Source organism: Streptomyces sp. NBC_01669, assembly GCF_026339735.1.
GTDB classification, from domain to species: domain Bacteria; phylum Actinomycetota; class Actinomycetes; order Streptomycetales; family Streptomycetaceae; genus Streptomyces; species Streptomyces yanii.
The window spans coordinates 1,612,268-1,669,938 of the sequence record NZ_JAPEQG010000001.1; the positions used below are offsets into that span (position 1 = coordinate 1,612,268).

The 57,671-nt window shown below is 68.8% G+C and carries 42 protein-coding genes, 1 tRNA gene and 6 pseudogenes (2 of these 49 running past the window's edge); 21 read left to right on the forward strand and 28 right to left on the reverse strand.

The genetic code is table 11. The annotated features are described in order from the left end of the window. Both OG972_RS07190 and OG972_RS07195 read right to left on the reverse strand, forming a co-directional pair. Window positions 1-444, reverse strand: partial view of a TIGR02678 family protein gene (locus OG972_RS07190; protein ID WP_266979333.1) — the 5' end (the start) only. The gene continues 810 nt to the left of window position 1, outside the view; 444 of the gene's 1,254 nt are visible here — the first part of the coding sequence; it begins with the start codon at window positions 442-444; the stop codon falls past the left edge of the window. Next, window positions 441-2,036 (reverse strand): TIGR02677 family protein, encoded by a 1,596-nt coding sequence (locus tag OG972_RS07195; protein ID WP_266979335.1) that lies wholly within the window; start codon window positions 2,034-2,036, stop codon window positions 441-443. Before OG972_RS07195 ends, OG972_RS07190 begins: the two co-directional genes overlap by 4 nt. Window positions 2,037-2,203: 167 nt before the next feature. Here OG972_RS07195 and OG972_RS07200 point away from each other — a divergent pair. Then, window positions 2,204-2,350: pseudogene (locus OG972_RS07200) on the forward strand (aldo/keto reductase); the annotation flags it as partial. A gap of 71 nt (window positions 2,351-2,421) precedes the next feature. Here OG972_RS07200 and OG972_RS07205 read toward each other — a convergent pair. Beyond that, window positions 2,422-4,596, reverse strand: coding sequence for a hypothetical protein (locus OG972_RS07205; RefSeq protein WP_266979337.1), 2,175 nt, complete (start codon window positions 4,594-4,596; stop codon window positions 2,422-2,424). Between the two features lie 173 nt (window positions 4,597-4,769). Here OG972_RS07205 and OG972_RS07210 point away from each other — a divergent pair, with 173 nt between their 5' ends. The 7 genes from OG972_RS07210 to OG972_RS07240 all read left to right on the forward strand — a co-directional run bounded on the left by OG972_RS07210 (window position 4,770) and on the right by OG972_RS07240 (window position 11,155). Beyond that, window positions 4,770-5,498, forward strand: coding sequence for a response regulator transcription factor (locus OG972_RS07210; protein ID WP_266979339.1), 729 nt, complete (start codon window positions 4,770-4,772; stop codon window positions 5,496-5,498). Beyond that, window positions 5,491-7,473, forward strand: a complete 1,983-nt coding sequence (locus OG972_RS07215; RefSeq protein ID WP_266979341.1) for an ATP-binding protein — start codon at window positions 5,491-5,493, stop codon at window positions 7,471-7,473. The genes OG972_RS07210 and OG972_RS07215 overlap by 8 nt, the downstream gene beginning before the upstream one ends. A gap of 123 nt (window positions 7,474-7,596) precedes the next feature. Beyond that, a complete protein-coding gene (locus OG972_RS07220; protein WP_266979343.1) occupies window positions 7,597-8,037 on the forward strand; it encodes a hypothetical protein in 441 nt (146 codons plus the stop codon). Between the two features lie 78 nt (window positions 8,038-8,115). Beyond that, window positions 8,116-8,736: a class F sortase gene (locus tag OG972_RS07225; RefSeq protein ID WP_266979345.1), complete on the forward strand. Its 621-nt coding sequence runs from the start codon at window positions 8,116-8,118 to the stop codon at window positions 8,734-8,736. 139 nt (window positions 8,737-8,875) lie between these two features. Continuing rightward, window positions 8,876-9,856, forward strand: coding sequence for a sphingomyelin phosphodiesterase (sph, locus tag OG972_RS07230; protein WP_266979347.1), 981 nt, complete (start codon window positions 8,876-8,878; stop codon window positions 9,854-9,856). A gap of 148 nt (window positions 9,857-10,004) precedes the next feature. Continuing rightward, the gene (locus tag OG972_RS07235; protein WP_266979349.1) at window positions 10,005-10,826 is read left to right on the forward strand and encodes an N-formylglutamate amidohydrolase; all 822 of its coding nucleotides are present in this window, start codon (window positions 10,005-10,007) and stop codon (window positions 10,824-10,826) included. A 74-nt stretch (window positions 10,827-10,900) separates the two neighbouring features. Continuing rightward, window positions 10,901-11,155 carry a hypothetical protein gene (locus tag OG972_RS07240; RefSeq protein WP_266979351.1) on the forward strand — a complete coding sequence of 85 codons (255 nt, stop codon included), beginning with the start codon at window positions 10,901-10,903 and terminating at the stop codon, window positions 11,153-11,155. Here OG972_RS07240 and OG972_RS07245 read toward each other — a convergent pair. After that, entirely contained in the window at window positions 11,130-11,741 is a 612-nt protein-coding gene (locus OG972_RS07245) for a bifunctional 2-polyprenyl-6-hydroxyphenol methylase/3-demethylubiquinol 3-O-methyltransferase UbiG (RefSeq protein WP_266979353.1), read from the reverse strand. The two genes, OG972_RS07240 and OG972_RS07245, sit on opposite strands and share 26 nt — an antisense overlap. 628 nt (window positions 11,742-12,369) lie before the next feature. Between OG972_RS07245 and OG972_RS07250 the strand changes: the two genes are divergently transcribed. Both OG972_RS07250 and OG972_RS07255 read left to right on the forward strand, forming a co-directional pair. Continuing rightward, window positions 12,370-12,729 carry a helix-turn-helix domain-containing protein gene (locus OG972_RS07250; RefSeq protein ID WP_266990322.1) on the forward strand — a complete coding sequence of 120 codons (360 nt, stop codon included), beginning with the start codon at window positions 12,370-12,372 and terminating at the stop codon, window positions 12,727-12,729. An 85-nt stretch (window positions 12,730-12,814) separates the two neighbouring features. Continuing rightward, on the forward strand, window positions 12,815-13,225 hold the full coding sequence (locus OG972_RS07255) for a VOC family protein (RefSeq protein WP_266979355.1): 411 nt from the start codon (window positions 12,815-12,817) through the stop codon (window positions 13,223-13,225). A 193-nt stretch (window positions 13,226-13,418) separates the two neighbouring features. Here OG972_RS07255 and OG972_RS07260 read toward each other — a convergent pair whose 3' ends face one another. The 4 genes from OG972_RS07260 to OG972_RS07275 form a co-directional block, all read right to left on the reverse strand. Then, window positions 13,419-14,258, reverse strand: coding sequence for a RimK family alpha-L-glutamate ligase (locus tag OG972_RS07260; RefSeq protein ID WP_266979357.1), 840 nt, complete (start codon window positions 14,256-14,258; stop codon window positions 13,419-13,421). Further along, a complete protein-coding gene (locus OG972_RS07265) occupies window positions 14,255-15,190 on the reverse strand; it encodes a RimK family alpha-L-glutamate ligase (protein WP_266979358.1) in 936 nt (311 codons plus the stop codon). Before OG972_RS07265 ends, OG972_RS07260 begins: the two co-directional genes overlap by 4 nt. Before the next feature lie 550 nt (window positions 15,191-15,740). Beyond that, on the reverse strand, window positions 15,741-16,286 hold the full coding sequence (locus OG972_RS07270; protein ID WP_266979359.1) for a hypothetical protein: 546 nt from the start codon (window positions 16,284-16,286) through the stop codon (window positions 15,741-15,743). After that, a complete protein-coding gene (locus tag OG972_RS07275) occupies window positions 16,283-17,449 on the reverse strand; it encodes an ImmA/IrrE family metallo-endopeptidase (protein WP_266979360.1) in 1,167 nt (388 codons plus the stop codon). The genes OG972_RS07270 and OG972_RS07275 overlap by 4 nt, the downstream gene beginning before the upstream one ends. Before the next feature lie 350 nt (window positions 17,450-17,799). Between OG972_RS07275 and OG972_RS07280 the strand changes: the two genes are divergently transcribed. Next, window positions 17,800-19,260 carry an amino acid permease gene (locus OG972_RS07280; RefSeq protein ID WP_266979362.1) on the forward strand — a complete coding sequence of 487 codons (1,461 nt, stop codon included), beginning with the start codon at window positions 17,800-17,802 and terminating at the stop codon, window positions 19,258-19,260. Window positions 19,261-19,293: 33 nt separating this feature from the next. On the opposite strand, the gene OG972_RS07285 is transcribed toward OG972_RS07280, so the two are convergent. After that, on the reverse strand, window positions 19,294-20,496 hold the full coding sequence (locus tag OG972_RS07285) for a hypothetical protein (RefSeq protein ID WP_266979364.1): 1,203 nt from the start codon (window positions 20,494-20,496) through the stop codon (window positions 19,294-19,296). A 37-nt stretch (window positions 20,497-20,533) separates the two neighbouring features. Here OG972_RS07285 and OG972_RS07290 point away from each other — a divergent pair, with 37 nt between their 5' ends. Then, window positions 20,534-20,668, forward strand: coding sequence for a hypothetical protein (locus OG972_RS07290; protein ID WP_266979366.1), 135 nt, complete (start codon window positions 20,534-20,536; stop codon window positions 20,666-20,668). 170 nt (window positions 20,669-20,838) lie between these two features. Here OG972_RS07290 and OG972_RS07295 read toward each other — a convergent pair whose 3' ends face one another. The 4 genes and pseudogenes from OG972_RS07295 to OG972_RS07310 form a co-directional block, all read right to left on the reverse strand. Beyond that, a complete protein-coding gene (locus OG972_RS07295) occupies window positions 20,839-21,117 on the reverse strand; it encodes a hypothetical protein (protein ID WP_266979368.1) in 279 nt (92 codons plus the stop codon). A 184-nt stretch (window positions 21,118-21,301) separates the two neighbouring features. Beyond that, on the reverse strand, window positions 21,302-22,975 hold the full coding sequence (locus OG972_RS07300) for an SWIM zinc finger domain-containing protein (protein ID WP_266979369.1): 1,674 nt from the start codon (window positions 22,973-22,975) through the stop codon (window positions 21,302-21,304). Between the two features lie 299 nt (window positions 22,976-23,274). Further along, window positions 23,275-23,763, reverse strand: a complete 489-nt coding sequence (locus OG972_RS07305; RefSeq protein ID WP_266979370.1) for an enoyl-CoA hydratase-related protein — start codon at window positions 23,761-23,763, stop codon at window positions 23,275-23,277. A gap of 79 nt (window positions 23,764-23,842) precedes the next feature. Then, window positions 23,843-24,265, reverse strand: a pseudogene (locus OG972_RS07310) (transposase); the annotation flags it as partial. Window positions 24,266-24,417: 152 nt separating this feature from the next. Between OG972_RS07310 and OG972_RS07315 the strand changes: the two are divergent. After that, window positions 24,418-24,912 (forward strand): annotated as a pseudogene (locus OG972_RS07315) (IS701 family transposase); the annotation flags it as partial. Window positions 24,913-24,999: 87 nt separating this feature from the next. Here the strand turns inward: OG972_RS07315 and OG972_RS07320 are convergent. Next, the gene (locus OG972_RS07320) at window positions 25,000-27,795 is read right to left on the reverse strand and encodes a GH92 family glycosyl hydrolase (protein WP_266979372.1); all 2,796 of its coding nucleotides are present in this window, start codon (window positions 27,793-27,795) and stop codon (window positions 25,000-25,002) included. Between the two features lie 686 nt (window positions 27,796-28,481). On the opposite strand from OG972_RS07320, the gene OG972_RS07325 reads away from it, so the two are divergent. The 3 genes from OG972_RS07325 (at window position 28,482) to OG972_RS07335 (ending at window position 30,198) form a co-directional block, all read left to right on the forward strand. Further along, window positions 28,482-28,772, forward strand: coding sequence for an alkaline phosphatase family protein (locus OG972_RS07325; protein ID WP_266979374.1), 291 nt, complete (start codon window positions 28,482-28,484; stop codon window positions 28,770-28,772). Window positions 28,773-29,453: 681 nt separating this feature from the next. Next, window positions 29,454-29,711, forward strand: coding sequence for a pentapeptide repeat-containing protein (locus OG972_RS07330; protein WP_266979376.1), 258 nt, complete (start codon window positions 29,454-29,456; stop codon window positions 29,709-29,711). A 208-nt stretch (window positions 29,712-29,919) separates the two neighbouring features. Continuing rightward, entirely contained in the window at window positions 29,920-30,198 is a 279-nt protein-coding gene (locus tag OG972_RS07335) for a hypothetical protein (RefSeq protein ID WP_266979378.1), read from the forward strand. A gap of 37 nt (window positions 30,199-30,235) precedes the next feature. Here the strand turns inward: OG972_RS07335 and OG972_RS07340 are convergent, their stop codons facing one another. From OG972_RS07340 to OG972_RS07375, 8 genes and pseudogenes are all read right to left on the reverse strand, one after another. Beyond that, window positions 30,236-31,561: a hypothetical protein gene (locus OG972_RS07340; RefSeq protein ID WP_266979380.1), complete on the reverse strand. Its 1,326-nt coding sequence runs from the start codon at window positions 31,559-31,561 to the stop codon at window positions 30,236-30,238. A gap of 279 nt (window positions 31,562-31,840) precedes the next feature. Beyond that, window positions 31,841-35,935, reverse strand: a complete 4,095-nt coding sequence (locus tag OG972_RS07345; protein WP_266979382.1) for an NPCBM/NEW2 domain-containing protein — start codon at window positions 35,933-35,935, stop codon at window positions 31,841-31,843. A gap of 750 nt (window positions 35,936-36,685) precedes the next feature. Beyond that, window positions 36,686-37,417 (reverse strand): hypothetical protein, encoded by a 732-nt coding sequence (locus OG972_RS07350; RefSeq protein WP_266979384.1) that lies wholly within the window; start codon window positions 37,415-37,417, stop codon window positions 36,686-36,688. A gap of 92 nt (window positions 37,418-37,509) precedes the next feature. Further along, window positions 37,510-43,557: a ThuA domain-containing protein gene (locus OG972_RS07355; RefSeq protein WP_266979386.1), complete on the reverse strand. Its 6,048-nt coding sequence runs from the start codon at window positions 43,555-43,557 to the stop codon at window positions 37,510-37,512. A gap of 249 nt (window positions 43,558-43,806) precedes the next feature. Continuing rightward, window positions 43,807-44,673: pseudogene (locus OG972_RS07360) on the reverse strand (Gfo/Idh/MocA family protein); the annotation flags it as partial. After that, window positions 44,648-45,100 (reverse strand): annotated as a pseudogene (locus OG972_RS07365) (ATP-binding cassette domain-containing protein); the annotation flags it as partial. The pseudogenes OG972_RS07360 and OG972_RS07365, both read right to left, overlap by 26 nt. A 360-nt stretch (window positions 45,101-45,460) precedes the next feature. Next, window positions 45,461-45,784, reverse strand: coding sequence for a hypothetical protein (locus OG972_RS07370; protein ID WP_266979388.1), 324 nt, complete (start codon window positions 45,782-45,784; stop codon window positions 45,461-45,463). A 32-nt stretch (window positions 45,785-45,816) separates the two neighbouring features. Continuing rightward, window positions 45,817-46,587 (reverse strand): FadR/GntR family transcriptional regulator, encoded by a 771-nt coding sequence (locus OG972_RS07375; RefSeq protein WP_266979390.1) that lies wholly within the window; start codon window positions 46,585-46,587, stop codon window positions 45,817-45,819. 594 nt (window positions 46,588-47,181) lie between these two features. Here OG972_RS07375 and OG972_RS07380 point away from each other — a divergent pair. Next, the gene (locus tag OG972_RS07380) at window positions 47,182-48,966 is read left to right on the forward strand and encodes a beta-galactosidase family protein (protein ID WP_266979392.1); all 1,785 of its coding nucleotides are present in this window, start codon (window positions 47,182-47,184) and stop codon (window positions 48,964-48,966) included. A 238-nt stretch (window positions 48,967-49,204) separates the two neighbouring features. Here the strand turns inward: OG972_RS07380 and OG972_RS07385 are convergent, their stop codons facing one another. Next, the gene (locus OG972_RS07385; RefSeq protein ID WP_266979394.1) at window positions 49,205-49,801 is read right to left on the reverse strand and encodes an NPCBM/NEW2 domain-containing protein; all 597 of its coding nucleotides are present in this window, start codon (window positions 49,799-49,801) and stop codon (window positions 49,205-49,207) included. Window positions 49,802-50,034: 233 nt separating this feature from the next. Further along, window positions 50,035-50,220 carry a beta galactosidase jelly roll domain-containing protein gene (locus OG972_RS07390; protein ID WP_266979396.1) on the reverse strand — a complete coding sequence of 62 codons (186 nt, stop codon included), beginning with the start codon at window positions 50,218-50,220 and terminating at the stop codon, window positions 50,035-50,037. Window positions 50,221-50,303: 83 nt separating this feature from the next. Between OG972_RS07390 and OG972_RS07395 the strand changes: the two genes are divergently transcribed. Beyond that, window positions 50,304-50,624 (forward strand): hypothetical protein, encoded by a 321-nt coding sequence (locus tag OG972_RS07395; RefSeq protein WP_266979398.1) that lies wholly within the window; start codon window positions 50,304-50,306, stop codon window positions 50,622-50,624. Here the strand turns inward: OG972_RS07395 and OG972_RS07400 are convergent. Beyond that, window positions 50,589-50,673: transfer RNA gene (locus OG972_RS07400), tRNA-Leu, on the reverse strand. The two genes, OG972_RS07395 and OG972_RS07400, sit on opposite strands and share 36 nt — an antisense overlap. Window positions 50,674-50,875: 202 nt before the next feature. Here OG972_RS07400 and OG972_RS07405 point away from each other — a divergent pair. Next, window positions 50,876-51,501: pseudogene (locus OG972_RS07405) on the forward strand (hypothetical protein). Between the two features lie 21 nt (window positions 51,502-51,522). Here the strand turns inward: OG972_RS07405 and OG972_RS07410 are convergent. The 3 genes from OG972_RS07410 to sucC all read right to left on the reverse strand — a co-directional run bounded on the left by OG972_RS07410 (window position 51,523) and on the right by sucC (window position 55,533). Then, complete coding sequence (locus tag OG972_RS07410; RefSeq protein WP_266979400.1) at window positions 51,523-53,094, reverse strand: aldehyde dehydrogenase family protein; 1,572 nt, start codon at window positions 53,092-53,094, stop codon at window positions 51,523-51,525. A gap of 301 nt (window positions 53,095-53,395) precedes the next feature. Then, window positions 53,396-54,388: a succinate--CoA ligase subunit alpha gene (gene sucD / locus OG972_RS07415; RefSeq protein ID WP_266979401.1), complete on the reverse strand. Its 993-nt coding sequence runs from the start codon at window positions 54,386-54,388 to the stop codon at window positions 53,396-53,398. Between the two features lie 11 nt (window positions 54,389-54,399). Further along, window positions 54,400-55,533 (reverse strand): ADP-forming succinate--CoA ligase subunit beta, encoded by a 1,134-nt coding sequence (gene sucC / locus OG972_RS07420; protein WP_266979402.1) that lies wholly within the window; start codon window positions 55,531-55,533, stop codon window positions 54,400-54,402. Window positions 55,534-55,694: 161 nt separating this feature from the next. On the opposite strand from sucC, the gene OG972_RS07425 reads away from it, so the two are divergent. Together OG972_RS07425 and frc are read left to right on the forward strand one after the other, a co-directional pair. Continuing rightward, window positions 55,695-57,377, forward strand: a complete 1,683-nt coding sequence (locus OG972_RS07425; protein WP_266979403.1) for a thiamine pyrophosphate-binding protein — start codon at window positions 55,695-55,697, stop codon at window positions 57,375-57,377. A 16-nt stretch (window positions 57,378-57,393) separates the two neighbouring features. Next, window positions 57,394-57,671: the 5' end (the start) of a formyl-CoA transferase gene (gene frc / locus OG972_RS07430; RefSeq protein ID WP_266979404.1), read on the forward strand. 952 nt of this gene lie beyond the right edge of the window; only the first 278 of its 1,230 coding nucleotides appear in the window; the start codon lies at window positions 57,394-57,396; the stop codon falls past the right edge of the window.

Here is a 57,671-nt window from a genome sequence, read left to right on the forward strand (position 1 = left end):
GTCGCGGCGCTCCAGGGTGAAGACGATGCCCGAGGCGGCGAGGTGCGGGTCGGCGGCGTCCAGGACGACCTGTTCGGCGAGGCGGCCGAGCGCTATCTGCGCCTCGCCGCGTTCGAGCGCGGCCAGGGCCAGGCAGAGCAGGACGTAGCGGCGGCGGGTGAACGGGGCCGCGGCGCGGGTCGTCTCGCGCGCGGGGTGGGTGGGGTCGGTGAGGGCGCCGGGAGCTTTGCGCAGCCGGGCGGTCCCGGCGTCCACCTGGAGGGACCAACCGGCGTTGCGGTCGAACCAGTCGCGCAGCTCGGTGGCGTGCCGCCGTACGAGACGGAACTCGTCGGTGTGCGGGCCGTGGGCGAGCAGCAGGGGTTCCTTGAGCAGGGCGCGCGCGGCCCGCTGGAGGTCTGCGGTGTGTCGGCCTTCAAGGACCTCGGTCAGAGGGGTGCTCATCCCGCTTCCTCCTCTTCTTCTGCTTGTTCTGCTTCTTCCTCCGGCAGGGTGCTCGTCCCGTGCGTCAGATCGACGATCTCCACTCTGTGGTCCGGACCCCGGAAGACCCCGTTCGGGGTGCGTATCTCGGCGAGCGTGCCGTCGTCCAGGGCGGTGAGCCGGATCTCCATGGAGCCGTCGTTGCTGGTCGCGACGGTCCTGGTCATCCCGGGCCGCCAGGTGGCGAGGGCATCGCCGAGCAGTTGCAGGAACAGACCGAAGGCCAGCGGATCGAATTCACCCAGCCGGGACAGCCGGGTTTCGCCCACGGTCGCGAGCCGGGCGCGGGCCGCCGTGGTCTCCGCCGCCTGCTTGGCCGCGACCTCGGCGAGCCGCCGACGCGCCTCGGAACGGTCCTCGACCCTGCGGGCCTTGCCGCGCCGCTCGTAACTGCCGGTGCGGCGCAGCTGCGGGCTGATCCGCAGCGGATCCGCCTCGGCCCACGGCGTGGACGCCGACACCGGATGCACTGCGCGCTCGGCAAGGGTGTCGGCGTCGACGGTCAGATGCCGGGCGGGGTAGAGCCCGAACGCGGCGCGCCACAGCCGGTGCCGGGCGCCGTCGTCCGGGGCGTCGGCGAACCACCGTGCGAGCGTACGGAAGTCCGCTGAACGGTCCGATCGACCGACCCGCCGCTCGTTCAACGACCGTACGACAGCCAGTAGTTGCGGGATCGCACCGAGTGCCCGCCCACGCAGCAGCCGGGCCTGCGACTCGCGTCCGTCGCGGGACAGGAACCAGGCGGCGAGTCCCGACCAGCGCCCGGCCCACTGCTCGTACGCCCGTTCCTCTGCGCGCTCGGCCTCGCCGGGGGACGCGTCGAGCGCCTCGCGGGCGGCGGCGGCCCGCAGCGCCGGCTCGACACGGTCCTCCAGTTCCACGATCAGCCGAGCGATCCGGCCGCCGAGGGTGATCAGGTCCTGGATGAACCGTTCCAGATACTGGATGAGCCGGTCCTTGTACGCCAGGAACACCTCGACTTCGACATCGTGCAGGTCGATGGTGCGCTGCAAGGACCCCATGAACACCCGCGCGTTCTCGGCGAGCGCCGTGAACCGGGCGGTCAGTACGGACAGCGCGAGATGCGCCTTGGCCGGATCGGGGTCGTCCTCGGCCGCGATCAGCAGGAGTGCCCGAAGCTGCGTGATGATGTCGTGCAGTGCGACGGCCTGCAGCGCCCCGCGCCGCCCGAGCGCCTCGTCATAGGTGGCCAGGGCCCCCTCGGCGGCCTCTCCGGCCTGGGTGAGTTGGTAGATGAACCGCTTGCGGTAGAAGTCCTCGACCGCGGTGACACGCGCGGTGTCCGGATCGGCCCGCAGATTGCCCCAGCCGGCCAGGCTGTCCAGTGCCTTGACGACGGTCTCGATCTCGGCGGGACGGCTCTCCATCGGGAGCGCCGCGTGCACGTCCTCGGGCCGCAGATGCACGGCGAACCGCTCCTTGGCGGTGAGGAACACCCCCATCACCAGGCGGTACAGCGCGGAGTTCGGTGCGGTGAGGTGCGCGAAGGGGGCGTAGTCGGCCCGCTGCGGACCGCCGTGCTTCGATGTCATCGCCCCGTATCCTCCCCGATGGGCAGGCTATTCCCCAGCCTGAGCCAAAACCATACAGAGTGTGACGGGTGCCAACCCGGCGCACGCCGGCAGCCCCCGAAGCGACCCGCACGCACGGATCCGGTTCTCCTCCGCCGTGACTGTCCGCGGGTGGATACGGGTTCCGGTCGCAGGTGGCCCTGGCCTGGCTGCCGGCCCAGGACGAGGACGTCGCCCCGATCCCGGGCACCGAGCGCGTCGAGGAGACCACCGCAGCCGCTGGCGTCGAACGGAGCGCCGAGCAGATCGAGGAGCTCGACAACCTCACCCCGGCCCCATGGCCACCACGAAGAGGCGGCAATTGGGCCGCTCGGCCGCTGACCCGGTCCGGTGTCCCGCAGCGGCGTCACCGCCGCCGCTTGCCGCCCTTGCCGCCTCGGCCTGGCCGGCGCCGCTGATGGCCGCGGCCCAGACGCACAGCCGGCTGCCGACGGGCCTGCTCGGCGACCGCCTTCAGGTCCGCCAGGCCCGACCGGTCGGGATGACCGGATACGAGGGCGGCTTCAAGAGCCTCACGGGCGGAGAGTTCCTGGCCTCCCAGGACTTCGAGGAAGCTCTCGGGGCCCGCCGTCTCCAGGAGCTGGAGCAGACTCTCGGCGACCATGAGGAGGCTCTCGGCCTCGGTGAGGTCCTCGGCATCCAGGACCTCCCGGCGTACCAGGACACTCAGGGCGGTGGGTGCGAGGAGCGGGTCGCCGCGCAGGCCGCGCAGCACGGCCTCGCCGTCCGGGTACGCGTCGACGAGTGCGTCCAGCATGGCTTCGGCGCGGGTACGGAACGGGGCCGCGCGCACCGCGTCCGTCAGCTTCTCCAACGCTTCGGCAGGGCTCTCCCGGGCGGCGACCCAGGCAGCGAGTTCGGTGCGGGCGGCGTCCGGGTCGTAGTGCTCGGCGATGACGCCGAGGAGCCCGGCGGCGGGGGCATGGGCGAGTTCACCGACGAGCGGGGCATCACGCCCCTCGGTGAGCAGCCGACGGCGTACGGAGTCGTGTCCGAGGGCGGTGAGGCGGATCAACTCGACGGGTCCGCCGGTCAGTTCCGCCCGCTGCTCCTTGCTCCGCTCTTCGGCATCCTCGCTCTCCCTCTGTCCACCGGCGACGGCGCCGAAGAGCTCGGCGAGCTCCGGCGGCATCCCGGCGGGCGGCAGCACGGACTCCTCGAGCGGTAGGTCGAGGAAGACCGGGTCGGCCATGCCCTCGTGCCGCTTGATCGCGCCCAGGTCCTCCAGTACGTCCAGTGCGGTGCGCAGATCACGGTCCGCATGTCCGAGTTCCATCTTCCAGGCGTAGTACCCGGTCAGGTCGTACTCGGCGCGGTAGGCCAGGTGCAGCGAGTCGCGCAGCCGGGGCCAGGGCATGGCGTGCGGAAGGCTGTAGAGGGTGTTGAGAACATCCGGCACGATGTCCTGGAAGCTGTCGAAGAGCATCGACTCGACATGTCGGCTGCTGCGGGTACCCAGGAGTGGTCCGCGCAGCTCGGAGAAGGTCTCGAAGGCACGCCGCCACAGCGCGAGCGGGTCCTTCAGCAGGGGCTGCGCCTTGGCGACCGCGTAGAGCCGCCCCTTGACCACCCGTACCAGCCGGGCCTTCTTCGCCCACTCGACCGCAAGCCCCAGCCGCGACAGCTGCGTGGAGGAGCGCACCGAATCCACCGCGTCGCCTGTCCCCAGCTCGGCGACGAGGGCTCGCGCGTCTGCCATTCGCAGGTGGCCCGTCGCGGTGAGCACGCGCCCCTCGGGGCCCGCCCAGTCGGCGATCCCTCGCAGCCACCGCAGCGCGCGGGACGTCTCGGCGCGCGCACGCAGCTCCTTCTCCGCGGGCAGCAGGACCGGCAGCTGCGGTTCGGCGCGTGTCACGGCCGCCGGGCCGCGCGTCAGATGGTTGCGCACCACCTCGTCCAGTACGTCCTGGTCGTACGTCACCTCGCCTCGCTGAGCCCGCTCCACGAAGCGCTGAAGCGCCGCCGGATCGTGGATGTCGACACCCTGCTCGGCTGCGGTAGTCGTCCAGAACTTCGCCATTCCCCATCGGCTGCGGTCAGCCATGGCGGGGGCGTGCCGCGGTGCGAGGGTCTCGATCGCAGCCAGGTTGTCGGCCAGCGAGGCCCCGCGCGGGTCGCTGAGGCCCATCGCATCGAGGTAGCGAAGCAGGGCTGCGAGCGTGCCGGGCACATCCGCCGGCTCCTCGCCGGGCAGCACGGTGATCGTGCGCGGCAGCCAGTCCAGCAGATACGCCTCGATGTGCCGGGGTTCCCACAGCCCCAGTCGCCCGTCGGGGGTACCTCGATGGCGATAATCGAGCGCCGTCTCGACGACGAAGGGGTCCACGCTCTCGCCGCGCTCCCCGGCCCACTGACCCATCCGGTGGATCAGCAGCGAACACGCTGCCTCGTATTCTTCGGTCTCCTCGGGCGCGAAGAACATCCGCATCACACCGGCCCTGCCTGTCCTGTCGTACGGTCCACGTCCGACCGCACGGTAGCGGTCCCCGAACCGCCCGCGCGAACCGATCCTGTTCTCCACCGCCGTGACCGTCCGGGCACCCACCTCACCCCGGAGGGCGTGGCGGCCGGTGCGGCAAGAGCCTGCCCACGGGCGGGGGCGGAGAGTGCGCAGTGGGGGAGCGGCTCGGAGAGGGCAAGGTCCGCTTCCCGCCGGGCCGGAGTGGCGATCCGAACTCCTCTACGATCGTCCGGGTGTGCGCCAACGTCATCGTCGCGGAAGACGACCCGAAGCAGGCCGAACTCGTACGCCGCTATCTGGAACGCGAAGGGCACGCGGTCACCGTCGTCGGGGACGGTCTTGCCGCGCTCGACGAGGTGCGGCAGGGGAAGCCCGACCTGCTCGTGCTCGATGTGATGATGCCGCGGGCGGACGGGCTCGACGTGGTACGTGTGCTGCGGGCCGAGCACCGGGAGCTGGCGGTGCTGATGCTGACGGCCCGCACAACCGAGGACGATCTGCTGCTCGGTCTCGACCTGGGCGCGGACGACTACATGACCAAGCCGTACAGCCCGCGCGAACTGATGGCCCGGGTCCGTACGCTCCTGCGCCGCACGAAGCGGTCGGAGAAGGTGGCGCCCTCCACGGACACCGTTGACGAGGTGCTCTCCGTGGGCGCACTCAGGGTCGACCCCGCCCGGCACGAGATATCGGTCGACGGTACGCCGGTGGAATGCACGCCGGGCGAGTTCCGCATCCTCGCCGCGATGGCCGCCGAGCCCGACCGGGTCTTCAGCAGGCAGCGGCTCCTGGAGGAGCTGCACGGCTTCGACCGGTACATCAGCGACCGCACGGTCGACGTGCACATCATGAACCTGCGCAAGAAGATCGAGCCCGCCCCGCGGAAGCCGGCCCGGCTGCTCACCGTCTTCGGAGTCGGATACAAACTGACCGACCCCTCAAGGAGCGCGTCGCGTGCGTAGCCGTGGACGGGTCGACCGCCGGCGACTGCCGCTACGCAAGAGTCTGCTCGGGCGGCTGTTGGCCGTATCGGCGCTGGTGGCGGCCTGTTCGGTGGCGGCCACCGCCTGGCTCGCCGTACAGACCACCTCTGGTGCCATCAAGCGGGAGCAGGGCCAGAACCTCACCGCGGATGCCCGGATCTACACCGAGCTCCTCGGCTACGCGGCGGGTCATTCCCAGTGGGACGGTGTCGACAAGACGGTGCGCGATCTGGCGACGCGGTCGGGCCGCCGGATCGCCCTGACCACCCAGGGCCGGGAGATCATCGCCGACTCCGCGACCGGGGCGTCCCCGCCCGCGCTTCCCACACAGGCGTCGGCCATAGTCGACCCGCTCTCCGTGGACACAGCGCTGGCGGCACAATCCTCCGGAACGACCGGCGCCTCGGCCGACCGCGTCGACCCGCGGGCCGTGGGACCGTTCCGCCTGCCTCCGGCCGAACGTACGCAGTTGCGTCGCACCGCCGACCGGGGCGTGGCGTGCCTGAACGACGCCGGGATCGCCTCGGACGTCGTCGAGGAACCGAGCGGGCGCCCCCGCATCCAGATCGTCGGCAACGACCCCGACCGGATCCTTGGCACCAGATGCTCGACCGACACGCTGGACAGACCCACCGAAACCGAGAAGAAGGCACTCGACGCGCTCAATAAGCTGGCGAACGCCTGCCTGGATCGCCAGGGCCGCGCAGCCGTTCACCTGCGCCTGGACCTCTCCTGGGGCCAGGACCCCGAGCCGGAACCGAGCGCAGGCCCGGCCCGTCGGCCGTCCACCCCTACCCCCGTCCCGGTACCGACCGTCCAGAGCAGCGACAACGACCGGGCGATCGCGTCATGCGTGGGCACCGCCCGCCGCGAGCAGCTCAGTTCGTACGTCGCCTCGCCCGCACTGTTGTTCATCGGGGACGCGGGCGGCGCCACCGTCCCCGGTTTCGATCTCTCACCGGCGAACACCGCCCGTATCGCGGGTGTCGCGGCCCTGGTCCTCGCCCTCACCGTCGGCGCCTCGGTACTGGCTGGAGCCCGGCTCGTACGGCCGTTGCAGGCACTCACCGGTGCCGCCCAGCGGATGCGGGACGGCGAGGAGTCGGCGCCCGTGCCGGTCACCGCGGACAACGAGATCGGGCGACTGGCCGCCACGTTCAACGACATGACGGCACATCGCGCACGCCTTGAGGAACAACGGAAAGTGATGGTCAGCGACGTCGCCCACGAGTTGCGCACCCCGCTGAGCAACATCCGCGGCTGGCTGGAGGCGGCGCAGGACGGCGTGGCCGACCTCGACCCGGCTTTCGTCTCCTCGCTCCTGGAAGAGGCCGTTCAACTGCAGCACATCGTCGACGACCTTCAGGACCTGGCCGCGGCCGACGCGGGCGCGCTGCGTCTGCACCCGGCGCCGATACGGATCGACGACCTCCTCGGCCAGGTCGCCGCGGCGCACCAGGCCCGCGCCGAGACGGCCGGAGTGACGCTGACGGTACGCACGGCGGACCCCGGGCCCCCGCCTCTCCCCCTGACCGCCGACCCGGTTCGGCTGCGGCAGGCCCTCGGCAACCTGGTGTCCAACGCGGTACGCCACACACCTCCGGACGGGCGCGTGACCCTGAGCGCGTACGGCTCCGAGTCAGGTGACGAGGTGGTCGTCGACGTCGAGGACACCGGCAGCGGCATATCGCCCGAGGACCTCCCGTACGTCTTCGACCGTTTCTGGCGCGCGGAGAAGTCGCGGAGCCGCCGCACCGGCGGCAGCGGACTCGGCCTGGCCATCGTCCGCAAACTCGCCGAGGCGCATGGTGGCGCAGTGAGCGCCGCGAGTACGGAAGGAAAGGGCTCGGTCTTCACGCTGCGCCTGCCGACGGGTCCGCATCGCACACCGGTGGGCAGGCCACCGGCGCCGTCGGACCGTCCGGACGAGGCCGCGCCGGACCATCAGGGCTGATGCGATGACCACAGCGATCTGACAGCTTCTTCATAAGTTCACGCGAGGCTGACGGCATGCCCGGCGCCTGGTGCGAATCGGCATCCAGGCACCACCAAGGCCGGGCTGGAACTGGAGCCACGTATGTCCCACCGTCCCCGTCCGACCCTGCGCACCGCCGTCCTCACCGCCGTCGCGGCGGGCGCAGTACTCCTCCCCTCCGCCACGGCCCTCGCATCGGTCCCTTCCGACGCAACGCCCAGCCCTTCGGTGACGTCCACCGAGCGGACCCCGGCGCCCGCTCCGGAAGCCGGGTCGAGCAGGCCCGCACGTGGCGAGGGACCGTCGGTGGCGCCCCGCGGCGGCGTGGCCGCGGGCGACAGGCCCAGCCCGGTCCCGGCCGCGCCCTTGAAGCGTGGTTCCGCCGAGCCGCGTGGCGGCGTGGCCGCGGGTGAGCGCCCGATCGGCACGACGAGCAACACCACCACCGCCGTCGCGGGTTCGGTCGCCGCCGCGGCCCTGCTCGGGGGCGCGGGCACTCTGGTCCTGCGCCGCCGCCGCGCGACCGCACACCGCAACGGCTGACCCTTGCGGTGGCGCCGCCCCTCATGGGCGGCGCCACCGCCCGTCTCCGCCCCTCCTGTCCCCTGCTCCGGAGCCCGCATGTCCCCTGCGCACCAAAGACCCCAGCGATCCGCCGCGCTGACGGCTCTCGCCTGCCTCACGCTCGCCCTCCTCACCGGCTGCACATCCCACGCCGCGGAGCCGGCACCCCCTGTCCGCTCCCCCACGCACTCCCCCAATTCCCCCGCCTCCCCCGCCTCCCCCGGGGTGGAACAGCCCGCGGTTCCCGCCCAGGTGGCGATCCCCTCGATCGGAGTGACCAGCTCCCTGCTGCCGCTCGGCCTCAACGCGGACGGCACCGTCGAGGTCCCACCGGCGGAGAAGGGCATGACGGCGGGCTGGTACACGGGAGGTGCGATCCCGGGCGAGCGCGGAGCAGCCGTCCTCATCGGACACAACGACACCCGGTTCGGCAGGGCGGTCTTCCACGACCTGAAGAAGATCGGCAAGGGCGCGGACATCGTCGTGCGCGACGAGCAAGGCCAGGCAACCCACTTCACCGTCACCGGCACGGAGTCCGTGAGCAAGAAGGCGTTCCCCACGAAGAAGGTGTACGGCAGCACCGACGACCGCGCCCTCCGTCTCATCACCTGCGACGGCGCATTCGACGCCCAGGGCCACCCGGTGGACAACCTCATCGTCTACGCGACCGCCCGCTGACGGCACGCCCGACGAGGCCTCCACCACCATGGGTACGCGATGGAAAGCCTCCCGACACCCAACGTCTACCCATGAGTAACTCCCGCTGGTTGGATGTGTGTTGCCTGTCCCACCCCCATCAGCAGATGCAGGAGACCCCGTGCCGCTCACCGTCCTCCGCCGCGCCTCCGGCGTGACACTGTCCGCCGCGCTCGCCGCCGTCACGCTGGTCGCCAACGCCCCTCAGGCCTCGGCGGCCGACGTCCCGTCCCTGCGCGTGCTCACGTACAACACGTTCCTGATGAGCAAGAACCTCTACCCGAACTGGGGACAGGACCACCGAGCCGCGGAGATACCGAAGGCTTCCTTCTTCCAGGGCAATGACGTGGTCGTCCTCCAGGAGGCGTTCGACAACTCCGCCTCCGACGCGCTGGCACGGAACGCGTCCGCTCAATACCCCTACCAGACACCGGTGATGGGCCGGAGCAGGAGTGGCTGGGACGCCACCGGCGGCGCCTACTCGGCCACCACTCCGGAGGACGGCGGGGTCACCGTACTGAGCAAGTGGCCGATCGTCCACAAGGAGCAGTTCATCTACAAGGACGCCTGTGGCAGCGACTGGTGGTCCAACAAGGGCTTCGTCTACGCCGAACTGAACGTCAACGGCACCAAGGTCCATGTGGTGGGGACCCACGCGCAGTCGACCGACTCCGGATGCAAGGCGGGCGAGGCGGCGCAGATGCGCAGCCGGCAGTTCAAGCAGATCGACGCCTTCCTCGACGCCAAGAACATCCCCGCGTCCGAAGAGGTCATCGTGGCAGGCGACCTGAACGTCGACTCCCACTCCCCCGAGTACGCGTCGTTGCTCGCCGGCGCCGGACTGACGGGAGCCGATGCCCGTACCGGACACCGGTACTCCTTCGACACCCAGGACAACTCGATCGCCGTCGACCGCTACCCCGACGACCCGCGCGAGGACCTCGACTACGTCCTGCACCGCACCGGGCACGCGAAGCCGGCGAGCTGGACGAACGAGGTGGTCAAGGAGCAGAGCACGCCCTGGACCGTCTCCAGCTGGGGCACGGACTACACATACACGAACCTCTCCGACCACTACCCGCTGATCGCTTCCTCCCGATAGCGGATCCGAACCCCGCACCCCCGTCACCCCCGTCGCCCCACTCGAACACCGTCGGTGGACAATCGGATATGACGAGGCGGAGTGCCGCAGGCCCGGCACTCCGCCTCGTCGATGTACCCAGCGACGATCCGCCCCGAAGGAACCCTCGATGCTCCACGCACACCAGCCGTTTCGCCTTCTGCCCGGCGGGATCGCCTCATCGGTCCTGCTGCATGTGCCGCACTCGGCTCGCCACATCCCCGAGCAGGTGCGTACCGGAATCGAGCTGGACGACAAGGACCTGGAGCTGGAGCTCGACCACATCACGGACTCCCATACGGCCGAGCTGGCCGCCGAAGCCGCTCTGGCTGCTCCCGTCACGCCCTGGCGATTCGTCAACAACCTGTCGCGGCTCGTCATCGATCCCGAAAGGTTCCCCGACGAGCGTGAGGAGATGCTGGCGGTCGGCATGGGCGCGGTCTATACGCAGACCACGCATCGCGAGCAGCTCCGCTCACCGGCAGTGGATCCGGAGCCCCTGATCGACCGCTACTTCCACCCCTACGCGGAAGCCATGACCACCGCCGTCGACGAACGACTGGCCGCCACCGGCCGCGCCGTCATCATCGACGTCCACTCCTACCCGACGGCCCCGCTCCCCTACGAACTCCACGGCTCCGGAACGCGCCCACCGATCTGCCTGGGCACCGACGCCTTCCACACTCCGCCGGATCTCCTCGCCCAGGCCGAGAAGGCGTTCGCCGGTTTCGGGGGCACCGGCATCAACAGCCCCTTCGCCGGTACGTACGTACCGCTGAAGCACTACGGCACGGACCCGCGCGTCAGCGCCCTGATGATCGAGATCCGTCGCGATGTGTACATGTCCGAGCCAGGTGGACCTGCCGGCCCCGGCCTGACCGCGCTGGCTTCGGCACTGGCCGATCTGGTCGGGGCAGTGTCCGGGGCGAGCGAGCCGGGGGCGCGAGCATGACCCCTCGCTTCGCCACGGCACGATTCCATGTCCGGTCCGGTCCGGACGCACTGTTCACGCGGGTGCGACACATCATGGGGGTGCCTGTATCGCTACGAACCGGCCGGCACGCGCTTGAGCGACTGGCGGGACGGCACGCCCCGACTGGCCGGCTCGTCGAGTTCGATCCGGATACCTGGGAACTGGTCTCCGCCGACGTACGGACCGACACCGGCAAGTGGGTCAAGTCCACCTGGAGCGTGGACGTCGACGGTCGGCGGTGGTGGGTGGTCATCGGCCTCGGGAGCACCGTCGTGACAGCTGTCACGGCCTTGAGCGCACGCCACTGACGAGCTGGCATCGCACCGGGTTGCCCGCGTCCGGAGCCGCCAGGATCTCGACGCCTTCAACGTCGAACCCGTGCCGGAACAAGAGATCTGCCCACAGGTTCGGCGCAAGCACCCACATGTGCACGGGGAGAGGAGCGTGGCCGCGTAGGCGTACGTCCTCCATACGTGGCCGCACACTCTCCGAGGGACCCACGCGGTCCGCGTTGGTGTGCAGAACCGAGAACACCAGTCGGCCGCCGGTCCGGAGTGCGTCCCGGATGACAGGCAGCGCCCGGTCCGGGTCGATGTAGCTCAGACCGTGTACGGAGTAGACGACGTGGTACGGCGCACCGGCTCGCGCGTACTCAATCGCGTCGCCGTGCACAAAACTCACCCCATGGATGTCCCCGTACTGGTCAAGAGCACGCCGGAGTTGCGTGGCCGATGAATCGATCGCGTCGACCTGGGCGCCGCACGCGCGGGCGACGTGAGCGGCGTAGCGACCGGTGCCGCAGCCGATGTCGAGGACTCGTTTGCCACTGACCTCGCCGAGAACCTCCGTTCCGGGGCTCTCTCCCCAGAACCCCCAGTCGATGGAGTCAGCCACGGGCGGAAGGTAACCCCTATGAAGCTGGCGCCGCCCGTACTCCGTCCAACTCCGCGCGTTCTCGGATTCCCAGGTCTCCACGGTCACGCACCTCGCACGCTGTCCGCCGGTTCGTCGACAGCCTGCACAGGCGCTACCCCGGTGAGGGCATCCCTACACGAACACCCAGTTCCGCTCCACCCGTGCGAGCTTCACGAACCTTCGCGACTCTGTCACCCACGGATGCGGAGTGCGGAAGCGGGTCAGGTCGTCCACGGATACGACGGGTATCGGTGCCGGATGGCCTGGAGCGCCGAACCGAGCAGGCTCAGACTCGGCGGGTGAGGCGAGGCCGCCGTGCGCCCTGTCGTCATGATGCCGCGCCCGTCGACCACGAGACTCGGGCAGCGTTCCTGCATGGGTGCCCACGACTTTCTGGTGAAGGAACTGTTCCAGAAGGCCTCGGAGGCGAAGACGGTCTACCGGCCGGGTGACCCGCAGTGGCTGGGCGAGGCGGTCGACGGATGGCTGTACTGAGCGCCTCGTGGCCCCCGTCGGCAAGCCGGCAGGTCAGGGAGGCCATCGAGGACCTCGCAGCCTGTGGTGGGATGGTTCCGTGAGCCGCACCGTGGAAGAGACCAACCGCCGCATGCTCCGGGCACGGGATGCGATGGACCGCGCGTACGCGCAGCCGCTGGACGTCCCGGCCCTGGCCCGGATCGCCCATGTGTCCCCGGCACACTTCGCACGTACCTTCCGGGCCACCTTCGGCGAGACGCCGCACCGCTATCTGCAGCGCCGCCGTGTTGAGCGGGCGATGTCCCTGCTGCGGGAGACCAACCGCAGTATCACGGACATCTGTTACGAGGTCGGGTTCGGCAGCACCGGCACTTTCAGCCGCACGTTCCGCGACATCGTCGGCCGGTCACCGAGGACGTACCGCAAGGAGACGGCGGCCGTGAACGTGCCCACGTGCTTCACGAAGGCGTGGACGCGGCCGAGCGCCTGAGCGCCGGTGCAGCCCCTCCACATGGGCCGTCGGCTGAGCAGTTTTGGATAAGTTTTCGCCGGGCCGGCCCACTAACGTGATGCACATGTTCAACGCCATCACGCACTCTCAGATCTACGTCCTCGACCAGGACGAGGCCCTCGACTTCTACGTCGGCAAGCTCGGGCTGGAGGTCAACGCCGACGTCGACATGGGCTTCATGCGCTGGCTCACGGTCAGCATCCCCGGCAATCCGGAACGCCAGATCCTGCTGGAGAAGCCGGGACCTCCAGCGATGTCCGAGGAGACGGCTCAGCAGGTCCGCGAACTGGTGACGAAGGGCGCCATGGGCGGCTCGCTCATCTTCACCACGGACGACTGCCGAAAAACGTACGAGACCCTGCTGGGCCGGGGCGTGGAGTTCACCGATGAGCCCACGGACCGCCCATACGGAATCGACTGCGGCCTCCGCGACCCCTTCGGCAACAGCATCCGCTTCACTCAGCTCCTGGGTTGAGAACCGGAGGGCGGGCGCCGGCCGGGATCACGGCGGTGCATCAACCGATTGAAGCAGTGGCGCGGCCCGGCGATGCGATGCGACCAACTCGCCGTCGCCTGCCGGGCCGCGTTACACCCGCCGCGATCTTCAACGGGGTGCACGTGTCGTGGTCGGGCGCGCCGAGCGAGTTCCTGGTGGAGGCCTGGGTGTGTCAGGCCTCATAGGCGGGAGGAGCGAAACCGGGGCGCTGCAACGCCAGGGCTGCCAGCGCGGCCGGGGCGCCCTTCGGCCCGCGGATGCCCGGGAAGGCGTTGATGTCGACGACGACGGGCGTCCCTTCGCGGTCCAGCAGGTCGACACCGTAGACGTCCAGGCCGAAGACCTCGCCCATGTGAAGGGCTGTTTCCGTCCAGTCCTGCGGCAGGTCACGGACCAGTGCCGCCGGCAGCGCACTGTCCGGCGGGGCGCCCACCGGTGCGGGGCGCACCCCCGTGAACACCTCTCCCGCGATCACCCACAGCTTGTGGTCCCAGCCGCTGTTCGCGACGAACTCCTGCAGGACGACAGGCTCGTCGGGCCACGTTGCGGCAAGGTTCCGGAGCTCGTCCGGGCCGTCCACGCGGGCGACCAGGTCCGCGCGCCGGCTGTGGCGACTCTTCACCATGAGCGGATAGCCGTACTCCGGGCGCTCCGCTCCGGGGAGGGCTTCGGACAGCGTGTCCAGGGTCTTGGTCCGGGGCATCGGCAGGCCGGCGCCTTCGGCCACGGCTGCGATCCGGCTCCTGTCCTGGCACAGCTCCGTCGCAGCGGCGGAGTTCACCACCCGGGCACCATGTGCTTCGAGGAAACGGGCAAGCTCCAGCGCCCGGGCGTTGTGGGCCTTGAGCAGGTAGACGTCCGCGAGATCGTCCGGGATCACCAGTTCCGACGGGCATCCGGTCCCGGTGTCCGGGTTCAGGAACGTCACCTGGTGCTCCGCCTCGATCAGTGCGAAAGAGGCGGCAGCAAGCAGCGGATGATCCGGCTTGTCGGTCAGCAGACACACCCTCATATCTGGGCGACTCCCGGTACGGCCGCCAGCATGTCCGCTCCGGGGTGCGGGTGAGGCTGTCCGTAGGGGATCAGAGACTGGGAGGGAATGCGCGGAGCCGGGGCGAGTACGCCCGTCCGCGCGCTGCCACCCGCCCTGGCCAGATCGAGGACGGTGCCGGCCAACCGGGACACGGCGTCCGGGACCTGACGGAAGCTCGGGAAGTCATTGATGTCGACGATCACGGGCCCGTCGGGGCCGAGCACCACGTCGATGCCGTACAGGTCGAGGCCGAAGACCGCCCCCACCTTCGCCGCCGCTGCGGCCACCTCGGCGGGCAGGGGGACAGCTCCCTCCTGGACCGGCCCGTCCGGGTGGAGCGGGGAGCGTCGCAAGGTCGCGTGGAACTCGCCCGCGAGACAGTAGACCTTCAGGTCGGAACCAGCGTTGGGCACGTACGGCTGTGCGATCAGTTGGCCTTCCCCCGCCTGCTCCGCCTCCGCCAGGCACCCGGGTTCCGGCACGAACCGCACCCCCCGCCCCGAGCTGCCATCGGCGGGCTTGACCACCAGGGGGAAGAGCTCGTCGGGGACATCCGCGAACAGTGTGGCCCTGGGTGCCGAATAGGTCACCGGAACCGGTAGCCCGTGCTGCCGCGCGATGACCGATGTGAGGACCTTGTCGCGCACCGCACGGATCGACCGCGCGTCATTCACCGTAGTCAGGCCCACGGCCGCCGCGGCCTCCAGAAGGGTGAGCCCGGGGCCGCCGGACACGGTCTTGAGCACCCAGGCGTCATGGGTCCCCGCCCGCACCTCTTCCGAAATCCGCAGCAGCGAGCCGCCGGGGCGCACCACGTCCACCTGGTGTCCCCACGACGACAGTCGTCGGGCCACGTCAAGCGGCATGCCGTCATGCCGGTACAGCTCTTCGACGAGGAAGCAGAGCTTCATCCCAATACCCCTCGGTGCCCCATGACTGATGAGGGCACAACGATGCCTTGCGGTGCTTTTCCGAACACCACCAAAAGGGCAACGCTACGTCACGCTCACCCCAAAGCAACGCCGGCCGGGTGTTACTGATGATGCGTTCCCTCATCCAAACAGATCTTCGTAGGGTGCGGCCATGGAGTGGATGGCCTCGCACCGGCCGAGTCCGCTATCGGGTCACGGAGTACGGAAGTGCGGAAGTACGGGTCCGTTCCGGGGGCAGACATCGTGACGCGCACGGGTCGAACAGCGGGGACGCCCGGGGTCACGAGCGCTCGCGACGAGCTGTACGTATCGTGGTCGGGTCGACCGGGCGAATTCCTGGTGGAGGCCGGTGTGTGAGGTCGCGCGTCGCTGCCCGCGGCAGCCGGAGTCAGAGCTGCGCCTCCCAACGATCCATCAGCTCTCTCGCCAGGGCTTCCCGGCCCGCCGCCAGTACCGGTGAGTCGAAGGTGAACTTCCGGCCGCCCGGTCCGAGGACTCCCCATACTCACCGGAGTTGTTTCCGGAGGCTTCAACGCAGCAAGTCCTCCGGCCTCTGCGGGACGCCCCGCAGATGGCGGTCGGCCGCTTCCATCGCGATCAGGAGTCGATAGCCGTCGTCTGCCACGATCAGTTCGCCGGCAACGGCCTCGCGCATGAGGTCGACCGTGTTCTTGACGCAGATGCCTTTGCGGCGGGCGTAGCGGCCCGCTTCTCCGTCGTCCGTTATCCATACGGAGTTCGCCAACTCCCTGCGGTGTTCGATGATGACCAGCGTCTCCGCCTCACCCAGGTGTTGCAGCGGCCGGGACGGTGAGCCGCCGAACACCACGCGGCGTATGCGGTCCACGAGTACGGTTTCGGCCGGGTCGTCGATCTCGATGGGATCGCCGAGCCACCCGTCCTCGCTCACCTGGCGCAGCCGCGGCCAGTACCGGGTCGACTGCTGAGCCTCCGCCGCGACCGCCTGCGTCCAGCGCCCCCGACCGTCCAGGACCTTTTCCAGCAGGCTCAGGCGGTCGACCGCCGCGAAGTTGCACAGCACAGTGTTGTCGGGGAACCAACAGTGGCGTGTCATGGCTGGAAGACCAGGTCCCCTTCGTCCGCGTCGGCTGTGGACGGTGTGCCGTCCTCCGGCTCGGGTTCGAGCGTCGCGCGGATCTCATCGACGTCCAGGCCGGTGTAGGCGGCCAGCGGGCGCAGGGTCGTCTCTCCGGCGAGGTAGGCCTCGTTCAGCGACCGGATGGGGCGGTAGGGCAGCCGTGCGGCTTCCGCCCAGGCAGTGCGGGCTGCGAACGCGTCGCTCTGTCCGGTCAGCAAGTGGCAAGCCTCCGTGGTGAGTTCACGCAGTCTGCCTCGTGTCTCCGCATCGATGAGGCCCAGCTGGGAAAGCCGGGCGGCGAGTGCGCTCGGCGACACCTTGAAGCGCACGACGAGCGATCTGAGCTCTTCGTCCGTGAGGTCACGCCCTTTCGCAGCAGCGTTCAGCTCGTCCCTGGGCATCAGCAGGCCGGCGGCGAACACATTGGCGCGGATCTCTGTCAGGTCCTTCTGTCGCCCCGGCGCGAGATGAGTCTCCGTGAGGAGGTCCTGGGCATCCCGGGCCAGGATGTGCCCGAGTTCATGGGCGAGCGTGAAGCGCTGGCGCGTCGGCACCTTCGTCCGGCCGATCATGATCAGCCGGAATCCGTCCGCCTGCCAGGCCGCACCGTCGACCCCCTTGGGCAAGCCGATCTTCGCCACGTCCACGCCGAAGGCACGCTCCACGACGTGGATCAGCTCGGATGTCTCCAGATCACTGACGGCCGGTGTCCCGGCGGCTGCCAGGGCGTCCTCGGCCAGAGCCACACCCTGGTCGACATGGCGCTTCACCTCGCTCCGGACCGACGGCAGTTCCGGCAGCTCCGGTGACCGGCCGAGAAATTCCAGTACCTCGTGGGCCGTCGTGAACCTTTCGACGAGATCCCTGAGTCTGTCGCGCCCCTGGTCATCGGCTTCCGGGGCGCTTGCGCGGGCCGCGAAGGCAGGACGGAGCGGCTCGCGGCCGGTCAGCAGCCAGTCGACGGTGGTGGTGCCGAACTCGGCGATCCGGGCGAGGTCAAGAGACGTGAATCGTCGGACGCCGCTGAGAGACTTCGACAGTTTGTCGGGGGTCAGTCCTATGGCCTCGGCGAACGCTGCCTGGTGGACCGAGGCCGCGTCCATGACTTTCCGTACACGTTCGCTCACAGTCTCACTCATACGGTCAGCGTACGAGGGCGTTGCGAAAATCGCAACGCGCATCGCTTGCGCCACGGTCCCGGCACCGCCGATATCGCAGCGCCCCGACCGCATTCGCGAACACCATCACCTCCGTCGAGGTCTTCACCATCGCCCGCGGCATATCGGGACGCATGGAGGTGTCCACGCCCTCCCTTGCTTACCGCCCCGTAACCTCTGATGTACCTCAGATTTATTCCTGAGTGATGTAGGGCACTGTCAGAATCACAGGATTCCCGGATGATGGCCGTCGAGCCGTGCCACGGTGACGACATCCTGGCCGGCGATGGCCGGGACCGCCCACCTTCCCCTCACAAAGGCGAATCTCCTCCATGAGTGACCGCTCCACTGCGGCCGAAACGCTCGCCGCCGCCCCACCGGCGACGAGCTCCCCCCACCGGGACGCCGGCGATGCCGGTTACAGCAAGGACCTCAAGTCCCGTCACATCAACATGATCGCCATCGGCGGCGCGATCGGCACCGGCCTGTTCCTGGGCGCGGGCGGGCGACTGGCCGGTGCGGGTCCCTCGCTCGCCGTCGCCTACGCCGTCTGTGGTGTCTTCGCCTTCTTCGTCGTCCGCGCGCTCGGCGAGCTGGTCCTCTACCGGCCCTCCTCCGGTGCCTTCGTCTCGTACGCCCGTGAGTTCATGGGCGAGAAGGGCGCCTTCGCGGCCGGCTGGCTGTACTTCCTGAACTGGTCGACCACCGCCGTCGCCGATATCACCGCGGCCGCCACCTACGCCCACTTCTGGGCGATGTTCAGCGACATCCCGCAGTGGATCCTCGCGCTGATCGCCCTTGCCGTCGTGCTCACCGCCAACCTGATCTCGGTGAAGTACTTCGGTGAGATGGAGTTCTGGTTCGCGATCATCAAGGTCTCCGCCCTGGTCGCGTTCATGCTCATCGGGATCTTCCTGGTGGTCACCCAGCACCCGGTGGACGGTCACACGCCCGGCTTCTCCACCATCTCCGACAGCGGCGGCATCTTCCCCACCGGCATGCTCCCGATGCTGATGGTGATCCAGGGTGTCGTGTTCGCGTACGCCTCGGTCGAGCTGTGCGGTGTAGCCGCAGGTGAGACGGAGAACCCCGAGAAGATCATGCCCAAGGCGATCAACTCGATCATGTGGCGCGTCGGCCTCTTCTACGTCGGCTCGGTGGTGCTCCTGGCCCTCCTGCTGCCGTACACCTCGTACTCGGGGGACCAGAGCCCGTTCGTCACCGTCATGGACAAGCTCGGCATCCCGGGCGCAGCCGGTGTGATGAACCTGGTCGTGCTGACCGCGGCGCTCTCCAGCCTGAACTCCGGGCTGTACTCCACCGGCCGCATCCTGCGGTCCATGGCGCTGGCGGGCTCCGCGCCCAGGTTCACCGGCCGGATGAACAAGGGGCAGGTGCCCTACGGCGGCATCCTGCTGACCGCCGGTTTCGGTGTGCTGGGCGTCGTGCTCAATTACGTCATGCCCGGCCAGGCGTTCGAGATCGTTCTCAACTTCGCGTCGATCGGCATCCTCGGCACCTGGGGCATGATCATGCTCTGCTCGCTGCTGTTCTGGCACCGCTCGCAGGACGGCAGGGTCACCCGCCCCTCGTACCGGCTGCCCTGGGCCCCCTACACGCAGATCGTCACGCTGTTCTTCCTCGCCGGTGTCGTCTTCCTGATGTGGTGGGGCGGCGGAGTGGGCCGTACGACCGTGCTGTGTCTGCCGCTGATCGCGGCGGCGCTGGTCGGCGGCTGGTTCGTCGTCCGTGGACGGGTCAATGACCTTGCGCGGGAGCGCGAGGTCGCCTGACGTTTCCAGGCCCCGGCGACGGCCCGCGCGAAGTCATGTCCGCGCGGGCCGTTCGCGTGGATGAGGAATGCCGATCTCGTCGAAGCGACGCATGAGCGCCGGCTTACCCCGATGGGCCTCGCGCAGGCGTCTCGCCCGCTCCTCGAATGCGGTGATATCGCCGGTGCGGGCGTGGGCGGCGCGCAGGTCGTCCAGGAGCGCGGAGGCGCGGTCGTAGGCTGTGGGCTTCTTCTGCGCGATGAGGTCCTCGACCCTTCCCCAGGTCTGCTCCGCGTTGCGGGTGAGGTGGTCCAGTTGGTCGGCGCGGGCCGCCTCGGCGGCCTCGACCCGACGGCGCTCATCCGCTTCCCGCGCTGCACGTACCCGCTCAAGGCGCCCGGTGCGCTGCGCGTGAGCGGCATCCAGCAAGTGCGCGGCGCTGCGCCGCGCCTCCGGTGCGGTGTCCTGGTTGTCCCTGGTGGCTTCCCGGTAACGGGCCAGCAGCTCTGCTCCGGAACGCGGCTCGCTGCCCATGGCGGCGTTCAGTAGCAGGGCGTCCTTCTCTGCGACGGGGAGCTCGGCAATGAACGAGGCGAGCTGTTTCCGGTCCGCCCGGGGCTCGGTCGCGGCTGCGCTCGCCTGCGCGGCTACGCTCAGGAGGTCCGGGTCGACGCGCAGGAACTCGGCCAGTGCATGCTGCGCGCCGGTGAGCGTGCCCAGCCCGGCGGGAACTGGCGGTTCCACCTGGCGCGCGTACTCCTCCTCGTCATCGTCCGCGAGCTCCCAGACGCCAAGACCGGCCAGCCACGCCAGGTACAGCGGCCGCAGGTCGCCCGCGGCGAGCTCGGCCCGGAGCCCGATGAACGCGGACAGCGTCCAGGACGCCATGGCCTCCCAGTCCTCCTCACCTCCGTCATCCGGCTCCGGGCAGAAGTCCAGCAGGGTGTGCCCTTTGCGGGTATGGACGCTCAGCGACTCGTCCAGCGCGTAGACCGATGCCGTCTTCGCAGGGAGCACAGCGGCGGGTAGACGCAGCAGGAGGCGGCGACTTCCCCAGTTGGCGAAGTACAGGTGGGCGTCGTAGAGCTCCTCGACCAGTTTCGTCGTATCCCCACGGAAGTCGCCCCAGTGGTACTCGTTGACGAACCGGGTCGTCGTGATGTTCGCCCGGGTCGACAAGGCTCGCACCTGCGTCACCTCGGCCTTGCTCAGCGGGCGGTCCACGGCCAGAAACTCGTAGTACTGGTACTCGCTCACGCTCCGGGAGCCTACCGAACGCTGCCGGTGTGCTGGGATGCTGCGCCTGGGTGAGGCGCGCACCCTGTACACGCTGGTGGACTGGCTACGCGGGGACAAACAGCGCGGCCCGTACGCCGGACTCCGTGAGCACGTCCACACTGCCTGGGCCGTCCGTGAACGGCTGCCGTAGGGCTGCCACTCATCAAGCACAGCCATGCTCCGGAAACTCCCAGGCGTCGTAGAAGGCCAGGTCGCGCCCCGGTTCGACCGGCTCGCCGGTCGAGGTGTCGATGCTGCAGGCGTCCCGGATCTCTGCCGCTGACAGCGGCAGAAGCTGTCGGTCCGCCGGCCGCCAACCCCTCACGGTGTCTTCGGTGAGGTCCGCAGCATCACGCCGGTCGTTCGCAGCATGACGCTCAAGGCGCCGGATATTTGAGGCAGTTCGACCACGAGTTCACCTGTTTCCGTGACGTCGATCGCCATGCTCATCTCGTCCGCGACGAGCAGATGCCGAGAATCTGGCTTCCCCTCGACACCGAGCAACGCCCGCAGGAGTCCGTGAACTTGCGTAAGCGGAACCGACTGCGCCAGCCGACGGGCCCGGTCCACTGGCGCCAACGTCTCGTCGTCGGGGATCACATCCCGCCAACTGGTGAATCCTCCCGCGGCAATCCTCACGATCCCGCGCACCAGTCCGGGTGGCACAGCTCCCCGCGGCTCATGCGCCGAAAAAACGGATGCCCGGCAGCTGAACGCCGCACCCAATCGTGCCCATGTTCGCCAAAACGACGTGTCTGCCCAGCAGTTGTGAACCCCGTCGTCTTCACAGGCCGTGCTGGTCGAGGAGCCGCATCAGGTTCCGCTTGCGCTTCTGCCCTGCGCGCAAGGCGGCGAGGTACGCGGTGAAATCGTCCGGGGCGCCCAGGCGGCGGTGGCAGTCGCGCATGCTCAGGAGCAGGCTGGTGAGCCGCTCGTAGACTGCGTTGCCAGTCTGCTTCTCAAGGGGTTCGGCCAGGCGCTGGTAGACGCGCAAAGCGTCGGCGGGGCGGATGGCGCGGGCCTGGTCGGCGAGGGCGAGCCACTGACGGTCATCGGCGCCGGTCGTGGTGGCGGCCTGCCAGGCGGCGTCCACGTCCTTGTCGTCGAGCAGGGCGTCGATCAGGACCGGACCGCCGTACCAGCCCCGCTCGCGCTGTGCCGTGTCGGCACGCAGCAGCGCCAGGGCCTTCCCCCGCTCGGCCTGCCAGCAGTCGGCTGCCTGTGCCGCCGTACGCAGCTGCTCGTACGCGGCGAGGGTGCGGTGGGCGGCGAAGTGGGCGCGGCGCAGGGCGACGGCGTCGGGGAGCCGGTCCGAGCGTGTATAGCGGTCACAGAGGTAGTCGACCAGGTCGATGGCGGGGGTGGTGGTGTCGGAAACTTCGGCGATGCCGCGCTCCGCCCAGCGCAGCGCGTCGCCGGGGCGGCCGGCAGTGTCCAGTTCGCGGGCGATGACCAGGTGGGTGCTGCCGTCCCGTGCCAGGTCGGCCGCGTGCACGGCGATCACTGCGTCCACATCGCCGGACGCCTTGGCCAACCGCTCCATCAGGTACTTCTCCGCCCAGCCTGTGCGGTTGCCGCGCCAGGCTTCGAGCGCCAGTTCCCTTACTGTGGTCATTCCCTGTTCGCCGAGGATGTCCTCGTAGTCGAGCGGGTCAATGTCGGTCAGGTCGTCCAAGTCGCTGAGTACATGGCTGACCAGCCACCGCGCGGTCTCCTCCGGATCGGGGCAGGCGGCGCGACACGCGTCGAGATGGACTGCGGCAAGAGCGGCCCCGACCTCACCGAGGCATCCGTCGGAGTCGTCGATCGAGTCCTGCACCTCGCTCAGCATCCGCATCGCGTCCCGGGACAGGGAGATCGCGTCCGCGGGCCGCCCGGTGGTGGTCAGCGCGGCGATGGCGGAAACCGCCTGCGAGGCCTGTTCGCCGTAGGCGCGGGCATCGGCGTACTCGACGTATCCGTACCGCGCGAAGCGGCCGATGTCGAGGAGTTCGCGAATCCGGGCGCGGACTTCGGCGAGGTCTCCGCGGGCACTCGCCGCACGCAACTCCAAGCGGCGGCGCACCTGGCGGTCCTCGGCGATCTGCTCCCGTACGAGCGCAAGCAAATCCTCCCTGGAGAGCGCGGCCAGCCACGCGTCCAGGTCCTCAACGCGGCTGCGGGCACGGGCGTACTGCCTCGGCAGACTCTCCGGCCGGGCCAGCGCGGTCAGGCCGAGTGCGACCAGGTGCTTGCAAAAGTTGCCGTCCATTCCGTACGGGCAGTCGCACTCCCCGGTGAGCCCTTCAGGCTCGTCGAGGGACAACTCCACCTCGTAGGCGTTCGTCCCGTGGACCGTGGCGGTGATCCAGCCGTCGCCGACCTCCAGGCCGGTCACGGCGTCAAGATAGCCCTGGCCCCGCTCGAAGGACCGCGGCCCGGCCAATGCCCGCAGATCCGCCTCGGTGAACCCACCCATGAAGCCCCCTCCTCGGCCTGCCTACCTCGGCCCTTGAACCCACGCCCCTCATTCTGCCTGCTGCGGGTACGGCTCCGGGACTCGTCCCTGCCTCCGCCCTGGCTGATCAACTCGTACGGCCTGACGGACCATCCTCGTGCCGGTTGAACCATCCCGGTTGAACAGCGCGCAGGTGGCTGCCTTGGTGGAGTACGCGGACCTTGCCTGTCGGGCCCGGTCGCGCCGCTTGTTGACCGGGCCCGACAGGCACCAGCGGCAAGCGCGGGGCCACGCAGCGGCCCCGCCCCGACAAAGCCGCCTCAGGACAGGGCCCTCAGCGTCCCTGCCAACGCGGCTCGCGCTTCTCCAGAAACGCTCGGGCGCCCTCCGTCTGATCCTTCGGAGAGGTAGACGTCCGGGCCTGGGTCGAGCTGGATGGCGGTGTGCGGCGGCATGCCCGCGGTCTTGCGGTACGTGAGCTTCAGGCGCTGGAGGGAGGGCGGGGCGGAGGACACGACGCTTCCGAGGAACTCCGTAGCCCTGTCCATGAGTTCTTCTGCGGGAACCACGCGGTTCAGCAGGCCCCACCGCTCGATCTCCTCCATGCTGGTGCGGGGGCCGATGTACAGCCACTCCATCGCTATGCCAGGCGGAACCGTCACGGGAAGCATCACGGAGGCGAAGTACGCAGCGCACCCTCTCTTGGCCTCCGGAACGGCGAAGAACGCGGTGTCCGCGGCGATCCTCATGGCACAGGCCAGTGCGAACTCGAAGCCTCCGGCCATCACCGAGCCGGAGCTGGCCCACACGATGATCGAACGGTTCCTGGACGCCGGGCACCGGGTCGGCTGGGTGACCGGCGACGAGACATCCGATGCGGAAGATCTGTCAAGCGGCCTCGGTGAGTTGAACGTCTGACGGGACGGGGAAGGCGACGGTTTCGCTGTAGCAGACGCGGTGGGTCAGGCAGTGGTGGAGGCAGCCGATCATGCGGTTGAACAGGTTGCGCTGGGCGGAGGTGTGGCGGTCTCCGGCCTCGCGGCGGCGGTCGTAGTGGGCTCGGGCGCCGTCGGAGTGGGACATGGCGGCGAAGGCCCACATGTAGCCGGCAGCGGCCAGCCGCTGGTTCTTGACCCGGCGGGCCAGGACAGCCACGCTCTTGCCGGAGGCCCTGGTGATCGGGGCTGACCCGGCGTAGGCCTTCAGGCCGCGTGCGTCGGCGAAGCGGGATCGGTCGTCGCCGATCTCGGCGAACACCCGGGCGCCGCTGAGAGCGCCGAGCCCTGGGAAGCTGGTGATGATCTCGGCGTCGCACCAACATCGGCCTCCCAGACCTACGGCCGGGAGGTTAGGCGGAAGACGGCGACGGACGACCGAATCTCATCACAGGGGTCGGGGCCCCTGGTCTACGGTGCGGTTCCCGATACCGCCGTCTGCCCCCCCCTTCCTCCACTGCCCATTAGGTCTACGGCGGCAACCCGAAACTGAGGGCAGCCTTGGAAAAGCGCGGCCTGGGCTATGTCCTTGCGATGGCCTGCTCGGCCGAAGTCACCACCGGCGCGGGCACGTTCCGCGCCGATGCACTGGCCAGGAGGCTACCGAAGCGGGCCTGGCAGAAACTGTCCGCCGGACCCAGCGCGAAGGGACACCGCTACTACGACTGGGCCGTCATCGATCTCGCCGAGGCGACGCCGGGCCACCGTCAGCCGCTGATCCGGCGCAACCGCACCACCGGTGAACTCGCCTACTACCGCTGCCATTCCACCGGGCCGGTCCCGTTGCGCGCCCTGGTCACAACGGCCGGCTCCAGGTGGCGCGTGGAGGAGACCTTCCAGACCGAGAAGGGCCTGGCCGGACTCGATGAACTCCAGGTCCGCCGCTACCCGTCCTGGGGTCGTTGGGTCACCCTCGCCATGCTGGCTCACGTCTTCCTTGCCGTCGTCCGCGGAGACGAACACTCACGCCGCGCCGGACCGGAAGCAGACGGACCCGGTGCCGGTCCGGCGGCCGGACAGCTGCTCGGCAGGCAGCTGTCCGGCCGGTCCTCAGCTGGTGGCGAAGACTCCGAACTCCTTGAGGCCCCAGCCGTATCCGTTGGCCGGTGCGCCGGTCTTGGCGGAGACCCAGCTGTTGACGCTCAGGAGCACGTAACGGGCCTTCACCTTGGGGAAGGTGTACGAGTGCGGCTGGCCGCATTTCTGGACGCCGTGGGCGGCGCAGTCGGTGGTGCCGCCGGAGTCGGCTTCGCCGGCCACGGTTGTCCAGTTGGTCCCATCCTCCGAGACCTTGAGGTCATAACTTGTCGGGTAGTTCTCCCAGTCGGGGTTGACCTCCATCCGGCTGACCGCGGTGCTGGCGCCCAGGTCGACCTTCAGGCTCCAGGGATCGCTTGTGGTCGACTGTGCAAGGGTCGCGAGATTGCCGTCGACGGCGTTCTCGGTGGGCTTGCCCCAGGCGGTCGCCGGGGTGCCGTTGATCATCGTGACCGGCTTGTGGGCAGCGAGATTCACGGGCTTCGCGGGCGGAGGGGTGGTCGAAGCGCCCCAGCTCTGCGGCGCTGCGTCCATGGTGAACGTGAGGTGTCCGCCGCCGGTGAGGTCGGAGTGGCTCAGGAAAGGCTTGGTGATGCTCTTGCCGTTGAGGCTGAGTCCCTTCACGTACGGCTTGAGTTCTGCGCCCTTGGATTTGATCACCAGCGGCTTGGTGGACCCGGGCAGCCGCAGCGTGACCTTGTCGAACATGGGGCTGCCCACCGCGTACTCACCGGAGGCCGGGTTGACGGGGTAGAAGCCCATCGCGGAGAACAGGTACCAGGAGGACATCTGGCCGCAGTCGTCGTTGCCGGAGAGACCGTCGGGGGCGGCGTGGTAGTTCTCGTCGGCGATCTGGCGGACCAGTTCCTGGGTCTTCCATGGCCGGCCGGCGTAGTCGTACAGGTAGGGAGAGTGGTGGCTGGGCTCGTTGGTCTGGTTGTTGTGTCCGCCGTCGAAGTAGCTGTCGAGCCACTCGGCGTACTTGGCGTCGCCACCCTTGAGGGCGATCAGGCCAGGGACGTCATGCACGACATCGTTGGTGTATACCCACTTGTCGCCCTCGGTCCAGCCGCCATTGTTCCAGGAGCCGTCGAAGTTGCGGGCCTGCATGAAGCCCGTCGTGGGGTTGTACAGGTTCTGGTAGTTCTTGCTGCGGTCCAGGAAGAACGTGGCGTCGTCGGTGTTGCCGACGGCCTTGGCGACCTGTGCGACGGCCCAGTCCTCGTAGGCGTAGTCAAGGGTGCGGCTGCCTGCTTCCGCGGTGCGGTCGGCGGCGACCCAGCCGTTCTGCTTGTACGTCGTCAGGCCTGCGCGCGCCTCGGCGGGCGTTCCCTGCTGCCGATCGCCCCACCACAACTCGGTGTCCTTGTCGGGAGGCGTCATCGCGTCCTTGCGGACGGCCTCGTAGGCGAGGTCCAGGTCGAACCCGTCGAAGCCCTTGGCGATAGCCTCCGCGATGATCGAGTCGGCGTTCGTGCCCACCATGATGTTGGTCTCGGCAAGGTTCTTCCACATGGGGAGCCAGCCGCTTTGCTTGTAGTCCTGAAGCATCGAGGTGACCATGTCGTTGATGCGTTCCGGAGCGAAGAGGGTGAGGAAAGCGTTCTGCGCCCGGAAGGTGTCCCAGAGCGAGTATCCGGTGTAGCTGACGCCGTCGTGGACCTGGTCGTCGTAGGCGCTGTAGTAGCGGCCCTGCTCGGACATCTCCGAGGGGTACTGCAACGCGTGGTACATGGAGGTGTAGAAGGTGGTGCGCTCGTCGGGCGTGGCGCCAGAGATGTCGACTCGGTCCAGCTTGTCGGCCCAGGCGGCCCTGGTCTTGGCCGCGGTCGCATCGAAGCCCTGGCCGTCGGGAACCTCTGCGTCGAGGTTGGCCCGCGCCTGGTCCACCGAGATGAATGAGGTCGCGATCCGAACGTTGACCGTCCGGCTGCCGGCGGGGAACCGGACGTAGCCTGCGAGGTCCTGGTCCGTGCGGTCGCCCTCCCCGTTGAACTGAGTCGCACCCTTGGCCGTGCCGTAGCTGTCGAAGGCGGTGTCGAACCGCGCGACGAAGTACCCCTTGAAGCCAGGTGCCCTGGACGGGCCGAGCTTGCTGTCCTGGCGGTCGGGGTTGTAGCCGGTGATCTCCTTCTTGGCCGGGTCGATGTGCACATTCCCGGTGATTCCGGACCGGGTGGCCTGCATCACGAAGTTCGTCGCGGCCTCGGGATAGGTCAGCCGCAGGTGACCGACCCGGGAGGTTCCGGTGAGTTCGGCCTTGAGCGTCTGCCCGGGCGCCGGAATCATGTTCACCGTGTACTTGTCCGGCGCGGCAGTCTCATCGGCGTGAGTGAAGGGCAGGCCTCGATCCGCCTCAGCCGTCTTGACCGCGCCGATTCCGGGCATGCCCACCACGTAGCCGGAGTCGCCCATCCAGATCGCCGGCTGATGGGTGCCGATGAACCCGGTGATCTTCGTGTCGTTGTGGTGGTAGGGCAGCCTGCTGACGTAGTTGGTGCGGGTCATCGGCGACCATCGGGTCATCGCGAAAGGGGGCGCCGTACTGGGGATCATGCCCCCGTACTCGGTGCTGTTGGCGCCCGCCGTCCCGATGAGGGGATTGACATGCGTGACGTTGGACGCCGCAGTCACCTCGGACGGGGCTGCGGCCGCCGGGCCTGTCGCGCCGATCCATGGGACCAATGCTGCCAGCAGTCCGCCCGCGATCAGGGCTGCCAGCCCCCTGGGGGCCGGCTTCGCGCGTCTCGCGAGCGAAGTCCGGGCCGGGGCTCTCCCGGAACTGCCCAGATACCGGCTTGCGTTCATCAGCGCCTCCAGGGTTGGAATCAATAGACAACGTTGTCATAAGCCCCGAGAACGGAGCCGGAGGAGATCTACAAGGTGCTTGCCGCAGGCCCCCGGTCGTGCCGGTCGGCCGATCGGCCGCCGCCGTACGCAGCCACAGCGACCGCCCAGGCGCCCGAGCAAGTGCCCACATCTAACTGGCCAGGCGCATTCTGAGCAAGGCCTTGTTGCAAGAGAGATGCGCGAACATGGCTCTCTCATGTCAAACATGCACGGATGGCGATCAGACCATTGCGAGCAGGGGTCGCATCGAACGCCGTCGGGCCCTCCGGGGCACCCCGATACGCTTCCTCGCCTGGAGAGTGCTCCTTTCATGCGACGACCTGGACCCAAGACAAGCCTCATCGTTGCAGGTCAGGAGCACTCTTCACGTTTCTGATCACCCACCGGGCGTCGCCGGGGTCCACGTTCGTCACCGAGGGTCGTTGACGGGCCGCCATCCCTCTTCGTCCCACTCGTACGTGTCCCTGCCCAGGTCGAGCCAGCGCAGCACCCCTGCGCGCAGACACGGCCAACCGCTCGACGGGGGAACCCGTTGCCCGGATCGAGCCCCCTGCCTTCCTGCAGCGCGGCCGCAATCTCGTCGAGCCACCGGGCCAGGGGAGCCCCGTTGCAGGTGAAGACGTCTTCGAGGTCCACTCAGCGACGTGGTCGGCAACCTGCCCAACCAGCTGACCACCCACGGGTACAGCTTCGCGGACTACGCCAACCAGGGCCTCCCCACCCAGTGGCTCCGCTACAAGAACATCCCGGGCGTACCGGGCAACCTGAACCCGATGGGCAAGCGGCAGGAGGAGTTCCCGACCACGCCGGACGGGTTCGCCGAACTGCCCACCGTCTCCTTCTACGTGGGCAACGGCATGCAGAACATGCACGACGGCTCCATCGCGCAGGGCGACGCCTCCGTCAAGAGCACCTTCGACTCGTACATCCAGTGAGCCAACCCGGGTACCGAACCGCTCGGGCGCCACCCGCTGCACATCATCCTCGGCCTGGGTAGGCCGAGGATGATGTGCAGGAGCCCCTGGCTGGAACTCGAATCCGACTCAACGCGCCGGTGGTTGCCGCGGCGCATGGTTACGTGCGCGGGTGAGTACCAGGCTGGCGGTTGGCTCAGGCGCAGCTCACTCGGGCGTCGGCCCAGTCGGCGTGGTCGAAGCCGTTGCCGTCACCGCCGTCCGTACAGCGACCAGGTCCATCCGCTGGAGGCGGTCTATTGACGCCTTCAGCGAGTGGGCAGCAGAATGCGACCGTTAGACAACGTTGTCAAAGACTTCGGGCCCATACCGGAACTCTGCGGTAGCCACCCTCCGCGCACGTCGGGCAGCGTCTTCCTGTCCCGATCTCGCGCCGCTGGGTCCCGCCGGATTCCGCTCGGCGAAAGCGCCGTACCGCTCCGGATCTTCAACAGTTGAGGAGCCTTCGTGTCCATAGACCATCGCACCCCTGGTCGTAGGTACCCAGGTGCCCGGACGGGCTTGTCGGACAGCCCGACACCGCCCGCGCCGTCGACCGTGGTGACCGCGTCACCCCTGCGACCGACTGCGGGGCCGGGTGCCCCGGTCCTGGCTCGGACCGGGTGGGCGGACATCGTTGCGGTCGGCTGGGATCTCCCGGGGATGGACTTGGAGGGCGAGTGCCTTGCCGGCGCCGACCTGACCGGCGCCGTCCTGGAATCGGCGCACCTGGCAGGCGCGGACCTGAAAGGCGCCCGGCTGGTCAAAGCCGTGCTGCGCGAGGCCGACCTCAGCAACGCGGACTTGACCGGAGCCGTGCTGCGCGATGCCTGCCTGTGCGGCGCTGATTTGTGGGGGGCGAATCTCGCCGGTGCCGATCTGCGCGGAGTGTGCCTGGAGGGAGCGCTGGTGAGCCCGTAGACGGCCCTTCTCGTGGCGCTGTCGACCGGTGCGCAGTGCATGGCGGATCCGACACCCCGTCCTGCTCTACCGGGCGGGACCGAGCCCGCTGCCGACGCCGACTTCGTCGACCAGACCGAGTACGGCGACCCGAATACGTCGGCCGCCTGTGCGCACCCGGCCGGATCACCACCGGCGCCGGTGAATGCGGTGATCTCGCTGGAGGGACATGACGCCGACCAGCCGAACCCACAGCAGAGGTCCGCGGCCTCCGGCGCTGGCCGGGATCGGCGAGTTCGCCGTCTTCGCGGCGTCGGGCGTGGACATCTACGCGTTATTCGTCCTCGCCCCCGTGGCCATGACCGTCTCCTACGGCCGGACCAACCGCAGCCCCTTCAATCCCCCGACCCGCTTCGATGGGCTGGACAACTACACCCAGCCCATCCTCGTCTGCTACTTGGTGAGGTACTTCGTCAAAGGCCTCACCGGCGGAGCCACCCAAGGGTGAGCCCCGCCGCCACCGGACGAAGCCCAGACTCCCTTGATCACGATGCCAGGACGCGGCCGGCGGCGATGGCTGAGGCGACGGTGCCGCCGGTGACGACGGCCCAGGCGGCGATGATCGGGATGCGGGTGCTCCAGGTGCGCAGCGCGGGCGAGGTCGAGGCTCGGGCGAGGAACGCGTCGCGACCGCGCAGTACCACAAGGCCGACGCCGGTCAGGGTCAGCGCCATGCCGGCACCGAACGCCGCCACCATGGCGATCGCCGCGCCGACCTGGCCGGTCAGCAGTCCGCTGAGGAGGACGAGGAACGCGGACGGGGAGGGGAGCAGGCCGCCGGACGTGCCGAGCAGCAGGATGCCGCGCCAGGTGAGCAGGGACGTGGACGTCGGGATGTGGTGGCTGTGGCTGTGGCCGTGGTCGTGGTCGTGGCCATGATGATCGTGGTCATGTCCGTGATCGTGGTCGTGGTGGTGTCCATGGCTGTGGCCGTGCTTGCGGTTGGTCAGGTGGCGCCGGAGCAGTCCGATGCCCACGGCGACGACGATCAGGGCTGCGATCAGCTGAAGCCAGTTCGTCACCGCTGCGACGTCCGGTGCTTGCTGGGCGGCGAGCCACCAGCCCACGGCGAGTACGGCGACCGATGCGGTGTGCATGACGGCCACGATGGCGCCGAGCCACACCGCGTCCCGCGCTCTGCCCTGGCCGCCCACGAGGTACCCGGCGGCGAGCGACTTCCCGTGGCCGGGGGCGCAGGCATGGAAGGCGCCCACGGCTGCCGAGACGAGAAGGGCCAGGGGCAGTACGACGCCGTGGTCCAGCAGTGCCGCAAGGTCTGTGGTCCACACGGTCGTCGGCCCCGTGGATGCAGTGGCGGCGGAGCTGCCGGCTGTGCCGAGGGCGAGAGTAAGGGCGGGGTCGCTTGCTGTGTGCAGGCCGCCGCCGCCCTTCTTGGTCACCGAGATCGTGCGATAGGCCGGGTTGACGTCGGTCAGTGCGGTGATGGTCAGGGAGACCGTGTCCACGGGTTCGGGGCAGGTGTAGTGGATCAGGGCGCCCTTGCTCGCGAGCCGTGCAGTGTCCACGGCCCCGAGCCGGCATGCGCGCCCGTCCTGGTGCACGGTGATGTGCGAGCCGAGGTAGGCCGCCTCGTCTCCCTTGGCTGCCTGGTGCAGGACGTCCAGGTCGTTCTGCTGGGCCGACCAGGTGATGTCGACGGTGCGGCCTTCGGCCCTGACCTGGGCGACCGGCGGTGTGCCGAAGGGGTGCGCCTGGGCCGTGCCTGCGGCGCCGAGCAGCGCCAGTGCGGCGGCCAGGCCGAGCAGCACGAGACGGGCGGCGTGGGTGCGGGTGGTGTGGAGGATGTGCACAGCGGTGGTCCCGTCGGGGAGTGGAACGCCGCGCGTTGCCTCCCCCGGCAAGGGGAGGCAACGCGCGGACGGTGGGTCAGCGGCCGTTACCGCGCAGGCGGCGGGCGGCCGGTGCACATCACCCTCGGCTTGATGGTCCTTCGGTCTGCCACGAGCCCGACCTTGGGTCCACGTGTGCCGAGGATGATGTGCAGGGATCGCTGGTGGGAACGCGGATCCGGCTCACCGCAGCGGCATGTGGCCAACCGCGCGGGTGAGACCGGACCCGCGGCGGGTGGCTCAGTCGCAGACCACCCGGGCGTCGGCCCAGTCGGCGTGGTCGGAGCCGTTGCCGTCACCGCCGTCCTCGATCCGCAGCGTCAGTATCCTGACCCCCGTCACATCGGCATCGACGGCGCGGGCACTGTCGGCGCCGCGGACGACAGGGGTGTCGGCGAGTTGCTTGCCATCGCCGAGCACCTGATACGCCACCGATCCACCCCCGACCTCGTCATCGATACCAACCTCGGCATGGAAGGTGTGACAAGCACTGCCGAGCCAGACGGTGACCTCGCTGGCCGCGTGCGCCCCAAGGCCCTTGGCGTACGTCTTCCCGCCGATGGTCAGGGCTTTTCCATCGCCGGCGCTGTTCTCGCCGTTGGACTTGTCGCGCTCGACCGGGCCCCACCCGTTGGACGAGCTCAGGAACGGCAGGTCGCTGACATTTGCGGTTCCGCTCGGGTTGGCGGGCGGCACGAACACCCGGACTGCCTTCTCCACACGCACCGGATGGTCCACCGGATCATTGGGGAAATGGAAATGGTAGGTGGCGACGACCGGCAGGTCGTAATACCCCGAGTCAGCCTTTACCGGTGGCGTGACGGCCCATCGGCCCTCGATGGACGAGCCGTCCTGCATATCCGGCTTCGACACCTTCGCACCGTCGACCTGCCACCCGGAGGGCGGCGTCACGCTGAGGTCCACGTCGCTGATCGGCCCGTTCGCCGAAAGATTGAACGTGCCGCTCATGTCGATGGCGCGGCCCGGTTGCGCATCCGTCGTCCCGGTCGGGGTCACCGTGAGGGACGTCTTCGGCCGCTGGCGGCCGTTCGCAGCCAAAGCGTGGACCGACCCGTCGTCGGTGAGGGCGATCACCCAGTCACCGCTGACGGACAGTGCCGAGGTCACCCCGCCGCCGAGGTTGTACTCGGTCAGCAGCGTGCCGGCGGCGCGGTCCAGGACGAGCAGACGCCCGTCCCGGGTGCCCGCGTAGACGTAGTCCTTGGTGGCCAGGGCGTGCATCGCAGGGGATCCGGGCCCCGTGTTCTTGGCGCAGCCGCTGGCCACCTTCGCCTTGTCGTCCTTGGGGCTCTCCCCGGGCAGGTAGCCGACCTTGGTCTCCCACAGCGGCTTGGACGGGTCGGCCGCCTTGGTGTCGTAGGCGCGGATGAACCCTTCACGGCTCGCGACGTAGGCGATGTCGCCCCAGACGGCGGGGCTGGTCACCGGAGCCTTGCCGTTCTCGCAGAGCCAGGGGTCGTCCGAAGGGTTCTTCCACAGGACCTTACCGGTCGTGAGGTCGAGCCCGCGGACACCGCTCGCGGTCGCCGTCACCAGCTGCGGGTCCCCGCTGGCCGGATCGGTGAGGACCGGGGAGGAGTGGCTGTCGATGCCGCCGCCGGTGTCCTGTGCCCACAGCTGCTTGCAGGTCGCCAGATCCATGGCGATCAGCTTGTTGCTGGAACCATCGTGCAGGTAGGCGGTGTTGGAGCCGGGCTGACGGATCGCCGTGCTGTGGAACTGACCCCAGCCGAACGAGCCGCCGAAGCCGCCGGGCAGCATGCTGCCGGTCGCGCCATCACGGCAGCGGATGTTGTACGCGTCCTGGTAGACGGCGACCGAGCGCTGGTCGGTGCCCGCAAGCGCGAAGACGCTGACCGGACCGCCCGCGCGACCGTAGCGACGCACGGTGTTGCCGTGCTGCTCCTCACGGTCGATCGACTGCCACACGACGTGGCCGTCCTCGGAGTCGAGAGCGTAGATCCGGCCGACGCCGGTGGTCAGGTAGACCTTGCCGTCGTGCAGGGTCGGCGCCGACTCGGCGTCGCCGTCCAGATAGGTGCGCCAGATCTCGCGGCCGGACTTGAGGTCGTAGGCGAGCATCATGCTGTACGGGGAGTCGAACGCCCGGGAAGAGACGATCACCTTGCCGTCGGCGATCAACGATCCGTTGAGGTTGAACTGCTCACCGGTGTTGGCGGCCCAGCGCAGGCTGAGCTCGCTGCCCGGGTTGTCCGTGCTCGCGGAGCGCCCTGCCTCGTCGCGGCCCTGCCGGGTCCAGTCCTGGCCGCTCTTGGGCTTGTGCAACTGGCTGTCGGGCACCACCGTGAAGGTGTTCTCGATGGTGGGCCACGCCTTGCCCTTGGTGTCGACGGCAATCATCTGAGCCGTGTACGTTCCCGGGGCCAGACCCTCGATGCGGTCACTGGCCCGCGTCCAGGAGATCCGGGCGTCCGGGCAGGTCTCCGGCTTGCCGCCGGGCGCCGTGTAGCAGTTCTCGATGCCCGTCCGGTCGTTGCCCGCGCCGAACTTCAGGCGCTTGTGCTTTTGCACCGCATGGCCGCGGCTGTCGCGGATGGTGAGGGTCGCGTTGTCCGGGGTACGGCCGTCGTCCTCTGCGTACATCTCGAGCGGGATCTTGGCGCTGGCGGGGTGGACGCTGTCCTGTGAGGGGCTGACCAGCGCGGCATCGTCATGGACGTTGAACTCCCGGTGCGTACCCGTGACGAGGCCGGTGTCTTCGTTGCGCTTGGTGGCCGGGTCGTCGGTGATGTCCTTGAAGTCAAGGATCTTGTAGTCCGGCTGGGAGCCGTCGATGCCGTAGGTGCCCTGGTTGTTGATCTCAACCGAGCGGTCCCAGGCGCCGCGCCGGTACTCGGCCTGCTGATTGTGGCCCGCGGCGAACAGCCGCACGTCGTACTTCGCCAGCTCGTCGACGGTCGGCTGCATGCCGGCGCCAGGTCCCCACTGGGTGAACAGGGACCGGTGCGCGAAGACCAGCACCTGCTTACCCACGGCGTGGCGCTTGAGGTCCTCCCGCAGCCACTCCAGCTGCGGCTTCAGACCGCTGGAGTCGTAGTTGTCCTCAAGCACGACGATGTGCCGGCCGTTGCGATCGAAGCTGTACCACTCCGGGCCCATGTTCCGCCGGTAGAACTCCATACTGCCGCCATAACCACGGGAGTTGACATCGCCACCGAAGTCATGGTTGCCGATCACCGGGTAGAAGGGCATGCCGAGTTTGCCGTCGGTCAGGCCCTTGCGCAGGCCGTCCCAATTGCGCTGCCGGCCCGACGGCGCAGTCCCGTCGATGACCGTCATGTCACCCGTGTCGATCGCCATCGACGCGCCGTCGACCTCGGACATCGCCTCGACGTGGCCGGTCCACTCCGGGTCGCCGGCCGTCTCGGTGTCGGAGACCATCAACCACTTCTCGGTGGGGTTGGCGGCGTTCTTGTCCTTGACGAGGGCGAAGTCGATGCCGGTGCTCGGACCGCCCTCGGGCACCTTGTGGAAGTACTCCGGGACGTAGTCGTCGCGCAGGTGCGGGGTGTAGCCGTTCGGGGAGACGATGCTGATCAGGTCGGTCTCCCGGCGGGCCGGGTCCATCTGCAGGCTGTACGAGCCGTCCGCGCCGGTCGTCGTCCAGCCGGCGCCGTCCGTGACATCGACCCCAGCCATCGCAGCTTCGCCCGCGTCACGCTTGCCGTTGCCGTTGGCGTCCTCGAAGACCGTGCCCGTGACCGTGACCGTGTCCGCGGTCGCCGCTGCCCCGTCGGCGAGCGGCGCCGCCGAGGCCACCTGGGGAGCCAGGAAGGACAGCGTCACCACGCCGACGGCGGCCAGCTTGATCCGCCCGCGGCCGGCGCGCACCCTGGCGACCAGCTGGGCGACCTGGAGCCGCCCGGTGCGGATCTGCCACACCGCGAGCAGCAGCGCGGCGGCCGCCGCGATGCCGAGCGCCACACCTGCCCACGGGAAGGTGGGAAGCGCGTGGGCACCCGATGCGTCGACGACGGGGGTCTGCGCGTTGGCATTGACCGTGGTGCCGTCGAACTCGGCGACGACCTGGGTCAGCCCGCCCTTCTGCAGCATCGCGCTCAGGTCGAGCTTGTCGACGTGGCAGCTCCACGCCAACTCGACCACCACACCGCCGGGGACGCCACCGCCGTCCCCGGCGACGCCGGAGCCGGTGGCAGGGCAGCTCGCGCTCAGCAGGTGCGACGCCCAGGCACCTGCCTTCTGTGGTGACACCACGTCATGGTGGACGATCAGCCGCCCACTGGTGACGTTTTCCTTGGTCGATATGACGAGTTCGGCGTGCTCCGGTGACACATGCGCAGCAGCTGGCTGTGCACAGAAGCCCAGGATGAAGAAGAGCAGCGCAAGGCCTAGACCTGCTGCTCTACGAAGGAATCTCATGGGCAAGGACGCTAGCTTGACTGGACAACTTACCGGTCAGGAAGCGGCAATCTTCATCGAACGGTCCGCCGGAATTCACGGAAGGGCGCATGAGGTCTCCCATGGCGGCGCCCCTGCTCCACTGCCGATGGTCCTGGAGGACACGCGATACTGCCCAGAAACGGGACCGAGCACGGGTGCGCATCGTGCCAAGCCGGGTCGCTGCACACACGCGGGGCCCGGCGTCGTTCCGACCAGACAAGGAAAACGGCCCGCCTGGGCTACCGGCGGACCGTCACGCAAGACCGGGGCTGCACGACTCGTGAAGATCCTGCCGCGGTCGCCCGGCTCGCTTTACCGCCCATCGGGCCCATACGCGGAACGAGGTCGGCATCTCAGGATGTCCAGGCCTGCGTGTGCTGTCCTGGCTTGCCTCTGCCGGGCGGATGTCCGGCGGTCGCCAGGCGGTCGCCAGGCGGTCGCCAGGCCGTCACGTGAGGGAGTTCAGCGTGGTCGAGGAGCACGTCGCCGTGCGCGATCCGGGCCGCCCGCCCGAGACGGACCGCATACGGGATATGCGTCGCCGACCGGGACGCGAAAGCGGAGGACCAGTGCGCCCAAGACCGTTCGGGGCGTGCCGGTGAGCCAGGACTCACTCCTGCTCACTGCCCAGGAACGGTTCGCTCATGACTGTGCCTCGCTTCCTTCCGGTGCGCCGTCCGCGGTGAGACCGCCTCCTGCCCCGAACACGGGCAGGAAGACGTGCTGATGGCCGTAGCCGGCCTCGATGTTCGCCACATCCAGTTCCGTGGCGCCGATGGACCAGATGACCAGCGCGCTGTCCCGCTTGGCGGTCGCACGGGTGATGAGTTGCTTGGAGAGCCGGGAGGGCGCGGCGAAGCTCAGCGCATACGTGGCTGCGACGTCGTCCAGGCCCTTCACCGCCTGGGTGAAGCCGGCGCGCCCGACGTTGTAGGAGGTGTCGCCCGACGGCGGGCTGCCGAGGGCGCTCAGCGCCGCCGTGGTTGCACGCCGCCACCCGGCGACGGTTTGGGCGCTGGGCGGCTTCGCCTTCCCCGCCCCCGGGGGCGGCATGGCGCGGTACATCTCCTGCAGTACAGGGGTGAGCTGCTTGACGAGGCCGCGCGTGGTGCCCGTGAGGACCTTCACTTCGCGCTTGTTGCGGACGGCGTCCTGGGCACGGATCTTGGCGGCGGTCGCGTGGATGGTCTCGGCCGTGCTGGGAGGACGGACCAGGACCGTTGCCGCGACGATGCCGCCCACCGCGGCCATCGACAACGCGCCGACCAGCGCCCCGCGCCGGAATGCGCGCGCACTGCCGGTGGTGGCGTCGGCCGACTGGTGGCGTCGGCGGCGGGGAAGGACGGGACGAGATGACGTGCTCGAAGCAGGCATGGGCCGTACTCCTTGTCTGTGCGTGGCGTGACGGGTGGTGCCGGGTGCGGCCGGGGAGAACCCGGCCGCACCCGGCACCGTGAGTGGTGCGATTACTTCCCCAGTGCCTTGTTCACGGCGGCCACCTGGGCGGCAACCGTCTGGTAATCGGCCGCTGACAGTCCCGCCTCGGAGGCGGTGCCGCCGAGCGCGACGATCAGATACTGCGCATCGCGGTTGAGCAGCGTCCGATCGGCGGACGTCAGGGTCACGTTCGCCTTGCCCGCGATCATGGCCCGCAGCTCGTCGAGCTCCTTGATGGCCTGCTTGGCCTGACCGCGTTCCTGTGCCTCCGCGGCCTTGTCGATCTGCCGGTGCAGCTTGTTGGCACTGCGCTGGTCGAGCTGCCCCTTGGCCACGGACTGGTCGATCAGCGCCCCCATGTCCTTGTAGGACGTGGTGACGTAGAAGGTCAGCCGGACGACGGTGGTATTGCCCGCGCTGTCGCGCGCTGTCACCACGAACGTGTGCTCCCCCAGGTCCAGTTGGCGCAGTGGCAACTGGGAGGGCGTCGTCGTGGTGACGGGCTTGCCGTCCAGGGTCGCGCTGCTGGAGGCCACTCCCGACGTGGCGTCGGCCGCGCCGACTCCGATCGACACGGTCATGCTGTCGCCGTACACGGTCTTGTCGGTCAGGCCGCTGACCAGCACCACGGGCGCAGTGCCGTCGATCTTGAGCGTGCCGGCCTTGACGGACTCAACGTTGCCCGCCTTGTCGGTCGAGCGGTAGGAGATGGTGTGAGTTCCGTCGCCGCTCACGGTGAACGCACCCGTGAACGGCTTCCAGTCGCCGCCGTCGACCTTGTACTGCGTGGAATCGGCTCCGGAGCCGCTGCCGTCGTCGGTTTTGAGCGTCACCGAGGCGGTACCGGTCTGCCAGCCATTGTCGCCGGTGGGTCCGGCTATGGCCGCCGTGGTGACCGGCGCGGTCGCGTCGACGTTCACCTGCTTGGTCACGGCGTCGCCGGCGTTCCCGGCCAGGTCCGTCGGATGCACGACGAGCGTGTGCTTCCCGTCGGCCATCGAGACGGGCGTGGTGTATCCGACGCCGGTCTTGCCGTCGAGGTCGTACTTCAGGGCGCCGGCGCCACTGCCGGCGTCCTGGGCGGTGACCGTGGCGGTGACCGGCGAGGTGTACCAGCCGTTCTTGCCGTTCGGTGCGGCCGGGTCGAGCGTGACAGCCGCGGTCGGCTTGTCCACGTCCACCTTCACCGTGACGCTCTGGGCCGTCTCGATGTTCCCGGCCTTGTCCACCGACCGGAAGTCCACCGTGTGGGTTCCCGTGGTGTCGATGGTCAGCGAAGCGGTGTAACGGGTGTACGAGGCCGCGCCGTCGAGCTTGAACTCGGTGCGGTCCACCCCGCTGCCGCCCGCGGCGTCGGTCGCAGCGAGTGACACCGAGACCGGCGAGACGTACCAGCCGGCCTGCCCGTCCGGGGTGCCGGGGGTCAGTGTCGCCTTGGTAACCGGGGGCGTCTTGTCCCCCGTACCCGTCGCGCCGTCGAGATGGAAGTAGTCGAACTTGGCGGTCGCCGGCGTCTGCTGGTTCACCCCGATGGCGAACACGCCGAGCGCTGATCCCGTGTCCAGAGCGGTGTTCGTCAGCGGGGCCGACATCTCGGTCCAGCTTTTGCCGTCACTGGAGTAGAAGCCGTGATAGGTGCTGCCCTGCTTGGCGATCCGCAGGTACCAGACGCCACCGGTCAGGTTCCTGACGTCCGGCGCGGTCGCGTCGACCTTACCGCCCGCCTCGGAGCGGAACTCGATGCGCCGGCTGGTCGCGGAATCCGCGATGTAGTCGAGCTTGACGTAGTTGTCGTCGTCGACGCGGACCATCACGCCGCCCTGCTGATAGCCCTGGTTGAAGGCGGTACCGTCGATCTTGGTCTCGATCGTCCAGTCGCCGGCCGGGGCCTTCTGCAGGATCAGGTTCTTGGGGTCGGTGTTGGGTGTGGAGAAGATGTCTCCCTTCGAGGTGGTGATCTGCAGCTGCCCGTCACTCATCCCCAACGCGGTCGGGTCGGGCCGTACGAGGGAGTTCCAGCGGCAGCCGTCCAGCGCGCTGCCGTCGAACTCGTCACCCGGGGTGGCCTGGGGGGCCGACGCGTCGGGCGTGATGTGGAACCAGTCGAAGGCCGCGTCGATCACCGGCGTGGTGCCCTTGCCGGCCAGGCTCATCAGGCCGATCCGGGGGTTGGTGATGCCGCTGATCGGCTTGGCGCCGGGGATGTCCTTGAAGGTCGCGCCGTCCGAGGAGTACGACCCGGTGATGTTGGTGCCGTCGCTCGTCAGACGCAGGTAGACGGTGCTGGGGAAGTTCGGGCCAACGGCGGCGCTGTTGGTCTCCGAGGGGCTGCCGTTGTTCTCACGGGCGAACTGGAAGACGTTCTGCGCGGAGTCGGGCGAGCCGGAGCGGCCCTCGAACATCATCTTGGCGTAGTTGTTGTCGTCGCCGTACAGGACGAGGCCCGCCTGCTGGTAGCTCTGCACCGCGGGCAGGGTCAGTTTCGTGGTCGCCTGCCACGCGCCGGAGGGGGCCGGCTGCAGGACGATGTTGGGGGTGTCGCCTCCTGCGCCGTAGATGTCGGTGTCGCTGGTGGGTATCACCAGGCTGCCGTTCTTGACCGCGAGGTCCTGGTTCTGCCGGACGACGCTCCACCGGGTTTCGTCCAGCGAGGTGCCGTTGAACTCGTCCGACAGCTTGCCCAAGCAGCTGATGGTGGGGAGGGTGGCGGTGCCGCTGATGGTCTCTTCCTCGATGCTCGAGACCCCGAGGGCGTTGGTTGCGGTCATCTTCGCGGTGAACGGCCCGGCCTTGGTGTAGGTGTGGGTCGGGTTCTGCTCCGTGGAAGTGGCTCCGTCGCCGAAGTCCCACTTGTAGCTGAGCGCCGACCCCTGGGGGTCGATTCCACGGGCGGTGAACTTCACCGCCAGAGGCACGTCGCCGCTGAGCGGCTGCCCATCCACCATCACGAACGGCTGGGCGGTGCCGGCCGTCGCGCCCCTGCCGTCGAGGTGCATCCAGTTGAGCCGGAAGAGGTTCTGGGCTCCGGCGCTCGCGCCCTTGAAGACCAGGTACAGCGTGTGGCTGCCACCAGGGTCCTTGACCGGGGCTGTGATGTAGCTGTACTCGCCCTTGCCGGCCGGTACGGCGGCGGTGGCGATCAGCGGTCCGGTGACGCTGTCCGCGCGCGCCTCGATCGTGCCGCCGGCCAGGTTGGCCACCCGGAAGGTCAGCGAGTCGATCCGGGAGAAGTTGACGTCGCTGTAGGCGGTGTACGACCCGTCGTTGATCCCGGCAACATCCACTTCACCGTGGGTCGGGTCGGTGGTGGCGGCCGACACGATGCTGCTGGAGGCGGCCGTGCGGAACTCCGCCTGCATCTTCTTCGGATGCAGGACGATGGTCTTCTTACCGGTCAGCGGGCTGGAGCCGCCGGCGCCGCCCTTGTCCCGGTAGGTGGTGTCCAGCACCCAGAAGATGTTTTCGGCCCCACCGTGTCCGGGCGACATCTCCGTCTGGCTGGTGCCCTGGCAGGCGTGGAACTGCTCCAGCGCGTGCGCGTGGGTCGCGTGACCGAGGGACGCCGTCACCGTCAGCTGGGAGCAGTCGATGCCGCCGCCCGGGTTGGTCGAACCGTCCTCGGGGTCGGTGACGGTCGTGGAGAAGTCGACCTTGTCGCCCCAGTCGAACGCCCCGCCGTCGGCGGGTCCGTCGAAGGTGACGGTCGGCTCGGTGTTGCCGACGGTGATCTGCTGGGTCAGCGAGGCCGACTTGCCGGCCGTGTTGGTCACGGTCAGGCTCGCGGTGAAGTTGCCCGCAGTCGTGTAGGTGTAGGTCGGGTTCGGTTCGGTGGAGTCGACCGTGCCGTCGGCGTTGTAGTCCCACGCGTAGGTGAGCGAGCCGCCGTTGGGGTCGGTCGATCCGTTGGAGGAGAACTTCACGGTCAGCGGTGCGCTGCCGTTGGTCGGGGTGGCGGTCAGCTTGGGCACCGGCGACCGGGTGCCGTTGACGTAGTCGATGCGGTAGATGCCCGAGTCGGCGTTGTTGCCGCCGAAGCTGCTGCCCCATTCGATCATGTAGAGCGCACCGTCGGGCCCGAACTTCATGTCCATCGGCTTGGCGAAGCTCATCCCCTTCAGGAAGGGGTTGACCTTGTTGACCGCGGACTGGTTGTCGTCGAGCTGGAACGTGTACATCTGGCTGCTGTTCCACTCGGCGAAGATCGCCTTGCCGTCGTAGTACTCGGGCCACTTTTTGTCGGAGTTCAAGGCCGCGTCGTACCGGTAGATCGGGCCGGCCATGGGAGCGCCGCCGCTCAGCGGGGGAAACTCCGCGCTGCCGTCGTAGTGGTACCAGACGGTGGCCGGGATCGGCTTGGGCAGCTGCTTGAGCCCGGTGTTGTTGGGCGAGTCGTTGACCGGGCCGTTGGTGCAGTCGTAGGGCGCACCGGACACGCCGGTGGCGTAGTCGTAGTGGATGTACGGCTGGTTGTTGGCGAGACAGAAAGGCCAGCCGTAGTTGCCCGGCTTCTGCAGGATGTTCCATTCCACCGCGTTCTTCGGGCCACGCTTGGGGTCGTCACCGCCCGCGTCCGGGCCGTAGTCCGCGACGAGCACCCGTCCGGTCTCGGGGTCGGTGCCGATCCGGAAGGGGTTGCGGAACCCCATGGCGTAGATCTCCGGCTTGGTCTCCGCGGTACCGGGCGGGAAGAGGTTGCCCGACGGGATGCTGTAGGTCCCGTCCGCCTCGGGACGGATCCGCAGGACCTTGCCCGACAGGGAGTTGGTGTTGCCCGATGAGCGCGCGGCGTCGGACGCCGACTTGCCCGGCCTGTAGTCCAGCGGCGCGCGGGAGTCCGTCGGGCTGCCGAAGGGGTTGGTGTTGTCGCCGGTGCTGAGCCAGAGGTTCCCGTCCTTGTCGAACAGCATGGCACCGCCGTGGTGGCAGCACGTGTCCCGCTGCACCGGCACCTTGAGCACGACCTTCTCGCTCGCCTTGTCCAGGGTGCTGTCGGAGTTGACGGTGAAGCGGGAGATCTGGTCCACCGACTCACCTGGCGGCGAGTAGAAGACGTACAGCCAGTTGTTGGTGGCGAAGCCCGGGTCGAGCGTGAGACCGAGCATGCCGCTCTCATTGGCCGTCAGCACGTCGAGGTGCCCGGATTTCACCACCTGGTTGCTGTCCGGCAGGATGGCCTTGACGTCACCGTCGAGGCTGGCGTAGAACACCCGGCCGTCCTTGGCGACCTGCAGCATCATCGGGTCTTCCGTGTCGGTGTCCAGCGGGACCTTCTGGAAGCTCGAGGTGAGGGAGGCGGAACAGTCCGCCTGCACTGCTCCGGCGGTGGTCTGAAGGCCGCCGAGGAGCAGGTGCAGGAAGTTCGGGTCGGTGTAGCTCTCCTTCGTGTGCCCCAGGCCGGTGTACCAGGACTTGCCGCCGTCGTAGTTCTGGCACCAGGTGTTGGGGTGGTCCGTGCCCATCCCGCCGCCGCTGTACGACTTCTCGTCCAGCGAGGTCAGCACGTGGACCTTGCCGCGCGGGTTGGCCTGGTAGTCGTACCACTCATCGGTGCGCGACCACCGGCTCGGCAGTTCCTCGGTCGACGGGTGGGCCTGATCCTCCACGTTGAGCGTGGCCTGCTGTATGGAGGGGTGCGTCTTGAAATAAGCGCCGACCAGATTGCCGTACCAGGCCCAGTTGTATCCCGAGTCGGCCGCGGCGTGGATGCCCACGAAGCCGCCGCCGTGCTCGATGTACTTCTGGAACGCGGCCTTCTCCGACTCCTGATCCAGCGGATCACCCGTGGTGGAGAGGAAGACAACCGTCTGGTACTTCGCCAGGTTCTCGTCGGTGAAGAGCGTCGCGTCCTCGGTCGTGTCGACAGCAAAGTTGTTGTCCTGACCGAGCTTCTGGATGGCGGCGATGCCGTCGGGGATCGAGTCGTGCCGGAATCCCGTGGTCTTGGAGAAGACCAGGACCCGGAAGGGCGGAGTGTCTCCCGTATGCGCATGTGCGGTGCCTGCCAGGCCCGCCAGCAAAGGTACGGTGAGAAGCACGGCCGTCACTGCCGCCAGCAGGCGGCTTAGTGATCGTCTCACTGATGCTCCTGTGTAGTGAGTTGTGTGCACGAGATATGGAGTGCTGTGAGATGCGGCGGGGTGGAGGTGCGGCTGCGAATCCGCCTCCACCCCGTTTCGTGCGTTCCTTGCTTACCGGCCCGACCCTGTGGAGGGGCGAACCGGCGTTCTGCGGACAGCGGCGTGGCGCCAGGCAGTGGGCCGGCCGTCGCTGTGCGGTGTGTCGTGGTGTGCTGTGTGGGTGCGTGTTGGGCGGCGGAGCCTGCCGGGTCACGTCGGTTCGACGCCGGTCCAGTTGCTCCCGTCGGCCGCGCTGCGCTCGACGGCGGCCAGCACACGCTGTACCTGGAGTCTGTCGGCGAACGACGGCGCGGGGTCGTCGCCGGCCGCGACGGCGAGGAGCAGGTCGCGGATCTCGTGCGTGAAACTGTGTTCGTACCCGAGCGGGTGGCCCGGCGGCCACCAGGCCGAGAGGTACGGGTGCGTCGGCTCGGTGACGAGAATGCGCCGCATGCCGGCCGTGGCCGCGTCCTCGGTCCGGTCGTAGAACATCAGCTCGTTCAGCGACTCCAGGTCGAACCCGATCGAGCCGTCCGAGCCGTTCACCTCGATACGCAGCGCGTTCTTGCGCCCCGTGGCGAACCGGGTGGCTTCGAAGGTGGCCACGGCTCCGCCCGCGAACCGGGCGATGAACAACGCTGCGTCGTCCACGGTCACCTGGCCGGTCTCGGCGCCACCGGCCGCGCTGAGCCCGCTCGACCGTTCCGGCAGCGGCCGCTCCTTGACGAACGTCTCGGTGAGAGCGGAGACCCCGGTGATCCGGTCTCCGGTCAGATACTGGGCGAGGTCGACGATGTGCGCTCCGATGTCACCGAGCGCTCCGGACCCGGCGTGCTCCTTGCGGAGCCGCCATGCCAGGGGGAAGTCCGGGTCGACGATCCAGTCCTGGAGGTAGACGGCCCGCACATGGCGGATCGTGCCGAGCCGGCCCGTGGCGATGAGTTCTCGCGCCAGCGCGATCGCCGGGACCCGCCGGAAGTTGAACCCGACCATGGAGCGTATCCCGCGCCCGCGGGCGCGCTCCGCCGCTTCGGCCATGGCGACCGCTTCGTCAAGGGTGTTGGCGAGTGGCTTCTCGTACGCCGTGGCCGCCGCGGCAACCGTCCCGGTCCGCTCTTTCACGAGGTCTCCGTTCCATGACCAGGTCCAGGACCTGCGATTCGTCGATATGCCGCGCAGCGCTCTGGTGTACGATGCGGCCCTCCTTCACCACGCGGACGCGGTCGGCGAGACTGAGCACTTCGGGTACCTCGCTGGAGACCAGCAGGACACCGATGTCCGAGTCGGCCAGAGCGCGCACCAGCGCGTACAACTCGGCGCGGGCACCGACGTCCACACCGCGGGTCGGTTCGTCCAGCAGCAGTAGTCGGCAGCCCTTGAGGAACCAGCGCGCCAGTACGGCTTTCTGCTGGTTGCCGCCCGAGAGCGTGCGCACGGGCCGACTGGGATCGTCGGGGCGCATCTCCAGTGAACGAGCCTGCGCGGCGGCCTCGTTGCGCTCGGAACTGTTTGGTGATATTTCGCATTTCGAGCAAAGAAGCAGACAAGTCGACACCCTCGGATGTGACGTATCGGCAGGCTGTCGCAGCGCGTGCCGTGTGATGTGGGTTGCTGACCGGGCCGGCGGGAGAAGCTTCGGCGGGTTGCCGACGCCCTGGAGCAGGATTCAGCCCGACGCCGCGCCGCCGCCTGACGACGGCGTGTACACATGCTCGCTGACGAGCTGTCGGGATACGGCTGAGAACAAGGTGCCGGCGGTTGACGCTCTACCGGAGGCCCGTTGGGGCGGAAGCCTCGAACACCCTTTAATTCGTATGCTGCCCTGACAAAATAGGGTCGGAGCCACCAGCGGTCAAGAAGTTGGTCAAAGCCCGCCGCGACCTTGTACCAGTCCGAACACATAGATGGGAAACTCTTCTATGCGGTCCAGCTCCCACAGCCGATGCCAGAGAAGCTCGCGCGCGAGCGGGTCCCGGCCCAGCAGGTCCGCACGGATCCGACGCTGGACGAGGTCGGCCACGATGAGGCCGCGCCGGGTGTGCGCCTCCCCCTCCAGCCCGTCATCGGTGTGGACACGCAGGATGCCGCCGGTCACCGAATCCTCCGAGCCCGGCAGCCCGTTGCGCCAGCGGAACAGCGGCTGCGCGGGCAGATCAACGAGCTCCACCGTGACATCAGTGATACGCATGACCGTCCTTCACCTCCCTGGAATCGTATGGATCAAGAAGAGGCGTCGCCGTCGGGAAGGAGCCGTTTGCGGATCGCCCGCCGGAACTGACTCACCGTCATGTCGATGTGTCCGGCCATCAGCGATTCCGCCTGCTCGTCGTCCCCGAAGGCGATGGCCGCGGCGATCGCCTGGTGCTGCTCGGCAGCCACCACGAGCGACCCGCCCGCGACGCCGGCCAGCCCTATGGCACTGACCTGTCGCTGCAGATATCGCACGGAGTCGACCGTCGCGCCGAAGAACATGTTCGACGCCGCCGCGCCGATCGCGCCATGGAACCCCTCGTCGGCCCGGGTGAAGGCCTCGATGTCGCTGTCCAGCGCCGCCTCCATCGACCGCACGGCCGCCTCGCGGATCGCATTGACCTGCGTGGGAGCGGCCCGTTGCGCAGCCAATCGCGCCGTCGCGGTCTCCACGTAACGGCGAAACTCGAACATCTCGTCCACCTGCCGCAGGTCGGCCGGCAGGAACTGCGAGAACGACTCTCGCCACTGCGCACCCTCCGGGTCGGCGACATAAATGCCGCGCCCCTTCTGCACGGACAGGCGCCCCACCGCGGAGAGGATCTTCACGGCTTCCCTGACCACCGTCCGGCTCATCTGAACGGCGTCGGCCAGGTCCTTCTCGGTGGGCAGCCGGGTACCGGGGCTGAGCCGCTCCTTGACGATGTACTCAAGGATGCGCTCGGCCGCGATCTCGTAACCGGGACGGTACCCGCCCCTGGTGCTCGCCGACTGAAAACTGGATGACAGCTCGAGCGTCAAGCTGTGCTCCCCTCACATCTTCAGGGCTTTTCACGGACTCGGATCTCACTTGCCCGCCCCCACTTGCGCGAATGTTTCAGCTCTATTCGAGAACGCACTGGGCAGTTAATCAAATCTAAAGCCTTGACGCGAGAGGCCCGGCGCGCCCAGACTCGTCTAGCTCCGGGTGATCTACGTCAGGTCCCACCACCGGGGCGTCCCCCCTTCCGTTTCGACACCGCACACCGCGACACCCCACGGGTGGCATGTGCCTGATACAAGCCCGGGCCGCTGGCCCGGGTAGGACGGTGGACAGCGCAGCCACCGCCGCGTTCGCCGCCACCGCTCGGATACTGCGCCCGATCCCCGCATCCGGCGGCCGGAGCCAAGCCCCGGCCCACTCCCCTCCGGACAACTGCAGCACTCGTCCCCTCCCCGGTCGGTCTGCTCAGCCTCGCTCCTGCACACGCACACGCTTCGCGACCGGATTCACTCATCCCGCTCCAGCAGAGGAGACCCTCGTGGGAAAGCGACGAAGTGCGGATCCTGGCGGGCGGCCGGCGTGTCCGGCCGCCCGCCCGCCAGTTCCCTTCTTCCTGTTCTGCTAGGAGAACCGTGAACGCAACCCCACCCGCTGCCGCAGAGCTGACCGTCACTGATTCCGGTTTCCTGCGGGCAGGACGGCCGCACCAGATCGTGTCCGCAGCCATTCACTACTTCCGGGTCCACCCGGAGCTGTGGGACGACCGGCTGCGGCGGCTGCGCGCCATGGGCGTCAACACCGTGGAGACCTACGTCGCCTGGAACGTCCATGAGCCCGCGCCGGGGCAGTACGACTTCACTGGCGCGGCCGACGTCGCCACCTTCATCACCACCGCCGGCCGGCTCGGGCTGGACGTCATCGTGCGGCCGGGCCCGTACATCTGCGCGGAATGGGAGTTCGGCGGTCTGCCCGGCTGGCTTCTGGCGGATCCCGCCATGCGCCTGCGCAGCCACGATGAGCGCTACCTCGCCGCCGTGGACGCCTGGTTCGACGTGCTCATGCCCGTCCTCGTGCCGCTGCTGGCCCAAAACGGCGGACCGGTGGTGGCCCTGCAGATCGAGAACGAATACGGAAGCTACGGCAACGACACCGCATACCTCGAACACCTGCGGCAGGGCCTGATCCGGCGGGGTGCCCACTGCCTCCTGTTCACAGCCGACGGCGCCACCGACCCCGTCCTGCGCGGCGGCACCATACCCGGTGTCCTGGCGACCGCTACCTTCGGTTCCCGGCCGGAGGAGTCACTCGCGGTGCTCCGCCGCCATCAGGCGACCGGCCCGCTGGTGTGCATGGAGTACTGGCATGGCTGGTTCGACCACTGGGGCGAAAGGCACCACGTGCGCGACCCCAAGGAAGCCGCCGACGAACTGGACCGCATGCTGGCCCAAGGAGCCTCGGTCAACATCTACATGGGCCACGGCGGTACCAACTTCGGATGGTGGAACGGCGCCAACCACGACGGCAACACCTACCAGCCCACATGCACCAGCTACGACTACGATGCCCCGGTGGGCGAGGCAGGCGAACTGACCGCGAAGTTCCACGCCTTCCGGGAGGTCATCGCCCGGCACACCGGGCCCATCGAGCACGAGCCGCCCGCACCGCCCGACCGGCTGGCACCGCAGTCGCTGACCGTCACAGGCACCACGACACTGCGGGAATCGCTGGACGTCCTGGCCACTCCGCTACGGCGCGTGTCGCCCGAGCCCATGGAGGCTCTGAGCCAGAGCCTGGGACTGATCCACTACCGCACCCGGCTGCGCGGGCCGTGGCCCGCCGCGATGCTGCGCATCGACGGCCTCGCGGACCGCGGGCAGGTCTTCCTCGACGGCGTCGCGATCGGCGTGCTGGACCGCGACCACCCGCAGGCCGAACTGCCGGTCACTGTGCCCGATGACGGCGCCGAGCTGGAGGTGCTGGTGGAGAACATGGGACGGATCAACTACGGCCCGCTGCTGGGCGACCGCAAGGGGATCACTGGTGGAGTCCGCCTGGACACCCAGTTCCAGTTCGGCTGGGACACCCGCCCCCTTCCCCTCTCCGACCTCACCGGACTCCGGTTCAGCCCGCAGCCCGCGGACCGGCACCCGGCCTTCCACCGGGTCGAAGTCGACATCGCCACCCCTGCCGACGGATTCATCGCCCTCCCCGGGTGGAACAAGGGCATGGTGTGGGTCAACGGCTTCGCCCTGGGCCGCTACTGGAGTCGCGGTCCTCAGCGCACCCTCTACGCGCCGGGCCCGGCGTGGAAGGCCGGCCGCAACGAGATAGTAGTGCTGGAGCTCCACCAGGCCGGACGCACAGTCGAGATCCGCGACACTCCGGATCTGGGGTTCGAGACAGCGATGGCGCTGTGAGGGCGGCTCACTGCACGTTCACCGGTCCGCTGCCCACAGCCACGCCGGATCGGCCAGGATCCGCCGCACCTTCAGCGCTGCGGCGCCGATGACTGGGCCCCGCCGAACACATTGTGCGCGGCGGTTCATGTGAGCGGTCACGATGACACTCTGTTCCCGCACCATCCGTGAGTGGCACCCCGCGGTGGGCGACGCCATGACGCGTCGCCCACCGCGGGGTGGGCCAGTGCTTCCTTTCCTAGTTGCTGCCGCAGGTCAGGATGGGGTTGACCCAGTCGCCGTGGTCGTTGCCGTTGCCGCCGTCGCCCACGGACAGGTCAAGGATCTGGCCGCCGGTGACGGGGACGTCGATGGCTACGGACGCCGACTTCCCGTTGAGCACGGGGGTGGTGGTGAGGACCTTTCCGTCGAGGAGGACGGAGAAGGTGGCAGTGCCCGGGTCACCATTGTCGAATCCGACGGTGGCGGTGAACTTGCTGCACTGTCCGCCGAGGTAGATCTGCACGTCGCTGGGCGAGTTGGTGCCCGGTCCCTTGGCGTAGACGGTGCCGCCGAGCTTGAGCGGGGTGCCGTCGTTCGGTGCGGTGCCGCCGACGCTCTGGTCGCGTTCGACCGGTCCCCAGCCGTTGGTGGCGGACAGGAACGTCAGGTCGCTGACCTGGTTGGTGCCGGCGGGCGGCGGGACGGGGGTCGCCCCGACGATCCGCTCGTCGGCGACGGTCTGCCACCGGCCGCCCTGGACGAACTGCACGGTGGCGGTGAGCGGGTTCACCTGGCCGGGGGTGGCCGGCGCGGTGACGTCCCAGGTGAAGATGGCCGATGTCCCGCCGGGCACCCGCACGGGGTCGGCCGCTGCGGGGCGCGGGCTGACGGTCCAGCGCCGCGTACGCCCTGCAGCCGCCAGGTAATGGTGTGTGCGCCCAGCGGGTCCCCTACCAGGGCGGCGCGGGTCAGCCCGCAAACGGTGCTGGCGTCGGACCGTCCCCAGTTCTCGTCATGTCCCATGTTCACGGCGAGGACGGAGACGACGTTGTCGCCGCCGGTCTTGAGGACGCCGGCCGGGAAGTTCTAGGTCTTCGGGCCGTCGGCGGTGGAGCTGCCGAGGAAGGTGCCGTTGAGCCACACGGAGGAGGCTGCCGCCTTGCCGCTGCTCCGGGTGGACAAGATGATGCCGGTCGTCTTGTCGTCGCCGGTGAACCGGCCGCGGTACCAGGTGGATCCCGTGTGGAAGCCGTAGTCGTCGGCGAACAGCACGGGCAGGGTGACCGGAGGGGTGATCTTCGACGCGGCGCATCAACCGCTATCAGGCCGCCCTCGAAGCCGGAGCCGACCCAGCCGTGGTCACTCAGTGGATCAACGAGGCACAACGCGACCAGGAAACGGCGCAAAAGAAGCCCGACGCGCTGCCCGCCGTCACCCGAAAGACGGAGCCACAGCTCACCGCCGACCAGATCCGCGCGATTACTGAGAGACTCGGAGACATCGCACAACACATCCGCGCCGTCGACGCACAGAAGAAGAGCCCCCTCTACGAAGCCCTCGGCATCACCATCAGCTATGAACACACAACGAGGACCGCGACCGTAAGGTCGAGGCCCTCGCTTCCGTATCGTTATAGCCAGTGTCCGAGGGGGGACTTGAACCCCCACGCCCGATAAAGGGCACTAGCACCTCAAGCTAGCGCGTCTGCCATTCCGCCACCCGGACTAGGTGATCGGCCCCGGTCTCCCGCGGCGACAAAGAAAACAATACCAGGGGTTTGGGGTGCCTCTCACCTGCATATTCGGTGGTCAGTGGGGGTGGCGGGCGCACGGAACCCGTTGGCCTGGCCGTGCGTACGGTCTGTCGTCGTTCGTGCACGTGCAGTACGTCCGGCTGCCGCGAAGACGGTCGGGCTAGCTTCGCCTGCATGAGTGATCGCGGCTATCGGCGGCCCCGTGCGCTGTCCCCCTTGCGTGAGCATCTGCGCGATACGTTCTGGTTCGCTCCGACGGTGGGCCTGGTGTGCGCCTTCGCCGCGTGGTGGGGCGTCTCGACGCTGGATACGGAGATCATTGCGCGGCTCCAGGGCGAGCACGCGTACGGCGAGGTCAGTGATCTGATCAAGTTCGCCGACGACGCCAGGACCATCGTCACCACCGTCGTATGTGAGCGCCACGCTGCGGCTCATGCAGGTGGGGCCTGTGGTCGATCGCATCACCCGTGAATCCGTGCGGATGCTCCGGCGGATGCCAGCTCGGGCGGGTGCATCACCGGGACCGGGCGGGGGCGGTGCGGCTCGTGCAGGAGGGGCCGGGCTGGTCCGATCTGGTGGATCTTGCCCTTGAGGAGATCCGGTGCTGCGCGACGAGGAGTCCGCAGGTGTCGCGGCGGATGCTGGCCGGGATCGATGACCTGCTGGTATTGGCGTCGGAGGACCGGAAAGGCGTGCTGGTCAGGCACCGTACGCTCCTGGTGAGGGCAGTGGAGCGCACGGTGCCTGACGTCACCGCGCGGGAGTTCGCGCTCCTCCCCGATCGTCAAGGGATCGAGTGAGGACCAGGGTTTCCCCTCCGGTTACGGCATCAGGTGGTAGTCCGGGAAGTTGCCCGGGAGCCGCTCTCCGGGCGGGCCGTCCGTCACCGCTCTGACCAGCAGTTCGCCACCCACGAAGGCGCCCCGCCAGGAGGCACCGAACCCGCCGAAGAGTTCCTCGCGGTCGCCGCGGGAGCGGGGTGTGCCGTGGCCGGTCTTGAATGCCCGGATCTGAGGGGCGAGGCGGGCGTACGTTGCCGGGTCGTCGGTCGACAAGGTGGCGACCAGGGCGCCGTTCGACGCGTTCATGGCTGCCAGGAGTTCCGCCTCCGTATCGACGAGGACGATCGTGTCGACCGGGCCGAACGGTTCCGCGTGATGGAGCGGCGACGACGGGGGCGGGTTGAGGAGGGTGACCGGGTGGAGGTACGCGCTGGTGTCCTGCCCCGGGAGGAAGTGGGCGTCGGCCGTCGACCCCCGGTGGAGCGGGACCGCGCCCCGGTCGATGGCCTCCGCGACCTGATCGGCCAGCTCCTTGGCCTTGGCTGCGTTGATCAGCGGGCCGAAGTCGAGAGTGGGGAGCGGGTCGGTGGGGCTTGCGACTGCCAGGGGGTGGCCCGTGCGGAGGGAGCGGACGGCGGGGAGGTAGGCCGACAGGAACGCGTCGAACGCGCTGCGCTGGACCACGAAGCGGGGGTACGCGGTGCAGCGCTGCTTGCCGTAGTCGAAGAGCTTCGGGATGACGGCGGTCAGGGAGGGCCAGTCCGTGAAGTTCCAGATGCCCCAGGTGTTGAGGCCCTCCTGCTCGAGGATGTGCCGTTTGCCGAGGTCGGCGACTTCGGTGGCGATGCGGGCCCCGGTGTCCCGGCCGCCGACGAAGGAGACGCAGCCGATCTCGGCCGAGCGGACGAGGGGCGCGGAGAGTTCACTGCCGCTGCCGCTGACGAGGGTGAGCGGGATGCCCTCGCGGGCGGCGAGTGCGCAGGCCAGGGTGAGGCAGGCGACACCGCCGTCGGTGGGGGTCTTGGCGATGACCGCGTTGCCGGCCAGGGCCTGGACGAGCATCGCGTGGACCAGCACGGACATGGGGTAGTTCCAGCTGGCGATGTTGGAGACCGGGCCCGGCAGCGGGGTGCGGTCGGCGAGGAGCCGGTCTATGTGGTCGACGTACCAGCGGACTCCGTCGATCGCGCGGTCCACGTCCGCCTGGGCGAGGCGCCAGGGTTTGCCGATCTCCCAGACGAGGAGGAGGGCGAGGAGTTCCCGGTGTTGGGTGAGCGCGTCGAGGGTGGCTGATACGCGGGCGCGGCGTTCGGGGAGTGGGATGTGGCGCCAGGCGCGGTGCTGGTCGAGAGAGGCCCGGACCGCCTGTTGGGCGGTGGGGGAGTCCAGACGGGGCGGGCCGGCGATGGGAGTGCCGTCCACGGGGCTGGTGGCGGGGAGGGGGTGGCCGTCCTGCTGCCAGGAGGCGGCCCAGAGGTTGAGGACCCGGTCGCCCCGGAAGGCCTCGGGGGCGGTGGTGAGGCAGCGCTGCCAGGCATCGGCCCAGGCGGTGCCCGGTTTGAGGGTGAGGGGTGGGGCGGGCGTGTTGTCGGGCGTGTGGGTGGGTGCCATGAAGGTCTCCGCTCTCGGTGCACAGTCGGGGCGGGAGGTGGGATGGCTCGCTCGTTCCGGACGGTGGTGAGTGGGGATGGGGGGTGGGCGTGACGTTGGCTCAGGGGTGAGGGACGTCACGGTCACGTGGTGAGGGGTGAGGGGTCGGGGCTGGGTGGGGGTCCGGGTGCGGGGTGGTGGGGCGCCTGCGGCGGGGCTTTCCCCTACCCGCCCCTTCCCGAAACCGGGGCTCCGCCCCGTACCGGCTGTCCTCAAGCGCCGGACCGGCTGGTTTTCGGGGCTCCGCACCGGACCCCGGTCCTCAAGCGCCGGACGGGTTGGATGTGCCGGACGGGACGGATGTGTCCGAAGGGCTGGATGTACCCGAAGGGCTGGATGTACCCGAAGGGCTGGATGTACCCGAGGGGTTGGAATGCTCCCCCAGCTTCTCCCGCACCAACCGCGCCGTCTCCGTCGGTGTCGCGCCCACCGCGACCCCCGCCGCCTCCAGTGCCTTCTGCTTCGCCTCCGCCGTGCCCGACGAGCCCGAGACGATCGCACCCGCGTGGCCCATCGTCTTGCCCTCGGGGGCCGTGAAGCCCGCGATGTAGCCGATCACCGGCTTGGTGATGTGCTGTGCGATATGTGCCGCCGCTCGTTCCTCCGCGTCGCCGCCGATTTCTCCGATGAGGACGATCAGCTCGGTGTCCGGGTCGTTCTCGAACGCGGTCAGACAGTCGATGTGCGTCGTGCCGATGACGGGGTCGCCGCCGATTCCCACCGCCGATGTGAAGCCGATGTCGCGCAGTTCGTGCATCAGCTGGTACGTGAGCGTGCCGGACTTCGAGACGAGGCCGATCCGGCCCGGTCCGGGGGCGATGTCGGCCGGGATGATGCCCGCGTTGGACTGGCCGGGGGTGATCACGCCGGGACAGTTGGGGCCGATGATGCGGGTGCCGCGGCTGCGGGCGTGGGCGTGGAAGGCGACGGCGTCATGAACCGGGATGCCTTCGGTGATGACCACCGCCACAGCAATCCCCGCGTCGACCGCTTCGATGACGGCCGTCTTGGCGAACGGCGGCGGTACGAAGACCACGGTGACGTCCGCTCCCGTGGCGTCCATTCCTTCGCGTACGGAGCCGAAGACGGGGATCCCGGCACCGTCGATGTCCACGCTCCGGCCTGCCTTGCGCGGGTTGACGCCGCCTACGATCCGGGTGCCCGCCGCCAGCATCCTGCGGGTGTGTTTCATGCCCTCGGCGCCGGTCATGCCCTGGACGAGGACCTTGCTCTCCTTGGTGAGATAGATGGCCATGTCACGTCTCCTTAGGCTGCGGCGGCCAGTTGGGCCGCTCGGCGCGCGGCGCCGTCCATCGTGGTGGACTGCTCGACCAGGGGGTGCGCGTGTGCGTCGAGGATCGCGCGGCCGCGGGCGGCGTTGTTGCCGTCGAGCCGGACGACGAGCGGTTTGGTCAGGCGTACGGACTGCAGCGCCTGGACGATGCCGTCGGCGACCGCGTCGCAGGAGGTGATGCCTCCGAAGACGTTGACGAAGACCGACTTCACTGCCGGGTCGGAGAGGATGACGGAGAGGCCGTCGGCCATGACGGCGGCCGAGGCGCCACCACCGATGTCGAGGAAGTTGGCCGGGCGGGCTCCGCAGCCGGCGACGACGTCGAGGGTGGACATGACGAGTCCGGCGCCGTTGCCGATGATGCCGACCTCGCCGTCGAGTTTGACGTAGTTCAGGCCCTTGGCCGCGGCGGCCGACTCCAGGGGGTTGCCGTGGGGGTCATCGGATTCCGCACCCCAACGGGACTGGCGGAAGCGGGCGTTGTCGTCGAGGGTCACCTTGCCGTCGAGTGCGAGAATCCGTCCGTCCGTCGTCCGGACCAGCGGGTTGACCTCGACGAGCAGGGCGTCCTCCCTCGTGAGGACCTGCCAGAGGCGGTGGAGTACGGGGGCGGCATCAGGTGGTAGGGCTGCCGCTGCCGCGATCTCCGCGGCCTTCTTCTCAGTGACTCCTTCCACCGGGTCGACGGGGATGCGGGCCACTGCCTCCGGGCGGGTCGCGGCGACCTCCTCGATCTCCATGCCGCCCTCCGCCGAGGCGATGGCGAGAAAGGTGCCGTTCGTTCGGTCGAGTACGTAGCTGACGTAGAACTCCTCCTCGATGTCGACGGGTTGGGCGAGCATCACCGTACGTACCCGGTGGCCCTTGATGTCCATGCCGAGGATCTGGCGGGTGGTCAGTGCGGCCGCTGCCGGGTCGGCGGCGAGCTTCACTCCGCCCGCCTTGCCGCGACCGCCGGTCTTGACCTGGGCCTTGACGACGACGCGACCGCCGAGCCGGCCCGCTGCCGCCTTCGCCTCGGCCGCGCTGTCGATGACCTCGGCCTGTGGTACCGCTATGCCGTGTTCTGCGAAGAGTTGCCGTGCCTGGTGCTCGTACAGATCCATAGCCACTCCCGATCGTGCCGATTGTGAAAGTGCCGCACGCCCCCTGGACACCACCCACCGGATGCGGGATAACAAGCTTCATACAGTATTCGTCGACTGTATGCAATGTACCGGAGCACCGCAATGGTTCCCGCACTCCCCTACGAAGGGACAGGATCGCCATGCCCGAGGACAGCCAGGAACTCATTTCCGGTGGGCACTTGGTCGCCAAGGCGCTCAAGGCCGAGGGGGTGGAACGCATCTACACCCTGTGTGGCGGCCACATCATCGACATCTACGACGGCTGCGTCGACGAGGGCATCGAAGTCGTCGACGTACGTCATGAGCAGGTAGCCGCGCACGCCGCCGACGGGTACGCCCGGATCACCGGCAAGCCCGGATGCGCCGTCGTCACCGCCGGGCCGGGGACCACGGACGCGGTGACGGGCGTCGCGAACGCGTTCCGCGCCGAGTCGCCCATGTTGCTGATCGGTGGTCAGGGAGCGCACAGCCAGCACAAGATGGGCTCGCTGCAGGATCTCCCGCACGTCGAGATGATGGCGCCCATCTCCAAGTTCGCCGCCACCGTGCCCGATACGGCCCGCGCCGCCGACATGGTGTCCATGGCCTTCCGCGAGTGCTACCACGGGGCTCCGGGCCCCTCCTTCCTGGAGATACCGCGCGATGTACTCGACGCCAAGGTGCCGGTGTCGAAGGCCCGGGTACCGGAGGCCGGGCAGTACCGGGCCTCGACCCGTACGGCCGGTGACCCCGAAGCCGTCGAGAAGCTCGCCGACCTCCTCGTCCACGCCGAGAAGCCGGCGATCCTGTTGGGCAGTCAGGTGTGGACGACCCGCGCGACGGACTTTGCCATCGAGCTCGTGCGGACGATCGATGTCCCCGCCTACATGAACGGAGCCGGGCGCGGCACCCTGCCGCCCGGCGATCCGCACCACTTCCAGCTGTCGCGGCGCTACGCCTTCTCCAACGCCGATCTGATCGTGATCGTGGGGACACCGTTCGACTTCCGCATGGGGTACGGCAAGCGGCTCTCCACCGATGCCACGGTCGTGCAGATCGACCTCGACTACCGCACCGTCGGCAAGAACCGGGACATCGATCTCGGGATCGTCGGGGACGCGGGGTTGGTCCTCAAGGCGGTCACGGAAGCCGCGAGCGGACGGCTGAACGGAGGCGCGGTCAAGCGCAAGGCCTGGCTGGAGGAGCTCCGAACCGCCGAACAGACCGCGATCGAGAAGCGGTTGCCCAGTCTGAAGTCGGATGCGTCGCCGATCCATCCGTACCGGCTGGTCAGCGAGATCAATGACTTCCTCACCGAGGACTCGATCTACATCGGGGACGGCGGCGACATCGTCACCTTCTCCGGTCAGGTCGTGCAGCCGAAGTCGCCCGGCCACTGGATGGACCCGGGACCGCTGGGCACGCTCGGCGTCGGGGTGCCGTTCGTGCTGGCGGCGAAGCAGGCCCGGCCCGACAAGGAGGTCGTGGCGCTCTTCGGTGACGGCGCGTTCTCCCTGACCGGCTGGGACTTCGAGACGCTGGTCCGCTACAACCTCCCCTTCGTCGGCATCGTCGGCAACAACTCCTCGATGAACCAGATCCGATACGGCCAGAAGGCGAAGTACGGGGACGAGCGTGAGCGGATCGGCAACACCCTCGGCGACGTCCACTACGACAAGTTCGCCCAGATGCTGGGGGGTTACGGCGAAGAGGTCCGCGACCCCGCCGACATCGCGCCGGCACTGCGGCGGGCCCGCGAGTCCGGTCTGCCGTCGCTGATCAACGTCTGGGTCGACCCCGATGCGTACGCCCCCGGAACCATGAACCAGACCATGTACAAGTAGCAGAGGAGCCGTTGGCATGACCAAAGCTCTTGAGGGCGTGCGCGTCCTCGACATGACGCACGTACAGTCCGGTCCCTCCGCCACCCAGCTGCTCGCCTGGCTCGGCGCGGACGTGGTGAAGCTCGAAGCGCCGAGCGGAGACATCACCCGCAAACAGCTGCGCGATCTGCCGGATGTCGACTCCCTCTACTTCACGATGCTCAACTGCAACAAGCGGAGCATCACGCTCAACACCAAGAGCGAGCGCGGCAAGGAGATCCTCACCGAACTGATCCGCCGCAGCGATGTGATGGT

Bases quoted from the DNA above. Each gene is read 5' to 3' on its own strand.
- OG972_RS07195 (WP_266979335.1), bottom strand. From the start codon at position 2,036: ATGACATCGAAGCACGGCGGTCCGCAGCGGGCCGACTACGCCCCCTTC.
- OG972_RS07220 (WP_266979343.1), top strand. From the start codon at position 7,597: ATGTCCCACCGTCCCCGTCCGACCCTGCGCACCGCCGTCCTCACCGCC.
- OG972_RS07225 (WP_266979345.1), top strand. From the start codon at position 8,116: ATGTCCCCTGCGCACCAAAGACCCCAGCGATCCGCCGCGCTGACGGCT.
- OG972_RS07235 (WP_266979349.1), top strand. From the start codon at position 10,005: ATGCTCCACGCACACCAGCCGTTTCGCCTTCTGCCCGGCGGGATCGCC.
- OG972_RS07240 (WP_266979351.1), top strand. From the start codon at position 10,901: ATGGGGGTGCCTGTATCGCTACGAACCGGCCGGCACGCGCTTGAGCGA.
- OG972_RS07250 (WP_266990322.1), top strand. From the start codon at position 12,370: ATGCTCCGGGCACGGGATGCGATGGACCGCGCGTACGCGCAGCCGCTG.
- OG972_RS07255 (WP_266979355.1), top strand. From the start codon at position 12,815: ATGTTCAACGCCATCACGCACTCTCAGATCTACGTCCTCGACCAGGAC.
- OG972_RS07260 (WP_266979357.1), bottom strand. From the start codon at position 14,258: ATGAGGGTGTGTCTGCTGACCGACAAGCCGGATCATCCGCTGCTTGCT.
- OG972_RS07265 (WP_266979358.1), bottom strand. From the start codon at position 15,190: ATGAAGCTCTGCTTCCTCGTCGAAGAGCTGTACCGGCATGACGGCATG.
- OG972_RS07270 (WP_266979359.1), bottom strand. From the start codon at position 16,286: ATGACACGCCACTGTTGGTTCCCCGACAACACTGTGCTGTGCAACTTC.
- OG972_RS07275 (WP_266979360.1), bottom strand. From the start codon at position 17,449: ATGAGTGAGACTGTGAGCGAACGTGTACGGAAAGTCATGGACGCGGCC.
- OG972_RS07280 (WP_266979362.1), top strand. From the start codon at position 17,800: ATGAGTGACCGCTCCACTGCGGCCGAAACGCTCGCCGCCGCCCCACCG.
- OG972_RS07290 (WP_266979366.1), top strand. From the start codon at position 20,534: ATGCTGCGCCTGGGTGAGGCGCGCACCCTGTACACGCTGGTGGACTGG.
- OG972_RS07300 (WP_266979369.1), bottom strand. From the start codon at position 22,975: ATGGGTGGGTTCACCGAGGCGGATCTGCGGGCATTGGCCGGGCCGCGG.
- OG972_RS07320 (WP_266979372.1), bottom strand. From the start codon at position 27,795: ATGAACGCAAGCCGGTATCTGGGCAGTTCCGGGAGAGCCCCGGCCCGG.
- OG972_RS07330 (WP_266979376.1), top strand. From the start codon at position 29,454: ATGGACTTGGAGGGCGAGTGCCTTGCCGGCGCCGACCTGACCGGCGCC.
- OG972_RS07335 (WP_266979378.1), top strand. From the start codon at position 29,920: ATGACGCCGACCAGCCGAACCCACAGCAGAGGTCCGCGGCCTCCGGCG.
- OG972_RS07350 (WP_266979384.1), bottom strand. From the start codon at position 37,417: ATGCCTGCTTCGAGCACGTCATCTCGTCCCGTCCTTCCCCGCCGCCGA.
- OG972_RS07370 (WP_266979388.1), bottom strand. From the start codon at position 45,784: ATGCGTATCACTGATGTCACGGTGGAGCTCGTTGATCTGCCCGCGCAG.
- OG972_RS07410 (WP_266979400.1), bottom strand. From the start codon at position 53,094: ATGGCACCCACCCACACGCCCGACAACACGCCCGCCCCACCCCTCACC.
- sucD (WP_266979401.1), bottom strand. From the start codon at position 54,388: ATGGCCATCTATCTCACCAAGGAGAGCAAGGTCCTCGTCCAGGGCATG.
- sucC (WP_266979402.1), bottom strand. From the start codon at position 55,533: ATGGATCTGTACGAGCACCAGGCACGGCAACTCTTCGCAGAACACGGC.
- OG972_RS07425 (WP_266979403.1), top strand. From the start codon at position 55,695: ATGCCCGAGGACAGCCAGGAACTCATTTCCGGTGGGCACTTGGTCGCC.